Consider the following 55084-nt stretch of genomic DNA (forward strand, 5'->3'; position numbering starts at 1 on the left):
CGGTTATCAATTTGTACATGATTAGACATGTCCGATTTGATAAGAAAAAACGCGTCGTCGACGAACTCATCCGCCGTATCGAAGGTGGAGTGATGGCCGACGGTTTCCTGCTGCCGGGCGAGCATCAACTGGCCGAGGAGTTTGCGGTCAGCCGTGGCACCTTGCGCGAAGCCCTGGCTGAGCTCAAACGGCGCAACTACATCGCCACGCAAAGCGGCGTCGGCTCCATCGTCACCTTTGATGGCATGGTGCTCGACCAACGCAGTGGCTGGGCACAGGCGCTGGCCGATACCGGCGCACTGGTCACCACCGACATCCTGCGGCTGGAAGCCGTGACACGACCGGACCTGCTCAGCCGTTTTGGCAGCGACCAATTTATCGCCCTCGACCGCCGTCGGCGCACCACCGATGGCACCGCCGTTTCTCTGGAGCGTTCGTTGATGCCTGCTACCGGTGGCCTGGAAAGCCTGCCCCGTGTCGGCCTGATCGACAACTCCCTCACCATCACGCTGGCCGCTTACGGCTACGTGGGCGCCGAAGGGGACCAGTGGATCGGTGCCGAGCCCTTGAGCGATGAAGACGCCGAGTTGCTCGGTCGCCCAGCCGGTACGGTGTTTCTCAAAGCCTCGCGCACTACCTACGACCGCCGCGAGCGTCTCATGGAGTATGTCGAAAGCTTGCTCGACCCTATGCACTTTCGCCTGCACCTGCAGTTTGGAGCTTCGAAATGACCGCGCAAAATCGCGCCCTCGGTGCCTTCTACGGCCTGGCCCTGGGCGATGCATTGGGCATGCCCACCCAGTCATTGAGTCGCGAGCAGGTGCAACAGCGCTTCGGGGCCATCACCGCTCTGCAAGATGCTGGTGCCGACCAACCCATCGCGCCGAATATGCTTGCCGGCTCGATCACCGATGACACCGAGCAGGCGATTCTGGTCGGTGAATTGCTGGTGCAAGGGCAGGGCAAGATCGAGCCCACGGTACTCGCCCAACGCCTGATCGAGTGGGAGGCGGCGATGCGTGCCAAAGGTTCCCAGGACTTGCTCGGGCCGTCGACCAAACGCGCCATCGACATGATCCTGGCCGGCCACACCCCGGAAGAATCCGGGCGCTACGGCACCACCAATGGCGCCGCGATGCGCATCACGCCGGTCGGCATTGCCGCCGACGTCAGCGACCCGGCGCAGTTTATCCAGGCGGTGATCCAGGCCTGCCAGGTCACCCATAACACCAACCTGGGCATTTCCAGCGCGGCGGCGGTGGCGGCAGTGGTTTCGGCAGGTATCAACGGTGTGGATTTGGGTGAAGCCCTGAACATTGGCACCCAGCTCGCGCAGCAGGCCGAAGGCCATGGCCATTGGATTGCCGGTGGGCGGATTTCCACGCGCATCAGTTGGGCGCGCACCTTGAGCGTCGGCAGCGGCGACAAAGCCCTGTTTGCCGATCTGCTTTACGAACTGATTGGCACCTCGGTCGCTTCCCAGGAATCGGTGGTGGTGTCGTTTGCCCTCGCCCAGCAAGTGGCGGTGGGCGACATGAATGCCGTCGAGGCGCTGTGCCTGGCGGCCAGCCTTGGCGGCGATACCGACACCATTGCCGCCATGTTGGGCGCGATGTTGGGCGCGTGTCTTGGGATGCAGTGCTGGCCTGAGGCGATGATTGAGCAGGTCAAGCAGGTCAATGGTTTGGATTTGCAACCACTGGTGCAGAGGCTGCTGCAATTGCGCTGATCACCACCGATCAAAAAATGTGGGAGCTGGCTTGCCTGCGATAACGGTGTGCCAGCCACTGATGCACTCACTGAAAGACCGCTATCGCAGGCAAGCCAGCCCCCACCTTAAATCGTGTTTGAGTCAGGACGACCGCTTAAAGCTTTGACTATCTGCCACAACCACAACAATACAGGCACCAGGAGCACCCCTCATGAGCAGCACTTCTTCCGGCCAAAGTGCCGGGCAATTGGAAACACGCGGCATCGAACCGGTCCCCGAAGGCGAGTGCAATGGCCATCCGCTGCAACTGTTCTGGGTGTGGTTCGCGGCTAACATCAGCATCCTCGGCTTGCCGCTCGGCGCGACCCTGGTGGCGTTTCGTGGCCTGGCGATCTGGCAGGCGATCATTGTGGCGATTCTCGGCGCCGCCGGCTCCTTTGCCGTGGTGGGCATCATCTCGATTGCCGGCCGTCGCGGCCGCGCGCCGAGCCTGACGCTGTCGCGCGCCATCTTCGGTGTGCGCGGCAATATCGGTCCCACGCTGGTCTCGCTGATGTCGCGCCTGGGTTGGGAAACCGTCAACACCACCACGGCCGCCTTTGTGCTGCTGTCGTTGTGTTCGATCCTGTTCGGCTCGCCGGTCGAAGCCAAAAGCGCGCCGGTGCTCACGCTGATCTTCATCGCGATTTTCGTGCTGCTGACCCTGTCGGTATCCGGCCTCGGCCACGCCACCTTGCTGGTGATCCAGAAGTGGGCCACCTACGTGTTCGGCGCGTTGAATATCCTGGTGGGCGGCTTCCTCTGCGCCACCATCGACTGGAGCGCGGTGTTCAACGCCACCCCGGCGCCGCTGAGCGCCATGATCATTGGCGTCGGCACTATGGCCGCCGGTACCGGTATCGGCTGGGCCAACGCCGGTGCCGACATGTCGCGCTACCAGCACCGCAGCGTCAAGGCCGTGCGTCTGGTGGCGTCTGCCGCATTTGGTGCGGGCATTCCGCTGGTGCTGTTGATCACCCTCGGCGGCCTGCTGTCGGTGGGCAACAACGACCTTGCGTCGGCCACCGACCCGATCATCGCGATCCGCGACATGCTGCCGACCTGGATGGCCGTGCCGTACTTGATCACCGCGTTCGGCGGGCTGTTGCTCTCCAATAACCTCTCGGTGTACTCGGCCGGTCTCACCACCTTGACCTTGGGCCTCAAGGTCAAGCGCGTGCACGCGGTGATCGTCGATATCGTGGCGATCTTCGCCGGCTCCATTTACTTCATGCTGATCGCCGACAGTTTCTATGGCCCGTTCATCACCTTCATCTCGCTACTGGCCGTGCCCATCACCGCCTGGGTCGGGATCTTTGTGGTCGACCTGATTCACCGTCACTACTACAGCCCCAAAGACCTGCTGGACGTAAGCCCAAGCAGCGCCTACTGGTATCGCGGCGGCGTGGAATGGCGTGCATTCGGCGCCTGGGCTGTGGCGATTGTGCTGGGTTTCAGCTTCACCACCATCGGCACCACCGCCGAAAATATCTGGTTCGCCGGGCCTTTGTCCGACTCCTGGCTGGGCCACAACGGCCTGGGCTGGATCGTCACCTTCCTGGTGGCTGGTGGGATTTATGCAGTACTGGGCGGCGCAGCTGACCGTCGCCCGGCTTTGCTAGAGCGCGCTAATGTCTAGATTGCTGCACACCGGCCAGGTCATCGTCGACCTGGTCATGGCCCTCGACACACTGCCTGCAACCGGCGGCGATGTGCTGGCGCAATCGGCCAGTTTCGAAGCCGGCGGGGGCTTCAACGTGATGGCTGCCGCCCGGCGCAATGGTTTGCCGGTGGTTTACCTCGGCCGCCATGGCCACGGCCGCTTCGGCGACCTGGCGCGCGCCGCGATGCAGGCCGAGGGCGTGGAAATGGCCCAGCCGGCCAGCGAGGGCAAGGACACCGGGTTGTGCGTGTCGCTGACCGAGGCCAGTACCGAGCGCACGTTCATTTCGCATATCGGCGCTGAAGGGGATTTGCGCGCAGAGGACCTGGCGGGCGTGGTGCCGCGCGCGGACGACTATGTGTACGTCAGCGGCTACAGCCTGTTGCTCGAAGGCAAGGCCCAGGCATTGCTCGATTGGCTGCTGGTGCTGCCGCGTGAAATCACCGTGGTGTTCGACCCGGGGCCGTTGGTCAAGGCGCCGGACTCGGCCTTGATGGTTGCCTTGCTGCCGCGCATTGATATCTGGACCAGCAATGGCCCGGAAGCCCTGGCGTTTAGCGGCGCCAGTACGCTGGCCGAAGCGCTGCGCGAACTCAACCGTCACTTGCCCGCCGAAGCGCTGCTGGTGGTGCGCGACGGGCCGAATGGCTGCTGGGTGAGTCGCCACGGCAAGGCCGAGCATGTGCCGGGTTTCAAGGTGCAGGCGGTGGACAGCAACGGCGCGGGCGATGCCCATGCTGGTGTGTTTCTGGCGGGGCTGGCCAAGGGCTTGCAACCCTCGCAAGCAGCGCGTCGCGCGAATGCGGCAGCCGCTTTGGCGGTAACGCGTTGGGGGCCGGCGACTTCACCCGGTACTGACGAAGTGGATGCGTTGTTGGCAAAATAGGCGCTTACCCGCACGGAATAAGCCCATGACCCAGAATATCTACGACACCCCGGCCTTCTTCGAGGGCTACAGCAAGATGGGCCGCTCGGTCGAAGGCCTGGCCGGTGCGCCGGAGTGGCCTGCCTTGCAGGCTTTGCTACCGCCGATGCGTGGCTTGCAGGTGGTGGACCTGGGCTGTGGCTATGGCTGGTTCAGCCGCTGGGCCGAGGAACAGGGCGCTGCGCAGGTGCTGGGGTTGGACGTGTCGCAGAAGATGCTGGCGCGGGCCACTGAAATGACTTCGGCGGCGACCATCACCTATGCAATCGCCGACCTGGAACAGCTCGACCTGCCGGCGGGCGCATTCGACCTGGCCTACAGCTCCCTGGCGTTCCATTACATCGTCGACCTCCAGGGGCTATTTGCGCGCATCCACCAGGCCCTGGTACCGGGCGGGCGCCTGGTGTTTTCCATCGAGCACCCGATCTTCATGGCGCCGCGTAATCCGGGGTGGCTGGTTGATGACCAGGGGCGCAAAAGTTGGCCGGTGGACGGCTATCAATTGGAAGGGCCACGGGTGACCCATTGGCTGGCCGATGGCGTGATCAAGCAGCACCGCACCTTGGGCACGTTGCTCAATCTGCTGATACAGGCGGGGTTTACGCTCAACCACATTGAAGAATGGGGGCCGAGCAAAGCGGACCTGATGGCGAGGCCCGAACTGGCCGAAGAACAAGAGCGTCCAATGATGCTGCTAGTGTCGGCTCAGTGCTGATGTGCGCTGCGCACTGCACATCAAAGTGTGGGAGCGGACTTGCCCGCGATGACGGTAGATCAGCCACAAAAAGAGTGACTGATGCGACGCCATCGCGGGCAAGCCCGCTCCCACATTTGATCTTCGTCTAGTTCACACGGTGCCTTCGCCTTCCAGCTTGCGCGCCTCATCAACGCCCGAGGCGGTCAGCTTGATCGGCAGGTTCAACGAATATTCACCGGCGTCGTCGGTGGTCACATGCCCATCCTTGATAAACCCGCGGTCTTGCAGAAATGCCAGCACACTGGCCACCACCTTTTCGCCGCGGTAGTTATCCAGCACCTCCTTGCCCAGGCCGTTGGGGTGGGCGTGCAGCAGGCGGGTGAGGACTTCTTTTTCAAGGTTTCTATCGACGTTCATGCGTACCTCTTCACTGGGAAATGATCGGGTGTCGGTGTTGCTATCGATGCATCAAGGCGCAGGTTGTTTTGGCGCGCCCGGGATGTTGCTGTCATCGCCCTTGTTGATGGTGGGCTCTTTATTGACACCAGGGCCCATTTTGCCGTTACCGACTGCAGCCGGTGCCTGACGTTGGGTATCGGCGCCTTTGGTGCGAGGGTCTGCGCCGTTATCGATAATCGCGCCACCGTTGGTTTCCATCCCTGTGCCCATCGAATCCTGAGACTCCTTGGTAGCAGGGTTGGTGGTGCCGGTGGATGAGGTGGCGGCAACGGCACTCAATGAGGCGGCGGACAGCAGGCCGGTGAGGGCGAGGGCAGCAAATTTGGAATTCTTCATGAGGGGTGTCTCCATATGATTAATGTCCTTACCCCTTATTGGTCCGCCCCAGTTTGCGGTTCGTGCCTTGATGGCGACGAACGGTGCTAATTCACCTGTAAGATTTTGTTAGCCGAACGCTGGCGCCAGATCAGTCGCGCCACCGTGATCAACCAGTTGAACAAGGCCACGGCCAACACACTCGCCAGCAGCGTCGGCAGCCCAGAGTCGACAATGATTTTGCCCGCCAGCAGCGGAAAGCCGAACACCCCGACAAAGTACGCCAGGCTGAACAGCAGCAAGGCTTGTGACGTCGTTCCAGGCGGTGCTTCATTGGCCACCAGCCCATTGATCACCGAGTACGTCAGGCCGTAACCCACGCCCAGCGTGCCGGCTGCCAACAGGTAACTGAGGTTGCCACTCACGCCAAACGCAAACAGCGCGATCGAGCCGAGCATGATCCCGGACAGCACGCAGGCGGCCCAGTACGCATCGCGCTTGACCACGTGGCCGGCGATCAACAGCCGGCTGGTAATGGCGGCGCTCAGGAAGCCGCCAAAGAACAGCGAATAGTCCAACCCCTGCGCAGCCGCGTAGCTGGTTTGAAACGATGAAAGCCCATCAAACACACAGCCGCCCAGGCCGACCATCAGGATCGCAAACGCGGCTTTGGATGACAGCACGCGGCGGCTGGACGCCCAGGAAATCTTCGAGGTGGGCGCATTCGCGTGATGGTTGAGTTGTGCGCCCATTCGCCAGAACATCAGGACGCCGACCAGACTGGCCAGGCCGGCGATATAGAAGGCTGCTGTCAGCGGCAGGCCCAGCGCGTCGGCGGCACGGCCGAGCAAAGGGCCGGAGCCGATCCCGCTCAACATACTGCCCGACAGCAGCGCAAAATATTTGGCCCGCTGCGCCGATTGCACCAGCAGCGTCACGATGATCGGCCCCAAGGTGTAGAACACGCCCCAGCCCAACCCAAGCGACAGACCGAACAGCATCAAGCCCTGGCCAAACCCAGGTGTCAGGGCAAACCCCAGGCACGCCACCACCAGCAATACGCCCATGCCCGCAATCGCGCGCGCCGCACCGACCGCATCGGCCAAGTGCCCGCAGAACAGCACTGCCACGAACGTACTGAGCATCGCCATGGAGATCACGCTGCCGGCGTCGTGTTCATTGCCGCCGCGCGAGTGGATCAGCAGCGACAGCAAAAACGTCGAGCCATAGGACAGTGACAGCAAGAAGCTGGCGAGGCAGAAAAAGGCGAACAGTTTGGTATTCACGGCGGGTGTGGAAGGCATCGGGCGACCTTGCAGTTATCAGCATGCAGTTATTAGCGTTATGCCCGACTGTTTACCATGCCCGTGCATGGCGAATGTTGCGTGGTTGGTGGTACTTGCTTTACGCGTGGCCGGAGTAAACAAATTGCACTGCAATCAGTCATCAAAGCGTCTTAGTATGTGGCCTTTGACATTGCCCAAGGCCCGCCCATGACCATCGAGATTCGCCCTGCCGTGCCCAGCGATGCTGCGCAGATCCTGACTTTCATCACTGAACTTGCCGAGTACGAAAAGGCCCGGCACGAAGTGATCGCCAGTGTGGTGGATATCGAGCGCAGCCTGTTCAGCGAGGGCGCCACCGCCCATGGCCTGATCTGTTCGCGGGATGGCCTGCCGATTGGCTTTGCGGTGTTCTTCTTCAGTTACTCCACCTGGCTGGGCAGCAACTGCCTGTACCTCGAAGACCTCTACATCAACCCCGAGCAACGTGGCGGCGGGGCGGGCAAGAAGCTCTTGCGGCACCTGGCCAAGATCGCCTGCGACAACGGTTGCGGGCGTTTCGAGTGGAGCGTGCTGGACTGGAACGAGCCGGCGATTGCCTTCTACAAGTCCATCGGCGCCCAGCCGCAGGAGGAGTGGGTGCGCTATCGCATGGAGGGTAATGCACTGCGCGACTTTGCCCAGGGCTGAAACCCTTTTTCAAAAACACTGAAGGCCCACTGTGGGGGCGGGCTTGTGTGGGAGCTGGCTTGCCTGCGAAAGCATCACTTCGGTGTAACTGAAATACCGAGGTGCCCGTATCGCAGGCAAGCCAGCTCCCACAGAGATCGGCACCCACATTTTTTTGCGCCACGTCTCACTATATGGGATGCAAATTTATATATTGAGATATTTCAAAAGATGGGTTTATAGTCGGCGGCATCAGCACTCACTACCAAAAATAAAACAGGTGAAGCGATGCAGCCCCAACCGTTGTCATTACCCGCCGTGCCCGAACCCACCTATGGCGAGCGGCTGAAAAACAAAGTGGTGATCATCACCGGTGCAGCTCAAGGGATAGGCGAGGCGATCGTCGCCTGCTTCCAGGCCCAGCAGGCACGGCTGGTGATTGCGGATATCCAGGCCGAAAAGGTTGAGCAAGTCGCCGCCCACTGGCGCGAACGCGGCGCTGAGATTGTCGCGCAGGCCGTCGATATCACCTCCAAAGAGCAATGGCAGGCGCTGGTCAATGTGGCCATCGAGCGCTTTGGCCGTGTGGATGTGTTGATCAACTGCGCGGGCGTCAACGTGTTCCGTGACCCGCTGGAGATGACCGACGAAGACTGGCGCCGCTGCTTCGCCATCGACCTCGACGGTGCCTGGTTCGGCTGCCGCACCGTGTTGCCGCACATGATCGAGCAGGGCATCGGCAACATCATCAACATCGCCTCCACCCATTCCAGCCACATCATTCCCGGCTGCTTTCCCTATCCGGTTGCCAAGCATGGCCTGCTCGGTCTCACCCGCGCCCTCGGCATCGAATACGCGCCCAAAGGCATCCGCGTGAATGCCATCGCACCGGGCTACATCGAAACCCAGCTCAACGTCGATTACTGGAACGGGTTCCCTGACCCGCATGCCGAGCGCCAGCGCGCCTTCGATTTGCACCCGCCCAAGCGCATCGGCCAACCGGTCGAGGTGGCGATGACGGCGCTGTTTCTGGCCACCGACGAGGCGCCCTTTATCAACGCAACCTGCCTGATGATCGATGGCGGGCGTTCCGTGATGTACCACGACTAACAACAATCAAGAGAGGTGGTTCATGTTCAAGAAGACGTTAGGCGCCGTGGCGCTGGCGATGGCCTTCAGCGGTTTTGCCGCGGCCGAAGAAGTGAAGATCGGCTTCCTGGTCAAGCAGGCCGAAGAGCCTTGGTTCCAGACCGAATGGGCCTTTGCCGAAAAGGCCGGTAAGGACCAGGGCTTCACCGTGATCAAGATCGCCGTGCCTGACGGCGAGAAAACCTTGTCCGCCATCGACACCCTCGCCGCCAATGGCGCCAAGGGGTTTGTGATCTGCCCGCCGGACGTATCCCTCGGCCCTGCGATCATGGCCAAGGCCAAGCTCAACGGCTTGAAAGTGCTGGCGGTGGATGACCGCTTCGTCGATGCCAAGGGCAAGCCCATGGAAGACGTGCCTTATGTGGGCCTGGATGCCTACAAGATCGGCCAGAAGCAAGGCGAGGCCATGGCCGCCGAAGCCAAGCATCGTAACTGGGACTGGAAGGACACCTACGCCGTCATCAACACCTTTGACGAGCTGGAAACCGGCAAAAAACGCACCGACGGTTCGGTCGAAGGCCTCAAGGCCGCCGGCTTGCCCGCTGACCACATCCTGTTCAGCGCGCAGAAAACCCTCGACGTGCCAGGCAGCATGGATTCCACCAACTCGGCGCTGGTAAAGCTGCCGGGCACCGCGAAAAACCTGATCATCGGCGGCATGAACGACAGCACCGTGCTGGGCGGCGTGCGCGCCACCGAAAGCGCCGGTTTCAAGGCGGCCAATGTGATTGGCGTGGGCATCAATGGCACTGATGCGATTGAAGAGTTGAAGAAAACCGACACCGGCTTCTACGGCTCAATGCTGCTCAGCCCCGATGCATCCGGCTACAAAACCGCCACGGCGATGTTCGAGTGGGTCACCAAAGGCACCGAGCCTGCCAAGTTCACCGCCCTGGATAACGTAACCCTCATCACCCGCGCCAACTTCAAGGAAGAGTTGAGCAAAATCGGTCTGTGGAAATGACCGGCGCGGCCTTGCGTTTCAACGGCATCGGCAAGGAGTTTCCCGGGGTCAAGGCGCTGGCGCAAATCAGCTTTGAAGCGCGGCCGCACTCGGTGCATGCGCTGATGGGCGAGAACGGCGCGGGCAAGTCCACGCTGCTCAAGATTCTCGGCGGTGCCTACACGCCCAGCAGCGGCACGGTGCAGATCGGCGAGCAGGTCATGGCGTTCAAGAACGCCGCCGACAGCATCGCCAACGGCGTGGCGGTGATTCACCAGGAGCTGCATCTGGTGCCGGAAATGACCGTGGCCGAGAACCTGTTTCTCGGGCATTTGCCGTCGCGTTTCGGCGTGGTCAATGGCGGCCAGCTGCGCAAGCAGGCGTTGGCGTGCCTTAAAGGCCTGGCCGATGAAATCGATCCGCAAGAGAAGCTTGGGCGTTTGTCCCTCGGCCAGCGCCAACTGGTGGAAATCGCCAAGGCGTTGTCCCGTGGTGCCCATGTGATTGCTTTTGACGAACCCACCAGCAGCTTGTCGGCGCGGGAAATCGACCGCTTGATGGCGATCATCACGCGCCTGCGCGATGAGGGCAAAGTGGTGCTGTATGTGTCGCACCGCATGGAAGAAGTGTTCCGTATTTGTGATGCGGTGACGGTGTTCAAGGACGGCCGTTATGTGCGCACGTTTGACGACATGGCCACACTGACTCACGACCAGTTGGTGACCTGCATGGTCGGGCGCGATATCCAGGATATCTACGATTACCGCCCGCGCGAACGCGGTGAGGTGGCGCTCAAGGTCAACGGTTTGCTTGGGCCTGGCCTGCGCGAAGCGGTCAGCCTGCAGGTGCACAAGGGCGAGATTCTCGGCCTTTTCGGGCTGGTGGGCGCCGGGCGTACCGAGCTGTTTCGTTTGCTCAGTGGCCTGGAACGCGCAACGGCCGGGCAGTTGGAGTTGTTTGGGCAAGCCCTGCCATTACATTCACCACGCGATGCCATCGCCGCCGGTGTGCTGCTGTGCCCGGAGGACCGCAAAAAGGAAGGCATCATCCCGCTGTCCAGCGTGGCCGAGAACATCAACATCAGTGCGCGTGGCGCTCATTCGACCTTTGGCTGGCTGTTGCGTGAAGGCTGGGAGAAGGGCAACGCCGACAAGCAGATCAAGGCGATGAAAGTCAAAACGCCGAACGCCGAGCAGAAAATCATGTACCTGTCCGGCGGCAATCAACAGAAGGCCATTCTTGGCCGCTGGCTGTCGATGCCGATGAAAGTGTTGCTGTTGGATGAGCCTACACGCGGCATCGATATCGGCGCCAAGTCGGAGATCTACCAGATCATTCATAACCTTGCGGCCAGCGGCATTGCGGTGATTGTGGTGTCCAGCGACCTGATGGAAGTGATGGGCATCTCTGATCGCATCCTGGTGATGAGTGAAGGCGCGCTGACTGGCGAGTTGACCCGCGACCAGGCGGATGAAGCGAAGCTGTTGCAACTGGCTCTCCCGCGTTCGCGGGCTTGAAGAATTCGAGGGTATAGGTATGTCACAGGTAAAAACTGCAAAGGGCTTTTGGCCGGGTTTCAACCAACGTAAATTTCTCGATGATTGGGTGATGCTACTCGCGGCATTGAGCATCTTTGTGCTCAGCGCGCTGTTTATCGACAACTTCCTCTCGCCGCTGAATATGCGCGGGCTGGGCCTGGCGATTTCGACGGTGGGCATCGCTGCGTGCACCATGCTGTTCTGCCTGGCGTCGGGGCATTTCGACTTGTCAGTCGGCTCGGTGATCGCCTGTGCCGGTGTGGTCGCGGGGATTGTGATTCGTGACACCGACAGTGTGGTACTCGGCGTGTCCGCTGCGTTGGCCATGGGCCTGGTAGTGGGGCTGATCAACGGCATCGTGATCGCCAAGCTGCGCATCAACGCGTTGATCGCAACCTTGGCGACCATGCAGATCGTGCGCGGGCTGGCCTATATCTTTTCCAACGGCAAGGCGGTCGGCGTGATGGACGAACGCTTCTTTGTGTTCGGCAACGGCCAACTGATGGGCGTGCCGGTGCCGATCATCATCACCGTGTTGTGCTTTGTGTTCTTCGGCTGGCTGCTCAACTACACCACCTACGGGCGCAACACCATGGCCATCGGCGGCAACCAGGAAGCGGCGTTGCTGGCCGGGGTCAATGTCGACCGCACCAAGATCATCATCTTTGCCGTGCACGGCTTGATCGGCGCATTGGCCGGGGTGATCCTCGCCTCGCGCATGACCTCGGGCCAGCCAATGATCGGCCAGGGCTTCGAGCTGACGGTAATCTCGGCGTGTGTGTTGGGCGGTGTGTCGTTGAGCGGCGGTATCGGCATGATCCGCCATGTGATTGCCGGGGTGTTGATTCTGGCGATCATCGAGAACGCGATGAACCTGAAGAACATCGACACGTTTTACCAGTATGTGATCCGGGGCTCGATCCTGCTCTTGGCGGTCATCATCGACCGCATGAAGCAACGCTGAACTCTCGCCCTATGAAGATCCAAATGTGGGAGCTGGCTTGCCTGCGATAGCGGTGGGTCAGCTAATTATTTGTAGGCTGATGCACCGCCATCGCAGGCAAGCCAGCTCCCACAATGGATCTCCTCTGTTCAGCAGGGCTGCATTTGCCATAATGGCGCCGTTTTCGTACTTCCCAATAGGCCCGATATGCAGGAAAACGCCCACATCCCCGTCAAAGACGCCGCCCCCACCGGCACCCAGACCCTGCTGCGTGGCCTGGGCGTGGTGCAAGCGGTGGCGGCGGGTGCGCGCGATTTGAAAGAGATCGCCAGGCGCATCGGCACCACCCGCAGTACCACCCACCGGCTGGCCAGTTGCCTGGTTGAGGAGCGTTACCTGCGTGTGGTGCCGCAAGTAGGTTATTTGCTCGGGCCGAAACTGATCGAACTGGGTTTTCAGGCCCGTGACGAACTGCCGCTGGTGACCCTGGCGGTGCCGTACCTGGATGAACTGTCGGCGCTGACTGGCGACACCATCCACTTGGCGATTCGTGAATACGACGATGTGCTCTACCTGCACAAGAACCCCGGCCGCTACGGCCCGGAAATGCGCTCGCGAGTCGGCCATCGCATGCCGCTGGCGCGCACCGGTGTGGGCAAGGCAATGTTGCTGGATGACTCTGTGCAGGAGTGGCAGCGCCTGTATGAAGCCAGCCTGCCCGCCGAGGGCAAGAGCCAGCAATGGCCAGCGCACCCGGAGCAATCCTGGGCGCAGTTCGAGCAGCGCATGCGCGAATACGTGGAGGGTGGGTATGCGTTCGACCTGGAAGACAACGAACCGTCGATCCGTTGTGTGGCGGCACCGGTGCGCGATGCCAGCCGGCGAATCGTCGCCGGCATCAGCATCGCCAGTACCGTGCCCTACATGCCGCTGGAAAAGATGGCCGAGCTGATCCCCGTGATCAAACAGGTCGCAGCGCGGCTGTCAGCGGAGTTGGGCGCTAAGGCCTGATCAGGCCTTCAAGGTCGCCATGTCGATGACAAAGCGGTACTTCACATCGCCGGCGATCATGCGGGTGTAAGCCTCGTTGATCTGGCGGATATCGAGCATTTCGATATCGCAGGTGATGTTGTGCTCGGCGCAGAAATCCAGCACTTCCTGGGTTTCGGCAATGCCGCCGATCAACGAACCGGCCAGCACTTTACGGCCCAGCACCAGCTTGGCAGCGTTCACCGGTGGGTCGACCGGTTCGATCAAGCCAACCAGGATATGCACGCCGTCAAAGCGCAGCACGTCGAGGTAGGGGTTCAGGTCGTGTTGCACCGGAATGGTGTCCAGCAGGAAATCGAAGCTGCCGGCGGCGGCTTTCATCTGCTCGGCATCGGTGGACACGATGACATGGTCGGCACCCTGGCGACGGCCTTCTTCAGCCTTGCTCGCGGAGCGGGTGAACAGCGTCACTTCTGCGCCCATGGCCTTGGCGAACTTGATGCCCATGTGGCCCAGGCCGCCCATGCCCAGCACGCCGACTTTGTCGCCAGCCTTCACGCCGTAGTGCTTGAGTGGCGAGTAGGTGGTGATGCCCGCGCACAGAATCGGCGCGGCGCTGGCCAGGTCGAGCTTGGCCGGGATCTTCACCACGAAGTGCTCACTGACGACGATGCTGTCGGAGTAGCCGCCCATGGTGTTGCTGCCATCCACCCGGTCCGGGGTGGCGTAGGTCATGGTCGGGCCTTCGAGGCAGTACTGCTCAAGGTCCGCATGGCAAGCGTCGCAGTGGCGGCACGAATCAACCATGCAGCCCACGCCCACCAGGTCGCCGACTTTGTGCGCGGTCACGCTGGCGCCGACGGCGGTGACTTTGCCGACGATCTCGTGGCCCGGCATCAGCGGGTACACGGCGATGCCCCACTCGTTGCGTGCCTGGTGGATGTCGGAGTGGCATACGCCGCAGTACAGAATCTCGATGGCTACATCGTCGGCGCGCGGGCTGCGGCGTTCGAAGGACATGGGGGCGAGGGGAGTGGTGGCCGACTGGGCGGCATAACCGATGGCGGTGTACATACAGAAACCTCGCAAAAGGATTGACTAGGGAGGCGGCGTATTTTCCGCGCAGGGCCGGGATGCGGCCATGGCGATTGCTCCGAACCTCATGCCTATTCGTCCGGGAGTGCCCTGTGTTTGGATTCATGTGCGCTCAGACCTGCGATGATGGTCTCATCCCTTTTTTACGAAGTTTTTTGCCATGTTGTTGACCCGCCATCTCGATGCCAACGCCACGCTGGTTGCCTTGATTGAGGACCTGACGCCCTGTGACGGTTTCTCCCCGACGCACCTGCCCGGTGTGAAGGTATTGCGCGCCAGTTGCGACGTGGCACGCGGCCCGCAGATCTACGAACCGAGCCTGATGTTCGTGGCCCAAGGCAGCAAGGTCGCCTATTTAGGCCCACGCACACTGGAGTATGGCGCCGGGCACTACCTGATCCAGGCGATGCCGGTGCCGTTCGAATGCGAAACCTTTGCCCTGGCGCCCGACGCGCCGCTGTACGGGGTTACCGTGGGGATTGATCGCGTGGTGCTCGGCGAACTGGTCATGGCCATGGGCATGCAGGCCGGGCCGCCGCCGACGGCGCAGACATTGGAATCCATGAGCTCGGTGATGCTCGATGATGCAATGCGCGGCAGCGTCGAACGGCTATTGCAGTGCCTGCACGATCCGCTGGAAAGCCGGATCATGGGCCCGGCGCGGGTCCGGGAAGTGTTGTTTACCGCGTTACGCGGGCCACAGGCGGATGTGCTGCGTGCCTTGGTGGAACAACAGGGGCAGTTTTCGCGCATCGCCACCTCGTTGCATCACCTGCATGCCCATTACGCCGAGCCGCTGAACATTGAGACGTTGGCCGGGTATGCGCATATGAGTGCGTCGACTTTTCACGAGCACTTCAAGCGTTGCACGCTGTTATCGCCGGTGCAGTATTTGAAGCGCTTGCGGTTGTTGAAGGCTCAGCAGTTGCTGCTGGTGGAAGGCTTGGGCGTGGCGCAGGCGGCGCATAACGTGGGGTATCAGAGTACGTCGCAGTTCAGTCGCGAATATAAGCGTTACTTCTTGCGTAACCCGGGTGAAGAACGGGCGGCGTAGGTCAGGCAACACACTCTCTAAATGTGGGAGCTGGCTTGCCTGCGATAGCGGTGTGTCAGCCACCTATTCATTACTGACCCACCGCTATCGCAGGCAAGCCAGCTCCCACAGTTGATTTATGTTGGCCATAAAAAAGGCTCCCGTTTGGGAGCCTTTTTTGTTCAAGCAACTGCCTTACATATTCGGGTAAGTCGGCCCACCCGCGCCTTCCGGCGTAACCCACGTGATGTTCTGCGAAGGGTCCTTGATGTCACAGGTCTTGCAGTGCACGCAGTTCTGGGCGTTGATCTGGAAGCGCTTCTCACCGTCTTCCTTGGTGATCACTTCATACACGCCAGCCGGGCAGTAGCGCTGCGCCGGTTCATCGTAGAGCGGCAGGTTGGTGCCGATCGGGATGCTCGGGTCTTTTAGCTTCAAGTGGCACGGCTGCTCTTCTTCGTGGTTGGTACCGGAGATGAACACCGAGCTCAGCTTGTCGAAGCTCAGTTTGCCGTCGGGTTTTGGGTAGTCGATCTTCTTGCTGTCCTTGGCGAGCTTCAGGCAGGCGTAGTCCGGCTTGGTGTCGTGCAAGGTAAACGGCATTTTGCCGCCGAGGATGTTCTGGTCGAACCAGTTGAAGCCGGCGCCGATGATCGGGCCGAACTTGTGCATCGCCGGGCCGAAGTTGCGGCTGGCGAACAGCTCTTCGTAGAGCCAGCTGGCCTTGAAACCGTCGACGTAGTTGGTCAGTTCGTCACCGCCTTCGGAGTCCGCGAACAGGCGCTCGGCCACGGCGTCGGCAGCGAGCATGCCGGACTTCATCGCGGTGTGGCTGCCTTTGATCTTGGCCACGTTCATGGTGCCGAGGTCGCAGCCGATCAAGGCGCCGCCTTTGAAGACCATCTTCGGCAACGAGTTGATGCCGCCTTTGGCCAGGGCACGCGCGCCGTAGCTGACGCGTTTGCCGCCTTCCAGGTATTGCGCCAGCACCGGGTGGTGCTTGAGGCGCTGGAACTCATCGAACGGCGACAGGAAGGTGTTGCTGTAGGACAGGTCGACGATCAGGCCGACAACCACCTGGTTGTTTTCCAGGTGATAAAGGAACGAGCCGCCGGTGTTCTCGTTGCTCATGATGTCCAGCGGCCAGCCGGCGGTATGAACCACCAGGCCAGGCTGATGCTTGGCCGGGTCGATTTCCCAGATTTCCTTGAGGCCGATGCCGTAGTGCTGGGCGTCGGCGTCGCTGTCCAGGTTAAAACGCTGGATCAGTTGCTTGCCGATGTGGCCACGGCAACCTTCGGCGAACAGCGTGTACTTGCCACGCAGCTCCATGCCTGGGGTGTACACGCCTTCTTTTGGATGGCCTTCGCGGTCGACGCCGAGGTCGCCGGTGATGATCCCGCGCACCACGCCGTTCTCGTCGAACAGCGCTTCCTGGGCGGCGAAGCCTGGGTAGACTTCTACGCCCAGGTTCTCGGCCTGCTGGGCCAGCCAGCGGCACAGGTTGCCCAGGGAGATAATGTAGTTGCCTTCGTTGTGCATGGTCTTGGGCACAAAGAAGTCAGGCACCTTGGTGGAAGCTTCAGGGCTGCGCAGTACATAGATGTCGTCGCGCACAACCGGGGTATTGAGCGGAGCGCCGAGTTCCTTCCAGTCCGGGAACAGTTCGTTCAGGGCGCGTGGTTCGAACACGGCACCGGAGAGGATGTGAGCGCCGACTTCGGAGCCTTTCTCGACCACGCAGACGCTGATTTCTTTACCGGCTTCGGCGGCCTTCTGCTTCAGTCGGCAGGCGGCAGACAGGCCTGCCGGGCCAGCGCCGACGATGACCACGTCGAATTCCATGTATTCGCGTTCCACAGGCTATCTCCTACTCAAGGCTCAACAGGCTTTTTTTTCTAATGGATGGAGGTTCGGTGTCGTCTTGCAACAACGGCAAGACCCACCTTTCTCTCTAGGTGGCGCATTATATCTACACCACTGGCAGCGTCCAATACAAACGTTTGTTTGAATTGCTCGCAGGCTAGGTAAATCAAAGCAACGCGGCTTATGACTGGCTATTTTGGCGTATTGACCAGAATAGGCGTTCCGGTCAATATACGGTCGGTTTTGCGCTTACCGTAGGCAGACAGCAGGTTTCAAGAGCACGTCCAAAAGCAAGACAGGTGACGCGTGCCTAAACAATGGTGCGCAGTTTACACACTGCGATAAAGAATGACCTCTCAGTCACCCCTGACGAACGGTCATCATTTCCCCATCGCTAAGTCATCCGCCGAAGTTTTTGGAGGTGCCCTTGTGTGCCGATGAGCATCAACCGCCAGGTTCGCCTAGGCGACTTTCTTTTCACCGGAGAGTAACGAGGAATCCATGAAGGTTCTTGTAGCTGTCAAACGCGTTGTCGATTACAACGTGAAAGTTCGCGTCAAGGCGGACAATTCCGGCGTCGACCTTGCTAACGTCAAAATGTCGATGAACCCTTTCTGCGAAATCGCTGTGGAAGAAGCTGTACGCCTGAAAGAGAAAGGCGTGGCGACTGAAATCGTGGTGGTTTCCATCGGCCCTACCACTGCTCAAGAGCAGCTGCGTACCGCCCTGGCCCTGGGCGCCGACCGCGCCATTCTGGTTGAGTCGGCTGAAGACCTGACCTCCCTGGCCGTGGCCAAGTTGCTCAAGGCCGTTGTCGACAAGGAACAGCCTCAGCTGGTGATCCTCGGCAAACAAGCCATCGACAGCGACAACAACCAGACTGGCCAGATGCTGGCTGCGCTGACCGGTTACGGCCAGGGCACCTTCGCTTCCAAAGTCGAAGTGAGCGGCGACAGCGTCGCTGTGACCCGTGAAATCGACGGCGGCGCACAGACCGTTTCGTTGAAACTGCCGGCCATCGTCACCACCGACCTGCGTTTGAACGAGCCGCGCTATGCGTCCCTGCCAAACATCATGAAAGCCAAGAAGAAGCCGCTTGAGTCGGTGACTCCAGAAGCTTTGGGCGTTTCCACCGCCTCTACCAACAAGACCGTCAAGGTTGAAGCACCGGCTGCACGCAGCGCGGGCATCAAGGTCAAGTCGGTGGCTGAATTGGTCGAGAAACTGAAAAACGAAGCGAAGGTGATCTGATCATGGCTATCCTCGTAATCGCCGAACACGACAACAAGGTGCTGGCCCCGGCCACGCTGAACACCGTGGCCGCTGCCGCTAAAATCGGCGGCGACATTCACGTGCTGGTAGCAGGTCAGGGCGCTGGCGCCGTGGCTGAAGCCGCTGCGAAAATCGCGGGCGTGAGCAAAGTCCTGAACGCTGATAACGCCGCCTACGCGCATCAGTTGCCAGAAAACGTTGCTCCGCTGGTAGCTGAGCTGGGCGCTGGCTACAGCCACATCCTGGCTGCTGCTACCTCCAACGGCAAAAACATCCTGCCACGCGTTGCTGCGCAGCTGGACGTTGACCAGATATCCGAGATCATCTCGGTCGAAAGCGCTGACACCTTCAAGCGCCCGATCTACGCCGGTAATGCTATCGCCACCGTACAGTCCAACGCTTCGGTCAAAGTCATCACCGTGCGTGCCACCGGTTTCGACCCGGTTGCCGCTGAAGGTGGTTCGGCTGCCATTGAAGCTGTGGCTGCTGCCCACGACGCTGGCACTTCCAGCTTTGTTGGCGAAGAGCTGGCCAAGTCGGATCGCCCTGAGCTGACCGCTGCCAAAATCGTCGTTTCCGGCGGCCGCGGCATGCAGAACGGTGACAACTTCAAACACCTGTACGCCCTGGCCGACAAGCTGGGCGCTGCGGTCGGCGCTTCCCGCGCGGCCGTCGACGCAGGTTTCGTACCCAACGACATGCAGGTCGGCCAGACCGGCAAAATCGTTGCGCCACAGTTGTACATCGCCGTCGGTATCTCCGGCGCGATCCAGCACTTGGCCGGTATGAAAGACTCCAAAGTGATCGTTGCGATCAACAAGGACGAAGAAGCGCCAATCTTCCAGGTGGCTGATTACGGCCTGGTTGCGGACTTGTTCGAAGCCGTACCAGAGCTTTCGAAGCTGGTCTAATCCAGTTGCTTCACTTATAAAGAGCCCGGTCTTGTGACCGGGCTTTTTTTTGCCCGGCTTTTTTGAACATCGGAGAAACCGCCATGGATCTGCGTCCCGTATTGCTGGCACTGACACTTGGATTGGCGCTACTGCCCGGCCTCGCGCTGGCTGCCGGCAAATGTGAGCGCCTGGTGATCACCGGCAGCCCGGACGCGCCGCCGTTGCTGTGGCGTGACCCTCAAGACCCAACGCACCTGATCGGCGCCACGGCTGATGTACTGCAACAAATCGGCAAGGACCTGGGCCTTAAAATCGACCTGCTTTACGGCGGCAAACGCTCCCTGGCCCTGGATGAAGTGCGCAGCGGGCGCATGGACATCCTCGCCGATGCGCCGCTGAACCTGGGCGAGCTGGAAATCCTCGACTACATCCATCCGGCACTGGTGCAGATCGACTATCTGGTGTGGACGCGTAAGGATTCGCCGCTGGTCTACACCAGCGCTGAAGACTTGCACGGGCATAAAGGCGCGGTCTCCGAGCGTGCGCGCTTGAGCGCTGGTTTCGACACCTTCGCCGGCCAGCAGCTCAGCTTGCAACGCCTGCCCAACTTGACCCCGGCGTTCCAGAAACTGCTGCTGGGTGAAGTCGACTACGTGCTGGCCGGGCGCTACTCGGGCATGGCCATGGCTCAGACGCTGGGCATGAGCAACGACCTTGTCGCCCGTGAAATACCCGTCGACCAGCCCGGCCTGTACCTGGCGATTTCCCACAACTCCGCCTGCAACGATCCGTGGCTGCGCGGACAGCTGGCGAAAAAGATGACAGAATTACCCGCGTCTGGTGTCGCGCAAGCCGCTTTGCAGCGCAACCTCGAACGCTGGAAAGCGCAATTGCAGCAACCCGTCGGCACCCCAGCAAAGTAAGGATTTTCAGTGACTCTTCGACCTCTTTTCGCGGCCCTCGCCGTTGTCGCTCTGGCGGGATGTGCAGCTGATCCTGCGCCGAACGAACAAATACGCCTCACCCAGCAGGCCTTGGAACAGGCCAACGCCGTGGGCGCCAGCACCGATGAATCGCCTGAACTGAAACTGGCTGAAGACAAGTTCGCCAAGGCCCGGGCCGACATGGCCGACCAATCCTACAAAGATGCGCGCATGCAGGCCGAACAGGCCGAGCTGGACGCGCGTCTGGCTGAAGCGCGGGTATTGACGCGTAAAAGCCAGGAACAACTGAACGTGCTCAACACTCGCATCGCCCGACTGCGCAAACAATTGCAGCTGGGAGAAGCCCAATGAGCCCGCTGATCCGTGGTTTGAGTTGTGTGTTGCTGCTGGGCAGCGCGGCGTTGGGCGGTTGCGCCAGCCAACCCAACAGCGAGCAGGCGTTGCAGCAGGCCGGCAGCGACTTCCAGAAGGTCAAGGAAGACGCGAATGTGCTGCGTTTTGCGCCCAAGGATGTGATTCGTGCCGGCGAATCCCTGGCCCGCGCCGATCGCTTGTCCAGCTACTGGGGCAGCGGCCCCGACGTGGTGCATTACGCCTACCTGAGCCAGCGCTACAGTGAGATCGCCCGCGAACACACCGAGCAGGGGCTCAACGCCGAGCGCGGCACCAAGCTGGAGCTGGAACGCCAGCGCCTGCAATTGGCCCTGCGTGAGAGCAAGTTGGCGAGCGTGCAGCAGCAAGGCAAGTGGCTCGAAGAGCAAATCGCCAGCCTGACCACCACCCAGACCAATCGCGGCCTGGTCATGACGTTGGGCGATGTGTTGTTCGACACCGGTGACGCCGAGCTGCAAAACTCGGCCAACCGCACCGTGCTGAAAATTGTGCAGTTCTTGCAGTTGAACCCCAAGCGCGTGGTGCGCATCGAGGGTTATACCGACAACACCGGTGGCGAGCAGGAAAACCTCAAGCTGTCGCGCGACCGTGCGCAATCGGTGGCTGATGTGCTGATGGACCTGGGGATTGATGAAAAACGTATCCAGGTCGAGGGCTACGGTGACCAGTACCCGGTAGAGGCCAACGCCTCAGAGCGCGGCCGCGCGCAGAACCGCCGGGTGGAAATTGTGTTCTCCGACGAAAAAGGCCAGCTGGGCGCCGCTCGCTAAAAACCTGCATCGATCAGTGTGGGAGCTGGCTTGCCTGCGATGCAGGCGCCTCGGTATGTCAGGCAAACCGAGGCGATACTATCGCAGGCAAGCCAGCTCCCCACAGGTTGCCGCGTACACACAGAACCGATCATTGATCGGTTTTTTTATGCACCTTGCCCCTACAGTTTTCTCTATCACTGCCGCCCGCGCTCGACTATTGTGGCAACTGTCCCCGTACACTTCTAAACTGTGCCGGTATGTTTCACACAAAAATAAAATACCCGTGAAATCGAGTGCTGCGTCATGACCAATCTGTTGCTTTACCAACGTATCGCCCAGCAACTGGCTGAGGACATCCGGCGCGGTGTCTATCAACCCGGCGAGCGCGTGCCTTCGGTGCGCAAGATGAGCTCACAGCTCAACGTCAGCCACGCCACGGTGTTGCAGGCGTATGCGAACCTGGAAGACCAGGGGCTGATCCGCGCGCGGCCGCAGTCGGGTTATTACGTGCACCAGACGCCTGCGCTCACGGCGCCGACGCCGGATATCGCCCGGGTTGAGCGTCCGGGGTTGGTCACGCGCAGCAGCATTATCCAGCAGGTATTGGTCGAGTCGCGCCGCGAAGGCGTGTTCCCGTTGGGTGCGGCCGTGCCGAGTGTCGATTATTTGCCGGTGCGCGCGTTGCACCAGCAACTGGCCAAGGTCACGCGCTTCCAAAGCCCACGGGCCTTCAGCTACATGTTCAGCCCGGGTTTTGAACCATTGCGCCGCCAGGTGGCGATTCGCATGCGCGATGCTGGCGTGGTAGTGGACCCCTCCGAAGTGGTGATCACCCACGGGTGCGTTGATGCGTTGCAGATGTCGTTGCGCGTACTGACCCGTCCGGGCGACCTCATCGCGGCTGAATCACCGACCTATTACGGCTTGCTGCAACTGGCCGACCTGCTGGGCCTCAAAGTCATCGAGATCCCCAGCGACCCGGCTACGGGCATGAGCCTTGAGGCGCTGCAACTGGCGGCCAACCAATGGTCGATCAAGGCCTTGGTGCTGACCACGCGCCTGAGCAATCCGCTGGGCGCGACCATGCCCGAGGAACGGCAGAAACAGTTGCTGCGCCTGGCCTCGGATTTCGATATCCAGATCGTCGAGGACGATATCTACGGCGAGCTGATGTTCGAACTGGGCCGCACCAAGGCGCTCAAAGCCTATGACCGCCTGGATCGGGTGATCTACTGCTCGAGTTTCTCCAAAACCCTGTCCCCCGGCGTGCGCATCGGCTGGATGATTGCCGGCAAGTACCAGCAGGAAATCCAGCGGCTGCAAATGTTCAGCACCCACTCGGCGTGCAGCGTCACCCAGATGGGTGTGGCGGCGTACCTGGAGAACGGTGGCTACGACCGGCACCTGCGCTACATCCGCCAGGAATACCGCAAGAACCTCAGCGCATTCCAGCTGGCGGTGCAGCAGTATTTCCCCGAAGGCACGCAGATGACCCGGCCGACCGGCGGCTTTATCCTGTGGGTCAGTTTGCCCGGCAGGGTCAATACCCAGGAACTGCACGTGCGTGCGCTGCAGCAGGGCATCAGCATTGCACCGGGAGTCATCTTCAGTAATACGGAACAGTTTAACCACTGTATTCGCCTTAACTGCGGCACGCCGTGGAACCGTGAGGCAGAGCGGGCGCTGATGACGCTGGGGATGTTGGCCAGCCAGTTGTGCCAGGAAACTGCGGCCGGGTTTTGAACCAGGGCTGAGGCGCGTAAAGGGGACACTCATGTTGACCGACTGATCAGCAGGCTTGTCATGCCGCGTTCAACAAGCGAGCATATGGCCCTCTGCCGTTAATGCTGTAGGCAATATGACCTCTATTTTTCGTGCTGTTGTGGTAATTGGCCTGTTAAGTCTGTGTAACGTCGGCACCGTCCTGGCGGCAGCCCCCGTGACTGAAAGCAAGCCCGCAGCCAATACCCAGCAGAAGACTTCGGCGAAGAAACCGGCGCCGGTTAAAAAAGCCCCGGCGGCCAAGAAAAAAACCGGCGTCGTGAAAAAACGTGCACCGGTGGCGAGTAAATCCAAATCTGCCCAAGAAGTAGCCCAGACCAAACTGCCACCGGCACAGTTGGACCTGTCCTTGCCAACCGAAATGGTCAGGCACTTGCAGCCCCTCGGCACTATGCCTAAACCCAAGAGCGTGCCGCTGTTGCCGCCGATGTTTGCGGAAAAACCCACCGACAACAGCGCGTTCCAGATCAATGGCCGCCTACTGAGCAACCAGATGCAGTTGCAGCTGCGTAACGAAGAGCGCCGCGACATTGAAGGCGCTGCGCTGGATTTCGAATTCAAGCAATAAAATTGCGCGCTTAGGTGACGCACGCCCTCGACCATCTGTCGCAGACTGGTCGGTCACTTTTGTTTTGTGCGAAAAACCCCTGTTAGACCATTTTAAAACGGCTGTTTAAGGGCGTACTCTAGCCCGGCCATCCATATTGAGTCGTCGAGGACCTGCCGGTCATGAAATGCCGTGAAGGCTGTGGCGCATGCTGCATTGCCCCCTCCATCAGTTCACCGTTACCGGGAATGCCCAATGGCAAACCTGCGGGAGAACGTTGCCTGCACCTGTCGGTCGAACAGCTATGCCAGCTGTTCGGGCAACCGGAGCGGCCGGCGGTGTGCAGTGATTTCAAGGCAGACCTTGAGGTGTGCGGCAATGATCAGGCCGATGCGATCCGTTTGATCGGCTGGTGGGAGCAGATGACGGCGGCTTGATGGGCTTTACTATCGGAACTTCAAAAATAAGGAATACAACAATGGGTTCGTTGAAACGATTGGCTGTGTTGTGCGGTTTTACGGTGTTGTTTGCTGCCACTGCCCAGGCTGAAGATTGGCAAGTCGCCAAGGACGAAGACGGTATCAAAGTGTCCTTGAGCGAAATTGCCGGCTCCAAGTACAAGGCTTATCGCGGTGTCACCCTGATCAAAGCCCCCGTCGCCAAGATCCAGGCCCTGCAGGAAGACGTGGCCGGTGCCTGCGCCTGGATCCACGAATGCAAATCGCAAAAACTGCTCAAGACCGAAGGTGACAAGAGCTGGACCTACACTCAGTTCAAGGCGCCGTTTCCGGTGACCGACCGCGACTCGATCCTGGAGATCACCACCTCCAAGGCCGCCGACGGCACCGTGACCCGCAAACTGCTGGAAGTGCCGACTTATCAGCCCGAAGTCAAAGGTTACGTGCGCGTAGCCCAAGTGGAAGGTTACTGGAAACTGGTGCCAAAGGGCGATAACCAGACCGAAGTCACTTACCAGGTGCACACCGAGCCAGGCGGCAGCGTGCCATCGTGGCTGGCCAACAAGTTCGTGGTGGACGCACCGTTTAACACCTTGAAAGCCTTGAAAGAACACGCTGAAAAATAAGCGCAGTTGATCCGGTGCCTCAGGCCTTGAGTGGAACGTTTGCCGACCGCTCAAGGTCCAGATAGATGTGAGCCCACACATGGGCTTTATCGAGGAGGAACCGATGCAAACGTGGCAGATTACCTTCGTAGATGATCACGGTGTAAAGACCGTGGAGCAGTTCGCCTGCGCGCAAAAGCCCAGCCTCGAAGATGCGGCGCACATGATCCGCAACAAGCTCGTGCCCGTGGCCGCCGAACTTGATCTCAATGACCTGGAGGGCCGCAAGCCCGAGCCGACGGTCAAGATCCTCAAAGATCAGAACAGCATTCAAATCCTCGACATCTCACCCGCCGCCTGAACATTTCCTGTAGGACCACGAAACCCCTCTGGTGGAGGTGATAGCTTCGCGCTACTCTGCAATTGAGATCAGCGAATGAATCGCTAAGGTCTGGTCTTGTCAGCTACAGGCTTGTTTTCCAACGGTGTTGTATTTGTCGTAGCTCCCGCGCCAGTAGGGCGCGGGCTTCGGGAAGCACGGAAAGTCTATCCATCGGTTTGAGGAGGACGTTTCATGAGCACAGCCTATCAAGAAGACATCAGCACCAACGTACTGCGCCGGATGAAAGAAGGCGGGTTCGACTTCTCGCGTTTTCACCCCATCGAGTTCTACGCCATTTTCCCGGATGAGGAACGTGCGCGCAGGGCTGCGGGTCGCTTTCGCGGGGAATCCCTGAATGCCCAGGTCAGCGCGCGCGACGATGGCGCCTGGTACCTGGAGTTGAGCAAAATCATGTTCGCAACCTACGACGGCATAGGAGACTTCGAGCAAGACTTTGAGGCGGTGGTGGAACCGCTGGGCGGCATCATCGAGGGATGGGGCGTCAAGCAGGAGGTGCGTGGGTTACCCATGTAGTGCGATTTGTATGAGTAAAGCAGCGTATCGGCTGACCTTAGGGTCGGCCGTTTTTGTGTGTGCTGTATGAAATCTCCTAACCGCCCACCTCACTTTTCTTGCACCAAAAAAAAGCCACCCCAACAGGGTGGCCCAAAGGGAAGAGCGGTTCGCTGAAACTGTAAGACGTGTCCTGTTCAGCCGATGGGGGTGATTATCCGCAAGCGTGGGCGGGCAGTGAAATCAACTCTGGCTATGCTGTTGATAGTCAAAACCCGCATTACGATGAAGCGCGGGGCGTGACGGCGGGCATTCTGCGCACCAGGAAGGTGCGAGTGGATTCCGTTATTTATTCAACTCACTGATTTTTAAGTGTTTATGCCGATGGCGCGGGCCTTGCAACACGGCTTGCGTCCGAGTGACAAGGAGTACGGCATGACCCGCACTTATTACGATGAAATGTACGACGGGGCAGGGCAGGTCCGGCCCCATTACCGCGAGTTCGCCCGCTGGTTGGCTGATACGCCCGCCGAACTGCTCGCGCAACGTCGGCGTGAAGCCGATTTGCTGTTCCACCGTGCCGGCATCACCTTCACCCTTTACGGGGACGAGCAGGGCACCGAGCGCCTGATCCCGTTTGACACCATCCCACGCAGCATTCCCGCCAGTGAATGGCGGATGGTCGAGCGTGGCTGCATTCAACGGGTCAAGGCGCTGAACCTGTTCCTGGCCGACCTGTACCACGGGCAACGCATCATCAAGGCCGGCATCATCCCCGCCGAACAAGTGCTGGCCAATGACCAATACCAACTGGCCATGCAGGGCTTGAACCTGCACCGTGATCTGTATTCCCACATCTCCGGCGTCGACCTCGTGCGCGACGGTGACGGCACGTACTACGTGCTGGAAGACAATTTGCGCACGCCAAGCGGTGTGAGCTACATGCTCGAAGACCGCAAGATGATGATGCGCCTGTTCCCGGAACTGTTTGCGGCCCAGCGCATTGCGCCCATCGACCACTATCCCAACCTGCTGCTCGACACCCTGAAAAGCTCAAGCCCACTGGATAACCCAAGCGTGGTAGTGCTGACACCGGGGCGTTTTAACAGTGCGTTTTTCGAGCATGCCTTTTTGGCTCGTGAGATGGGCGTGGAACTGGTGGAGGGCGCCGACCTGTTCGTGCGTGATGACCGTGTGTTCATGCGCACCACCGACGGTCCCAAGGCCGTGGACGTGATCTACCGTCGCCTCGACGATGCGTTCCTCGACCCGCTGGCCTTCAACCCCGACTCGATGCTCGGCGTGCCCGGCCTGCTGGCCGCATACCGCTCGGGCAATGTAGTGCTGGCCAATGCGATCGGCACCGGGGTGGCGGATGACAAATCGGTGTACCCGTTTGTCACCGAGATGATCCGGTTTTACCTGGATGAAGAGCCTATTCTGCAGAACGTGCCGACCTTTCAATGCCGCAAGCCTGATGAATTGTCCCACGTGCTGGCCAACCTGCCGGATCTGGTGGTCAAGGAAACCCAAGGCTCCGGCGGCTACGGCATGCTGGTCGGCCCAGCCTCCACTGCGGCGGAAATCGAAGCCTTCCGCGCCCGTATCAAGGCCAAACCCCACGCCTATATCGCCCAGCCGACCCTGTGTTTATCCACCTGCCCGACCTTTGTTGAAAACGGTATCGCGCCACGGCATATCGACCTGCGCCCGTTCGTCTTGTCCGGCAAGGAAACCCGCGTGGTCCCCGGCGGCCTGACCCGCGTGGCGCTGCGTGAAGGGTCGCTGGTGGTCAACTCGTCCCAGGGCGGCGGCACCAAAGACACCTGGGTGGTCGAGGATTGAACCATGTTGAGTAGAACTGCCTCGGATTTGTACTGGATGTCTCGCTACCTGGAGCGCGCGGAAAACCTCGCGCGCATGCTTGATGTCAGCTATTCGCTGTCGCTGATGCCCCAGGATGGACGCGGCGATGGCCTGCACGAACTGGCCATGCCGCTGCTGATCACCGGCACCCTCGATGATTACCACGCGCGTCACGGTGAGTTGCATGCCGAGCGCCTGCTGCACTTTTTCGCACTGGACGCGGCCAACCCGGCGAGCATCTACAGCTGCCTCGGCGCCGCGCGGGCCAGCGCCCATGCGGTGCGCGGGCGAATTACCGCTGACATGTGGGAAAACATCAACACCACCTGGCTGGATATTCGCGATATCGCCCGGCAAGGGCTTAGCCGTTATGGCATGAGCCGTTTTTGTGAATGGGTCAAGGAGCGCTCGCACCTGTTCCGGGGCGCCACCTACGGCACCATCATGCGTAACGATGCGTTTCGCTTTATTCGCCTGGGCACCTTTATCGAACGCGCCGACAACACCCTGCGGCTGCTTGACGCTCGCTACGAAATGGCCGGTGACCAAGCAGCCGTCGTCACCGACGGCACGGCCCACGCCTACTATCAGTGGAGCGCCCTGCTGCGCGCCTTGTCGTCGTTCGAGGCCTACACCGAGATCTACCGCGACGCGCCCGGCGCCCGGCAAGTGGCTGAATTACTGTTGCTACGCGCCGACGTCCCGCGCTCATTAAGGGCGTGCAGCGAAGAGATCGACCAGATCCTCGCCAGCCTGCCCGGCATCAACGGCCGTCCGGCCCAGCGCCTGGCCGCCGAGATGGACGCGCGCCTGCGCTTTACCGCCATTGACGAAATCATCGAGGAAGGCCTGCACGCCTGGCTGACCGACTTCATCCCCTTGGTGCGCCAGTTGGGCGACGCCATTTACAGTTCCTACCTGGAGGCCGCATGAGACTCTCCATCAGCCACGAAACCACCTACCACTACGAAGACCAGGTGCGCGCCAGCATTCAGTACCTGCGCCTTACGCCCCACGACAGCGAGCGCCAGCATGTGATCAGCTGGCAGCTGGATTTGCCGCGCCCGGTGCGCGCGCAAGTCGACCCGTTCGGCAATATCCTGCACGTGTTGACCCTGGATGAGCCCCACGATGCGATCATTATTGGCGCCCGAGGCCAGGTGGATATCGACGAGTTGCGTGAGGCGGAACACGAGAACCAGTCAGCGTTTCCGTTCCTGCGCAGCACGCGCCTGACAGAACCCGATGAAGCATTGCTGGGTTTTGCGCAACAGCACTGCCAGCAACGTCGCGATCGCAACGCGTTGATCGACCTGATGCACGCGCTCAACCAATCAATGGTCTACACGCCTGGCGCCACCGAAGTCGACACCTGCGCGGCCCAGGCCTTTGCCGGGCGTGCAGGCGTGTGTCAGGACCACACCCACGCGTTCCTGGCCTGCGCGCGCAGCCTGGGGATACCTGCGCGGTATGTGTCGGGGTATTTGTACACCGAAGACAGCACGCACCTGGCGAGCCACGCCTGGGCCGAAGCCTGGCTGGATGACGCCTGGTACAGCTTTGATGTGACCAACCAACTGGCCCGACCGGAGCGGCATTTGAAGCTGGCCGTAGGTTTGGATTACCTCGACGCCTGCCCGGTGCGCGGTATGCGCAGAGGCGGTGGGCATGAGCAAATGCATGCCAAGGTGTTCGTGGCGCCGACGCCGGTGATTTCGGTGCAGCAGCAATAGGCACAGCACTTTAAGTGTGGGAGCTGGCTTGCCTGCGATAGCAGTGGGTCAGCTACACCTGTGCGGGCTGGCAGGCCGCTATCGCAGGCAAGCCAGCTCCCACATTGGATTTGTGATGGGCTTAGGGTTGTTGCTTACGCCCCGCCATATGCTTCAAGTACCCCACCAGCAAATCCAACTCGCCATCGGGCAGCACACTGGCGTTAAACGCCGGCATCTTCGCCTGTGGCCAATGCCGCAAGCTCTGCGGGTCGCGGATGTAACGCTTGAGGAAATCCCCGCTGAAATACTCGGTGGGGTTGTAGGGAATATTCAAGTCCGGCCCCACCTGCGCATCGCCGGCGCCATTGAGCCGATGACACGCCAGGCAATTCTTCTGAAACAGCGCAAAGCCCTGGTTGACCGGGTCATTCGCCGCCAACTTCGGGTCAGGCAACAAGGCCGGAAAACGCTCAGCCACCGTCTTCAATTGCTTGATCTCGGACACCTGGAACGGCCACTGTTCAGGGCTGATATGCCCGGCTTGCGGGTCGGTCCATACCAGATAAAACGGCCCGGCACTCGGTTTACCGTCTGCCAGTGCAGGCCACGGCTGGGCCGGGTCTTCCACTGCCAGCCAGGCGCGGGCACCGTGTTTCTCCAGAAGCGGCGCGGCTGTCAGTTCTGCGGCGAACCCATCCAGGGCCACGGCTTGCAGATGGTTCGCAGGCGTGAGACCCGGTAGCAGAGAGGCCAGCGGCACGGCGCGATAGGTCATAGTGCGCTTGTAGGAAACGTCATCGACGATCTGCACCGTCTGCGCATCCGGGTGCTTGAGCAGCTCAGCGGTCTGCCAGGTCTTGCGGGTGTGGTCGAGTTCGATGGTCAATTGCGCGGCCGTTGCCGGCAGGGCCAACAGCAAAGCGAGGAAGGCAAGGATCGGTTTCAAGGGAGAGCCCGGTTCTAGGTGGCGGTGGCGCCCACAATACCGGAAAGCTGCGCGCAAAAAGACAGCCCCTGCAACAGGACCGCTATGCGCAATGTCCTGGCAGGTGCTGCCAAAAGCTGCAGTCCTGGTGCTGTGTGTGCACGGAATCTGGAGGCTGAATCGTCACCCGATAACCTTGGTTAAATTGGGCAGGATCAGAATCAGTGTGGTGGCGAACAGAATAAGTCCCGCCTGACGTACTTTCGAATGTTTAAACATGGCTGACTGCCTTTTGTTGTTATTCCTGAGCGTCAAATGCGTGCCGATAAATTTCAGTATCGCGATGTGACGTTGCACTTTTCTTACAACTGCCCCAGCAAAACCCGGCAGCAGCTTCCTACTGATTCAACCTTAGAGCCCTCGTTCTTCGCGGCTTAGATCCATTTCATATCAGCTAATCAGTATTAGCGCTAAAAACGGCATGAGGCTTAGTGCCATCTTGGCGCCAGCCCTAGGGCTAGACAGCTAAAACGATTAATCAGCGGTTTCCCATAGCTGCCTACCGTTCGTCCGAGCGAGGGGGTCAAAAGCAATGAGCGCATCGGTCATTGAAACCGTGTCAATCGGGCCTGAAGGTAGGCACACACGCACTGGCTGCTCGAGGATGTCATGACCCAAGCTTTGATCTTTGATGCGATACGTACGCCCCGTGGCAAAGGCAAGGCCGATGGTGCCCTGCACAGCGTCAAACCGGTCAACCTGGTGGTGGGCCTGCTGACGGCGCTGGCGCAACGCAGCGACCTCGACACGCGCCAGGTGGATGACATCGTCCTTGGCTGCGTCACCCCGGTGGGTGACCAGGGCGCCGACATTGCCAAGACCGCTGCACTGGTGGCCGACTGGGACGTCAGCGTTGCTGGCGTGCAGATCAACCGCTTTTGCGCCTCGGGCCTCGAAGCGGTGAACCTTGGCGCAATGAAAGTGCGCTCGGGCTTCGAAGACCTGGTGGTGGTCGGCGGTGTCGAGTCCATGTCCCGCGTGCCTATGGGCAGCGACGGCGGCGCCTGGGTGCTCGACCCGCAGACCAATCTGCACAGCCACTTCACGCCACAAGGCATTGGTGCGGACCTGATCGCTACACTCGAAGGCTTCACCCGCCAGGACGTCGACACCTTCGCCCTACAGTCCCAGCAGAAAGCGGCCAGGGCTCGTGCAGACGGTTCCTTCAACAAGTCGCTGATTGCGGTGCAGGATCAGAACGGCATCGTGCTGTTGGACCATGATGAATTTATCCGTGGTGACTCCACCCTCGAAGGCCTCGGCAAGCTCAAGCCAAGCTTCGAAATGATGGGGCAGATGGGGTTCGACGCCACCGCGCTGCGGGTCTACAGCCATGTGGAGCGTATCCACCATGTACACACGCCCGGCAACAGCTCCGGCATTGTCGACGGCGCTGCGTTGATGCTGATCGGCTCCGAGGCCAAGGGCCGTGAATTGGGCCTGCAACCACGGGCGCGCATCGTCGCCACGGCGGTCACCAGCACCGACCCGACCATCATGCTCACCGGCCCCGCACCGGCGACGCGCAAGGCGTTGGCCAAAGCCGGTCTGCGCGTTGAAGACATCGACCTGTTCGAAGTCAACGAAGCGTTTGCTTCCGTGGTTCTCAAGTTCATCAAAGACATGGGCATAGACGCCGCTCGAGTCAACGTCAACGGCGGCTCCATTGCCATGGGCCACCCGCTGGGCGCCACCGGCTGCGCGATCCTTGGCACCCTGCTCGACGAGCTGGAGGTGCGTCAGCAGCGCTACGGCCTGGCCACCCTGTGTGTCGGCGGTGGCATGGGCATCGCCACCATCATCGAACGCCTCTGAGCCCAAGGAATTTGTCATGACCGAAGCCATTCGTTACGAAAAAGGCCAGGACCAGATTGTGGTGCTGACCCTCGACATGCCCGGCCAGAGCGCCAACACCATGAACGGCGTGTACCGGGAGGCCATGGCGGCCATCGTCACACGCCTTGAGGCGGAAAAGGCCAACATCGCCGGCGTGGTTATCACCTCGGCGAAGAAGACTTTTTTCGCCGGTGGCGACCTCAATGAACTGATCAAAGTCGACAAAGCCCACGCCAAGGCTTTCTACGACAGCGTGCTGGTGTTGAAGGCGCAACTGCGGCGCCTGGAAACTCTCGGTAAACCGGTGGTGGCCGCGATCAATGGCGCAGCGCTGGGCGGCGGTTGGGAGATTTGCCTGGCGTGTCATTACCGCGTTGCGCTGGATGACAAATCTACCCAGCTTGGCCTGCCGGAAGTCACCCTGGGCCTATTACCGGGCGGCGGCGGGGTAGTGCGCATGGTGCGCATGCTGGGGCTGGAAAAGGCCTTGCCGTATTTGCTGGAAGGTAAAAAAGTGCGGCCGCAGCAGGCGTTGCAGGCGGGTTTGATCAATGAGCTGGCGGCGGATCGCGATGAGCTGCTGGCCAAGTCCCGCGCCTGGATTTTGGCCAATCCCGAGGCCAAACAACCGTGGGACAACAAGGGCTACCAGATCCCCGGCGGCACGCCGTCAAATCCAAAAGTTGCGCAGATGCTGGCCATCGCGCCGTCGATTTTGCGCAGTAAAACCAATGGCTGCTTCCCCGCGCCGGAGAAAATTCTCTGTGCGGCTGTAGAAGGCGCCCAAGTGGATTTCGACACTGCGCACCTGATCGAAACCCGCTACTTCACCGAGTTGGTCACCGGGCAAGTGGCGAAAAACATGATTGGCACCTTCTGGTTTCAGCTCAATGAGATCAACGCCGGCAGCTCACGGCCGAAAGGTTTTGCCCCTTATGTCACGCGTAAGGTGGGCGTGCTGGGCGCCGGGATGATGGGCGCGGGCATTGCGTATGTGAGTGCCTGTGCGGGCGTTGAGGTGGTGCTCAAGGACATCAACCTGGCGGCGGCCGAGAAGGGCAAGGCGCATTCTGCCGCGCTGCTGGACAAGAAAGTCAGTCGTGGGCAATCGACCGCCGAACAGCGGGAAAGCACCTTGGCGCGGATTCATCCTACGGCCTCCGATGCCGACCTGGCCGGCTGCGACCTGATCATCGAAGCGGTGTATGAGGACCGTGAACTCAAAGCCAAAGTCACGGCGGCGGCGCAAAGCGTGGTCGGCAGCGATGCCGTGATCGCTTCCAACACCTCCACCTTGCCCATCACTGGCCTGGCAACAGCGGTGCCCGATCAAGGCCAATTCATTGGCCTGCATTTCTTCAGCCCCGTCGACAAGATGCCGCTGGTAGAAATCATCAAGGGCGCACACACCCGCGACGAAACCCTGGCCCGAGGTTTTGATTTCGTACTGCAAATCAAGAAAACCCCGATAGTGGTCAACGACAGCCGCGGCTTCTTCACCTCGCGGGTGTTCGGCACCTTCACCAACGAAGGCATCGCCATGCTCGGCGAAGGCGTGGCAGCGCCGATGATCGAAACCGAAGCGCGCAAGGCCGGTATGCCGGTGGGGCCGTTGGCGGTGTCGGATGAAGTGTCCCTCAGCTTGATGAGCCATATCCGACAGCAGACGGCGAAGGATCTGCAAGCCGAAGGCAAGCAAGTGCCGGCTCACCCGGCGACGGCTGTGATCGATCTGTTGGTGAATGAATACAAACGCACGGGCAAGGCGGCAGGCGGCGGTTTTTACGACTACCCCGCAGGCGGGCACAAGCATCTGTGGCCCGAGCTGAAAACCCGCTTTGAACAACCCGGCAAACAGATCTCAGCGCAGGATGTGCGCGACCGTTTACTGTTTATTCAGGCGATTGAAACCGTGCGGTGCGTGGAGGAGGGCGTGTTGATGTCCACGGCGGATGCCAATGTGGGCTCTATCTTCGGCATTGGCTTTGCCGCGTGGAGTGGCGGTGCGCTGCAGTTTATCAACCAGTATGGCCTGAACGACTTCATTGCCCGGGCGCGTTACCTGGCCGAGCAATATGGCGAGCGGTTCTCACCGCCAGCGTTGTTGCTTGAGAAGGCTGCACGGGGTGAACTATTTGCCTGATCAAACCGCCCTGTTTTGAATGATGGAGAACCCCTGTGGGAGCGGGCTGGCCCGCGATAGCGTCATATCAGCCGATATTTGCAGTGGCTGACACACCACTATCGCGGGCAAGCCCGCTCCCACAGGTAGTCACTTGGCGGGACTTGCTTTGCTGGGGTGTTTCAAGGCAGGCTCTGGGCTGTGCATTATTCCCATCACTGTGTCAGGTATTTTTTATGTCGCTACGCGTCTGTATCCTGGAAACCGATATCCTGCGTCCAGGCTTGATCGATCAATACCAAGGGTACGGGCAGATGTTCAAGCGCCTGTTCTCCAAGCAACCGATTGCCGCCGAATTCGTCATCTACAACGTGGTGCAGGGCGAATACCCGCCAGCTGACGAGGTATTTGATGCCTACCTGATCACCGGCAGCAAGGCCGATTCCTTCGGCACCGACCCGTGGATCCAGACCCTCAAAACCTACGTGCTTGAGCGCTACGAGCGTGGCGACAAGTTGCTGGGCGTGTGTTTCGGTCACCAGTTACTCGCGCTGCTGCTGGGCGGCAAGACCGAACGCGCCAGCCAAGGCTGGGGCATGGGCATCCACGACTACAAGCTCAACGCCAAAGCGCCGTGGATGAGCCCGGTGGTGGAAGAATTGACCTTGCTGATCAGCCACCAGGACCAGGTCACCGCGCTGCCGGACAACGCCACGGTGATCGCCTCCAGCGATTTTTGCCCGTATGCCGCGTACCACATCGAAGACCAGGTGCTGTGCTTCCAGGGCCACCCGGAGTTTATCCACGACTATTCCCGCGAGTTACTGGAGATTCTTCAGACAACCCTGGGCGAAAAGGTCTACACCCACGGCGTGGCCAGCCTTGCGCGTGACCACCACGGTGCCACCGTGGCGGAATGGATGATGCGCTTTGTCGCCCACAAGCCAGAGGCTGCGGCTTAAAGCCAGCCCGACCGTTTAAAGCTGGCCCACAAACTGGTGCAGCCCACCGCAATAAACCCGAGCACCGCAAAATAGCCGTAGTGCCATTGCAGCTCGGGCATGTTCTGGAAGTTCATCCCATAAATCCCCGCCACCGCCGTGGGGAATGCCAGAATCGCCGCCCAGGCGGCGAACTTGCGCTGCACCACGCTTTGCCGCGAAGCCTCCAGTAACACACCGATTTCGATGGTCTGGCTGGCGATATCGCGCAGGGTAGTGAGGTCCTCCATCTGCCGCGTCACGTGGATCTGCACATCGCGAAAATACGGGCGCATATTCTTGTCGATAAATGGGAAGCTGAGCTTCTGCAGCTCCTGGCTGATCTCCACCATCGGCGCCACATACCGTTTGAGCCGCAGCACATCGCGGCGCAGGCCGTGCAGGTTTTGGATATCGTGCTCGCTCAGGGAACTGCACAGCACGTTGCGCTCCAACTCATCAATCTCGGCGTGGATCGCTTCGCTCACCGGCTGGTAGTTTTCGGTGACGAAATCCAGCAGCGCATAGAGTACGAAATCTTCCCCATGCTCCAGCAACAACGGCCGCGCCTCACAGCGCTGGCGCACAAAACCGTAGGACGCCGAGTGGCCGTTGCGGGCGGTGATGATGTAGCCGTTGCCGGCGAAGATATGGGTCTCGATAAACTCCAGCTTGCCGTTTTCGCGCACCGGTGAGTAGGTGACGATAAACAGCGCATCGCCGAAGGTTTCAAGCTTGGGGCGGCTGTGTTTTTCCAGGGCGTCTTCGATGGCCAGCTCATGCAGGTTGAACTGGCGTTGCAGGTTGGCCAGCTCCTGGGCGCTGGGTTCTTCCAGGCCGATCCACACAAAATGGTCGGGTTTGGCGGCCCAGGCGGCGCCTTCGTCGAGGGTGATATCCGTGACTTTCTTACCGGCGCTGTAAACGGCTGCCGCAACAACTCTACCCATGGTGCAGATCGCTTCTTATTAGGAGGACAGGTGTTGGGCAGCTTAGCCTGAATGGCGTTCCCTTGTTGCGGTGCAGAGGTCAGCTTTTTGTGGCGAGCAAGCTTGCTTGCGCTGGGGGCGAAGCCCCCCATCAATCACAAAGGCGCAGGTGCCCAAGCGGTTTGCAGCTCATGGTCCATCTCGGCAATGCATGCCTCCATCTGCGCCTGACACGTCTGCATCAACGCCGGGATGTCATCCGAAGTCAGCCCGACGGTAGGAATCGGCGGCAACGAGCGTATGAGCACCTCACCGCTGTTCCAGCGATTGAGCTGCATATGCTTGACGTAAGTGCTGGCGCACACCTGCACAATCGGTACGCCAGCCGCAATCGCCATATGGAACGCGCCCTTCTTGAACGGCAGCAAACCTTTGCCCAGGTTGCGTGTGCCTTCGGCGAACACCCAAATCGAGGTGTCCTCATGCTGCAAGGTCTGTGTGGTCGTAAGCATCGCCCGGCGCGCCTTGTGCGCATTGCCGCGGTCAATCAACACATTGCCCGCCAGCCAGAACAACTGGCCGAACAACGGCACCCACTTCAGACTCTTTTTAGCGATACACACCGTGCGATGGGGCACCACATTGCCGAATATAAACAGGTCATAGTTGGACTGATGGTTGGCGATGACCACACAGGTGCCGGGCTTGTTACGCAACGAGTCGACATCGGCCTTAAGGCGCAAGCCCAGGATACGCATGGCAGGCAACGCATAGAGACGAGCACACAGGCGGCTGTTGTCCGGGTTGAACGGCCGGCACACACCCAACAGCACGCCCAATACCCCGGCGACCATAAAGTGCAGGCCCATCAACAACATACGTAACAGAAAAAGCATCGACACAGCCCATCGGGACAAAAGGTGGCGCAGTGTACGGATGTGCACTGTATTCGGCAATTGCCCCTACAGACGTAGGAGATGGGCGATGTTTAAGCACATGTTTCAACGTATGCCGACATAGCCCGACTAGAGCGGCTAAAGACGTTTCGGATTTATTTGTAAGAAAAAGCCCGACTCAAGGTCGGGCTTTGGCACATCAGCTGTAGGTATCTAGACAATTATTGACGGTGGCCACCTATTCTGTGGCGAGCGGGCTTGCCCCGCGTTGGGCTGCGAAGCAGCCCCAAAACCAGGCCCCGCGTTCTTTCAGGCGAAACCTCAGTGCCTTTACTGGGGCCGCTGCGCAGCCCAACGCGGGGCAAGCCCGCTCGCCACAACAGCCCGCTCAGAACAGATGTTGCCTTTAGCTACTCAGCTATAGGGCATTAGCCCAGGTTGTGGCCCTGATCCTGAATGATTGCATCATCCAAGGCTTCCAACAGTGCCTTACGCACCTTCAACTTGGTGTGTTTGTGGGCGTTCATATTGATCTTCTTCAGCTGCCGCGCAGCCTCCAGGGCCGCTGCGTGCAACTCCTCCGGCGCCACCACCTTATCCAGGAAGCCAGCGCCCAACGCGCCCTGCGGATCAAACATCTCGGCATTGATCACCGAACGATGAAACGCCGATTTACGCAGACGATCCCGCGCCAACTCGATACCGGCGTGGTGCATGGTCATGCCGATCGCCACTTCGTTCAGGCCAATGCTGAACGGGCCTTCCACGCCAATCCGGTAATCCGCCGACAACAGCAGGAACGCACCCTTGGCCACCGCATGCCCAGGGCACGCCACAATCACCGGGAACGGGTGCGACAACAGGCGCCGCGCCAACGTCGAACCCGATGTCACCAGGCCAATGGCTTCTTTAGGCCCAGCGGTCATCACCTTCAAATCATAACCACCCGACAGAATCCCCGGCGTGCCGGTGATGATCACCACCGCCCGATCCTTCTCGGCCTGATCCAGCGCAGCGTTGAACTCAGCAACCACTGCCGGAGAAATGGCGTTTACCTTGCCGTTGCTCAAGGTCAGGGTCGCGATACCGTCTTCGAGGTGGTAGGCAATCAACTCACTCATGACGCGGTTCCTTGTAGGAATTGTTATAGATAGGCTGTTAATAGAAGCGCATGCGCAGACGTTACCCACCACGCCCGCCCCGGTAAAGCGCCGTGACTGACTACACAGTCAGACTTTTCCCGCATTCCCAAGGGTAGACGGCCCGCAGCAGGGCACAGCCGCCGCGCCAGACACCCGCAACCGATGCCCAAGAATGGCAGATTCACCACCCCTCACCGAGCGAGTCCCGGCATAACCGTCTAAGCGCATGAAAATTCTGAAAAAAACCTTTGCCATCAGAAAGGCTTTCGACTACATTAGCGCGCCTCGACAGACTGAACTGGTTTGACGAGATACGGTGAAGTGTCCGAGTGGCTTAAGGAGCACGCCTGGAAAGTGTGTATACAAGAAATTGTATCGAGAGTTCGAATCTCTCCTTCACCGCCACATTCTACAAACACAAACCCCTGATTTTCCTAGTGAAAGTCGGGGGTTTGTGGTTTTTGGCGTCCAAAAAATAGCCCCATGGGGCCGTCATGGGACTAGTGCGCATTTTTGGTGTGTTTTTTGTTCGCGAGATGCATTGCATCTCTGCGCCGTTGATTGGGTATGCGGTTGGCTAACTTTGGCAGGTAGCTGCAACTCAATGGTGTCAATCAAAGCAAAGGCGATTCATTGCCATACCTAATCTCCTCCCTTATTTGATTCTCTGTGCTGTGCATCCAGCGGAGGGATTGATCCGTATGTCCTCTTGAGGGCTCGAGTGCGATGAGTATCCGAGATCATCAAGCGATGCAGTGCGATGAGCGGTTCAGGCATTTCTTGATCCGAACCATCATTCCTGCCAAGGACAGCTACGATCATGATAGGACCACAGTCAGGTACTGCCATGAACGCCACGGATGACGCTCATTTTTTGGACCGCCTATTGCGCGGAGAACAAGACGCATATCGTGATTTGGTGTGCACGCATCAGGGCGCAATGAGGGCCATAGCTTATGGAATCGTGGGGCCGCGCCATGCGGACGATGTAGTGCAAGATGCATGGCTTGCGATTGTGAGAGGCATGGGGAAATTTCAGAGACGATCCAGCTTAAAAACCTGGATGCTAAGGATCACGTCGAATACGGCGAAATGTAGATACAAAGCTCGGCGCAGTGAATCGAACTGTATCCCATGTACCTCTTGGGTTGAAGGAAGAAGCGTTTTATTTGTAGATGATCTTTCCTACACTTCGCCTGGGGCGTTGCATGAAGATAGCCCCGAAGCACTTCTGAGCGAATCCGAGCTATATGCTCGAATTAACGTTGCTCTTGAGGCGCTACCGGATCTGCAAAGAAGCGTGTTGATACTGAGAGAGCGCTCTGGATTGGAGCTGGATGAAATTTCTACGCTCCTCGGAATATCGCTGACTAACGTAAGAGTGCTTTTGCACCGAGCGCGTTTAAAGGTTTTTTCGGCAATTGCGGAGTACCAGTCTGTTTTTGATATGTGAGCATCATGGTGATTTCCCAACTGCCTGGATGTTGGCACTCGAAAAATGGTACTGAGATTTCCACTGGAGGTCTGCCATGGCGACTGTAAAAACTGCACTCGTTCTCGCAGGTGGCGGTAGCCTCGGTGCGGTTCAGGTTGGAATGTTGCAAGCTCTTGTGGACGACGGCATTAGATTCGATCTGGTGGTCGGCGCATCTGTCGGGGCCATCAATGGTGCGTATTTCGCAGCCAGGCCGAATGCGCAGGGGATCGCTGAGCTCGCTGACTTCTGGCGGGGTTTGCGAAAGGCGGATGTGTTTCCATTTTCTGTAATCGACACCCTGACGGCAATATTGCGACGTCGTGGATATCTTCTACGCGCTTCAGCGTTACAACACCTGGTGCGCCGGTCGCTGCCGGTGAAATTGATCGAAGATACTGAGTTGCCTTTGTATATCGTCACCACCAATCTGCTCAGCGGTGCTGAAGAGTTACTTTCCAGTGGCAGTGCTGAACAGGCCTTACTCGCCAGTGCAGCAATCCCGCTGGTGTTTCCACCCGTCCGAATAAGTAACAAACTCTTAATTGACGGTGGCGTGGCTAGCAACACACCTATTGCCAGTGCAATCTCACTAGGGGCCACTCGTGTTGTTGTGGTACCAACTGGTTTCGGTTGTGCCTGCCCTAATCCGCCGATCGGGCTCGTTGCATTAGCCTTGCACACACTCAATTTAATGAGCATGCGTCAACTGGTACGTGATATTGAGTTGTACGCTCCGCGGGCGTCTATTCACGTTGTTGCGCCGTTGTGCCCATTAAATGCTTCGGTATTCGATTTCAGCCAAACAGATCAGCTCCTAAAGCGCGCTTACCAGTCGACCCAAACGTGGATTGAGGAAGGTGGGTTAATTCGCACTGGTGTGCCGGATTCGTTACAGGCTCACACCCACACCCAGATATAGGTAAATAGCCCGGGTTTCTAGAAGCGATCGGTCGGTTTCGATTGGCCGATTGCGACGGTTCACGAAAGTTAGATTGAAAGCGAAATTAGAATAACGCCACTTATATAAAACAGGCCCCCACATCGAAGCCAAGTGTGGGGGGCTTTTTTGTGAGGGTGGATACCAGATCCGGTATGGCTGGTATACCAATCCCACCTCAACTGGCTAACACTGAAAAACGGGACGGATTTATTCAATCGCTCACTTCTCTTGGTGGGCCAGTAAGAAAGTGCTTACACCGCTTCGTGGATCAACACAGGGGTGGCCTGCTCGCCACAATAAAGTGACCTCTTAACTGCCTGATATTAGCTGGACACGACCGGTTTATTTCGCAATAAATGTGCAGTTTTTGCACAGATATTGTTCATTCCTGTGTGTATTTCAAACATGAAAGCCCCCCTTAAACTCGACGCCACTCACCCCGTTACGGTTTAAGGAAACGCACAAATGATCAACCCCTCTCAGCAGACCATCCGCGCAATGTCTGGCGCAACACCCGTCACCCAGCTTGACCCAGCCACCACCGCACTGCTGGTCATCGATTTCCAGAACGAATATTTCAACGGCAAGATGCCGATCCCCGAAGGTGCGGCCGCGCTGCATAACGCCCAGTGCCTGGTCGAATTCGCCGACCAGCACAAGATCCCGGTCATTCACATCCAGCACATCGCGCCAGCCGGTTCTGCAGTGTTTGCCCAGGACGGCAACACCGTCGATTTCCACCCACTGATGCAGCCGCGCGCTCAAGACACACTGGTGCAGAAGACCAGCGTCAGCGTGTTCGCCAGCACTGACCTGCACAACCAACTTCAGCACCAGGGCATCCGTACCCTGATCATCTGCGGCCTGATGACTCACGCCTGTGTCGCGGGTGCGGCCCGTGATGGTGCGGCATTGGGCTACGCCATTGTGGTTGCTAGCGATGCTTCGGCGACCCGGGCAATCACCCGTGCCAACGGTGAGTCGGTGACCCAGGACCAACTGCACGCCTCGGCACTCGCTGAGATTGAAGACACTTTTGGTGACGTGCTGACCACGTCCCAGGTCGTCGGCTTGTCTGTGCGCTAACGGTCGGCCTTTCAGCACCCTAATTCAACTCGTCAAACAGGACTGCATCATGACTTGCACATTCGCCACTCCATCGAGCCGCCTTCTGCCCAAGTTGCTCAAGTCAGCCGTCATCGGCCTGGGCTTGATGATGGGCCTCGGCCAGTTTGCTGTCGCCGCCGCAGCACCGGCTAACCCACACCCGACCATTCGCGCCATGTTCGGTGCCAAGCCGGCTGACAAACTGGATGCCAAGACCACCGCACTGTTGGTGATCGACTTCCAGAATGAGTACTACACCGGCCGCATGCCGATCCCGGATGGCATGAAAGCCCTGGAAAACACTCAGCGCCTGATTGCCTTCGCAGACAAGGAGCACATCCAGGTGATCCACGTGCAGCACATCGCCCCAAATGGCGCCGCAGTGTTTGCCAAAGATGGCAAGACCGTGGATTTCCATCCGCTGATGAAGCCGCGCCCACAAGATAAGGTGATTCAGAAAACCACCGTCAGCGTGTTCGCCAGCACCGATATTGATGCCCAGCTGAAGAAAGCCGGGATCAAGACGCTGATCATTTCCGGCCTCATGACCCACGCCTGTGTCGCCGCTGCAGCCCGCGACGCCACGCCGTTGGGCTACGACGTTGTGGTAGCATCCGACGCTACGGCAACCCGCGCCATCACTCGCGCCAATGGGCGTTCGGTGACCAAAGACCAACTGCATGACTCGGCGCTGGCCGAGATCGAAGACACCTTCGGTTCAGTGCTGACCACCGCGCAAATCGTCGCCTTGCCGGTTCACTGATCAGCCTGATCACTCATTGGAGTAACGCCCGCTTCATGAATCAGCTATCTGCCATGCGCGCCTTTCGGTGCATTGTCGAGGCCAAGGGCTTCTCTGCTGCGGCAGAGCGGCTGAACACTACCCACTCGACGATTTCACGGCAGTTGCAGCAGCTGGAACTTGAACTGGGCGTTCAGTTGATCAACCGCAATACCCGACGTTTCAGCCTGACCGGGCCTGGGGAGCAGTACTTCGCAGCCTGTGTCGATATTCTTGACCGCCTCGATGCGGCTACCCAGGCCATGGCACAGGGGCATCAGCGCCCCGAAGGCCTGTTGCGGGTCAGTGTGCCGCTGGTGGTGGGCACGCTGGACTTGCCGCATTGGCTGCCGGGGTTCCAGAAGCGTTATCCCGATATCGAACTTGAACTGTGCTGCGACGACAGATTCGTTGACCTGGTGGCCGAGGGCTTTGATGTCGCCATCCGCATCGCCAGCGCGTTGGGTGATACCACGCTGATCGCCCGCACCTTGACTGTTTCAAAACGCGTGCTGGTGGCGTCGCCTGCCTACATCCACACCCACGGTTTACCGCGCACCGCCCAGGAACTCGACGAGCACCGCTTGCTGAGGTTTGTCGGGGAGGCGTCAGACTGGCAACTCACCTCGGCCCGTGGTGCAACCGTGAGCGTCACGCCCAAAGGCCAATTCAAGACCAACACCATCACTGCCTTGCACGCCGCCACACTGGCCGGCGCAGGCATCGGCTGCTTCACGCATGCGACGGTGCGCAACAACCTGGCGCAAGGGCAACTGGTGCCCATCCTGCCCAACTACTCGATGGGCGAGTGGCGTTATTACGCGCTGTACCCGCAATCCCGGCACTTGGCGCCCAAGGTCAGGGCGTTTGTGGATTACATGGCGGATTTTTACCAGGTGGATGCTAAAGCCGCCGTCTGAGAAAGGAAAAGGACAGATTTATTTGAGTCTTGTCACGGGCTCCATGCGAGGCAATTAAACCCCTGATTTCGGGAGAGACCAGGGGTTTTGTGATCTCTGGAGTTTGAAAGCTGCCGTTTCTAGATCACGCGCCGGGTACATCCATGCGTCGGCCTATGACGTCCAGCAAATCGCAGCCGTCGCGTAACGGGATTGAGCACAGCAGGGCAAAATCACTGAGAACAACGGCATCACTACTGATCTCGCTGCGCAGTGCAAGGTTCTCAAGGACTTGGGTGACGGCACGCAGCCGAAAACTCGCGGCGTCGAGGAGAATTTCCAGGGGGACGGTGGTATCGACAAAAAGGGCAGGGGTGGCGCTGTCGTTGCTGGTGAGGGCTATGTATTGGTTCATGCGTTAAGTCCGTTCACTTAGAGGAATATGAGCCACGCATTTGTCGCCAAACAAAAGGTGGCCGCTGTACGCAGGTTGGCGAACCGGTATAAGAACGGACAAAGACCGGCAGACCCGAAGGTCTCCCACGCACAGCAGCCGTTGAGCAGCTTATTGCGTGCAGGCGCATCCCGCAAATCTGCCGGGAGACTTCTGCCGTCTTAATAGTCGAGTCGCCAAACCCGTTCGCCCTGTGGGCGACCGAGTGACTATAGGCTTTGCAATTTTGAAGCGGCAGGCCGACGCTTCCGAATGAGCTGTAGGACGTTGCCCAAACCCATTTATATGGCTGCCAAAGACGCCATCCTCAATGCCGATGCCGATGATGCACATCCGGAAAATGCGCATGGCTATGCCGCATCACACTGTGAACATGCACATGACTGTGCGGCTGCGCCGGGTCCCACTCAAACCCGTGCTCATGCTGATGATGTTCATCATGCACATGCCGATGCCCATGTTCCGTCGCTTCATGCAGATGCTCATGGGCATGCCGCTCCGTCAGGTGCAACCACACGCCCACGGCCATCAACGCTGATGCAATCCAGAACGCCACCGTTACCGATTCCCCAAACATCAGCAGGGCAACAGCCGCGCCGAGGAACGGCGCCGTCGAGAAGTAAGCGCCCGTGCGTGCACTGCCCAACCCGCGTAACGCCAGCACAAACATGACGAGGCTGATGCCATACCCCAAAAACCCAACCAACAAGATCGGCGCCAGCTGTGCCACACCCGGTATCTGCGCGCCGAGGTAAAGCGCCAGGCTGCCATTCACCAGCCCGGCTATCAAGCCCTTGGCGCCGGCGATAAACAGCGCGTCCGAGGCCGAGACTTTGCGCGTCAGGTTGTTATCAATCCCCCAGCACACGCACGCCAGCGCCACGGCAAACGGCCCGGTCCAGTCGTTGCTGGCGCCGCCGCCGTCGGACCATGACAGCACCACGCCGCCCAGCACGATCGCGAGCATGCCGAGGACGATGCGGCGGTCGGCGTTTTCTCTGAACACCAGCCAGGCGATCACGGCGGTCAGTACCGATTCAAGGTTGAGCATCAGGGAGGCGGTCGCGCCGGCGGTGCGCGTGAGGCCGAACATCAAGGCAACCGGGCCGAGGATGCCACCGAAGGCGATGGCGCCGAGCAGCCAGGGCCATTCAGCACGGGTCAGCCCGCTGGGTTTCCAGCCGCGATCACGGATAAGGCGCACGCAGGCCAGGCCGAGACCGCTGCCGAGGTAGAGCAGGCCGGCGAGCAGTACGGGCGAAAGGTTCAGGCCGAGGCTTTTGGCGAGCGGGGTGCTGGCGCCGAACAGGGCGGCGGCGGCGAGTGCGTAAACGATGCTGAGGTTCATGGGCCATCCTCGAAAGGTTGACCCATGATACGTCGCTTGCCAGGGTCAGCGCCCTGACAACTTTATATTTACTGCGCGGTTTTCAGCTTGATCACATCACCCGAAATCTTGGTGGTGTAACCGTTCAGTACCCAGGCCCAGAACCATTTTTCCTGCACTTGAGTGTTGATCAGCGCGTCGCCGCCTTTGGCCTTGATGGCGGCATCCTGGGCGCGCACGAAGCGGTTGTTCTGGCCGATCGGGATGACGCCGAGCAACATGATGCCGGTGGCACTGCCTTCACTGTGGCCCAAAACGGTGTATTGGCTGCTGTCGTACTGCGGGGATTTGATGGCGGTGCCGGTGCAGCCTGCGAGGGTGAAACCGAGAACAGCTGCTGCAACTACTTTACTGACGTACTTCACTGTGAAACTCCATGGACTGACCCTCGGGATTCAATTCTCGAGGGGGCGCTACTTTAAATCCTACATTGGCAGATTGAAATCAATTACCCGGATGTTTCATTTTCAGGCCTGCACGTACACCCACGCTGTAAGACCCGAAGCCAGCGCGACGGACACACGCTTATAGTCCGACACCTCATACGTATCCGCTGCCGCCAGTTCCTGCTCATTAATCTGAAAGACCATGCCTTCAACGCTGGCAGCCTTTTCCTCGGTGGGCGCGACAATCGGGTGATGGGTCTTGCCGCTGGTGGCGAGCACTTGCGGGTCGGTAATTTCTACCCAGCTTTGCGCATAGCCGAGCATGGCGTCGTGCTGGCCGACCAGTTCCCGGCCGAAGTTGGCGAGTTGCACGGCTTTGTCCTGCAAGGTGCCGTAGGAAAACAGCAGCACGGGAAATTGGGTGGAGCCTTCCATGGATGTTCCTTAAGCGAGTAGGTCTTCGTAAAAAGCGCCGTAGGGCTTGCTCGGGTGGGCGATCTGGATTTCCAGAATCCACAGCCCGGCATTCGGGTAATGCTCGAAATCGCCCAGGTCGCCGCCGCGATGGATGGCATGGGGGAAGTCGCTGACGCGGTGGCCTTTGATGTCGAGGTTCAAGCGCCAGCCCATGGCTTGGGCTTGCTCTTGGGCGTAGCGGTAAAGCTCAAGGCCTGCCACGTGGTCATTGTTCCAGCGTGATTGTACGCGGTCGAACAGCGCCTTGGCGGCGTTGGCGCAGGCGATCATGTCCGCGTCGTTGCCAACGGTGAAGGTGGCTCCGGCGTCGCCTTCATGGCCTTGCCACACGGCGCCCATGTCGATGAGGAAGATATCGTTTTCAGCCAGCACCGGGTCGCCTTCGGAGCGTTGGTTGAAAGCCTTGAGGGTGTTGGCGCCGAAACGCACCAGCAGCGGGTGCCAGATGCGTTGCATGTCGAGCTCAGTGAGTACCTGTTTGCCCAGCTCGCGAGCCTCGGATTCAAGCATGCCGGGGCGGATGCGTTGGGCGAGGTGTTCGATGGCTTGCCAGGTCATGGCTTGGGCGTAGCGCATGGCGTCGATGCTGTAGGCGGCGCCCACGGCTTCTTTGGGTTGTGCAGTCACCGGTGTTCCCTCGCAGTCAGGCTGTGCTGGTCGTTATGCGTTTTACTATATAGCGATGCCGAGATGGAACCCAACCCTTAAAACACCACAGATCAAATGTGGGAGCAGGCAAGCCAGCTCCCACATGCTGTCAGAGGTGCAGCCAGGCCAGGCTACCCAGCACCATCGCCACTCCACCTGCGGTGTAGGACAGGCGCTTGAGCCACTCTTTACGCGTCAACAACGTAATCGCCGCCAACGAAATCGCGATCTGAATCGCGGTCATTGCCTGTGCCCAGCGGTGATGCTGGTGCAGTGCCTCTTCGGATTTCTGGTCCCATTCCTTGGATGTCGCCTCAAGCTTCTCGGCCTGTTTGCGCACCTCCTCCTTCTGGCCCTTGTAGCGCTCGATTTCGTCCTTGTAATGCGCGGCATCTACACCCGGAATATGCGTGGCCAGCTCCGCCAGGTTCTGGCGGCTGGATTTGGCCTGGTAGTAGTTCCACTGGTTGGCGGCTTCGGTCTTGATGATGGCGGCGTTGTTCTTGTCCATGGCCGCTTCGCTTTCGGTGGAGCCGGCCTGGTAGCTGAGCATGGCACCCAGGGTGGCCATCAACGCGGTCATTACGGCGATGCGGCTGGCGAAATTGTCACCGCGCCCGTGCGCATGTTCGGTGGTGTGTTCGATGTGTTTTTCGTGGGGGCTGGGGACTTCGAAGGCTTCGGACATGGGGGCGTCTATGAAGGGACTGAGGGAGACTGATTCTTTACCAGTGAAGCTGTCTCAATCCTGTACGTAACGCTGCAAACCTTGCACCAGCGCGTCGAATGTCACCCGGCAGCGCGGGCTGTTGCGCAGGTCTTCGTGCATGGTCACCCAGGTGTCCAATTTGAGCGCAAAGCCATCGGGCAGTACCCGGCGCAAACGCGGGTCGCGCTTGGCCAGTTGCACCTGGCAGCCGCCGATACCGGCACCGGCGCGGATCAGCGCCAATTGCGCCAGGTCGCTGTCGCTGCTGATGGCGAAGGCGCTGCGTTCAAAGCCCTTGATCGCCAGGCTGCGGATAAACGCGTTTTCCTGGTCGAAGCCGATCACTGAATGGCCAGCCAGGTCTTGCATCTGCAAAGGGGCGCCCTGCAGTTGCAGGTAATCGTCGCGGGCGTGCAGTCCCACTTCGATCAGGCCGACGCGCTGCGCCAGCAGTTGCTCCTGGCTGGGGCGGACCATCCGCACGGCGATGTCGGCCTCCAATTGCAGCAGGTCGCTGAGGCGGTTGGTCAGCACCAGTTCAACCCGCAAGTGCGGGTGCTCGCGGCGCAATTGGGTGATGATCGGCGGCAGTACTTCCACGCCGACCACCTCGCTGGCCGACACCCGCACCACCCCGCGCACTTCATCGCCGTGGGCAGACGCGGCGCGCTCCAGGGCGGCGGCGGTGCGTTCCATGGTTTCGGCATGGGCGCGCAAGGTGTGGGCCACCGCCGTCGGCAACAGCCCGGCAGGCGAACGGGTAAACAGCACCACGCCCAGTTCGGCTTCGAGCGCAGCGATGTGCCGGCCCACCGTAGGCTGTGTGATACCGAGCTGCCGCGCGGCACCCGATAACGATCCCTCCTTGAGTACGCCAAGGAACGACCGGTAAAGCTCCCATCCAATAGTCGATGCCATGCATAAATGTATAGCGGCAGGATGGTCTTCGGCAATTTATCTATAGCAAGGCTGCACACACAATGGCCTCACCAACTAATGTAGGAGAAGGTCATGAGCAAGGTTCTGGTGCTGGGGGCAACCGGCGGGATCGGCGGTGAAGTGGCGCGGCAACTGCACGCGGCAGGCTGGGAGGTGTGTGCACTGACGCGGGATGTGGGCAAGGCGCGCCGCGCGAATGCCGACTTTTCCTGGATCGAGGGCGACGCGCTCAACCGTGATGAGGTACGCGCCGCGGCCCGTGGTTGTGCGGTGATCGTACATGCCGTCAACCCACCGGGTTACCGCAATTGGGCTGAGCTGGTCATGCCGATGATCGACAACAGCATTGCGGCGGCCATCGCCGAGGGCGCTACGATTGTGTTGCCGGGCACGGTCTACAACTTCGGGCCGGATGTGTTTCCGGTGCTGTATGAAGATTCACCGCAGCACCCGCAAACGCGCAAGGGGGCTATCCGCGTACAACTCGAGCAGCGTCTGGAACAGGCGTCCCGCCGTGGCGCCCGTGTGTTGATTGTGCGCGCCGGGGATTTTTTCGGCGCTCGGGTGGCCAACAACTGGTTTGCCCAAGGCTTGATCAAACCCGGTAAACCGGTACACGCCATCAGTTATCCGGGCTCACCGGGTGTGGCGCATCAATGGGCTTATTTGCCGGATGTGGCGCGCACCATGGTCGAGTTGCTTGAACGCCGGTCAACCCTGGAGGCTTTTGCGCGCTTTCATATGGCCGGGCATATGGACACGGATGGCACGCAGATGACCCAGGCGATCCAGCAGGTGGTGTTGCGCAGGACGGGCCAGCAACCACGCGTAGGTCGTTTCCCATGGTGGTTGCTGAAAGTGGCCGCGCCCTTTGTCGTCACTCTTCGCGAAATGCAGGAGATGCGTTACCTGTGGCAAACCCCATTGCGTCTGGATAACCAGCGCTTGGTCGCGGCTTTGGGGCGCGAGCCGCACACGCCGCTGGAGCAGGCGGTGGAAGCTACGTTGCTCGGTCTGGGGTGTTTGCCTGACGCTGTCTGATCAAGCGTACATACACCGCACTGTTGATCAGCAACACCACGGCGCCCAGCCCCAGTTGAATCTGTGGGGTCAGCCCGGCCGGGTAGATCAGCGTAAGAATGTAATGCTCGATAAAACCGCCGCCATAACCGTCCTGCCCGGCGAGGTGGCGCAGCAGGTTCTCCCAGCGGGTCAGCGGGCAGGGCAGGTGGAACACTTCCACTGCCACGCCCCAGGCCGCGGCGGGCAGGTGCAGCCACATCACCGGCCGCCACTTGAGGGCCAGCAACCCGCCAAACAGCACGAACAGGATAAAACACAGGTGGAACAGCACCAGGCTGTCGGCGGCAATGCGATAGAGCATGAAGAGGTTCGCTTTTATCAAGGCTGGAGGTGAGTTTGCAGGTAGTCGATAAACACGCGCAGCTTTTTCGGTGTGTTGCTGCGGTTGAAGTCATACAAGTACAGCGCATTGTGGGCACCTTGAATAGCGCCGCAGGGTGGAGGGCCGCCAAGGTTGCTTACCTACGCTGTAGGCCGCTATTGTGCTGAAACCTTTTAGTCCTTCCCCAAGGTGCTGTTGCGATGAATGTACCGCGTACTCCAGTCGGTCCGATCAAGGCCGTGATTTTCGATATGGACGGGTTGTTGCTGGACACTGAAGGTATCTACACCGAAGTTACACAGATTATCGCCGAACGCTACGGCCGCACCTACGACTGGGGCATCAAGCAGCACATCATCGGCCGGGGCGCTCAGGACCTGGCTGAATATGTGGTGAAGGCGCTGGACTTGCCGATCACCCCGGCAGAGTTTCTGCTGATTCGCGAACCGCTGATGAGCGAGCGTTTCCCCAAGGCCTTGGGCATGCCGGGTGCCGAAGCGCTGGTGCGACATTTGAAGGCGCACAACATCCCGATTGCCGTGGGCACCAGTTCGTCGCGCAATTCGTTTGGCCACAAGACCACCTTGCACCGTGAGTGGTTTGGCTTGTTCGGCACGATCGTCACCGCCGATGACCCAGAAGTGGGTGCCGCCAAGCCCGCGCCGGATATCTTCCTCACTGCCGCCCGCCGCTTGGGTGTCGCGCCCGAGGATTGCCTGGTGTTCGAAGACTCGCCGTTCGGCGTGACCGCCGCCAAGGCCGCCCACATGACCGCCATCGCCGTGCCCGATGAAGCCATGGCCGACAGCAAGTACCAGCATGCCGACCAGATCATCCGCAAGCTGGCGGACTTCGACCTGGCGGCCTACGGCTTGCCACCAATGTCCTGACCCAACACGGTCAAAAAAATGTGGGAGCTGGCTTGCCTGCGATGGCGTCCTCAAGATCGCCATCGCAGGCAAGCCAGCTCCCACATTTGGTTATGCGCTGAAACCACCATCAATGGTCAAGCTCGCGCCCGTGATGTAACCCGCCTCCGGGCCAGCCAGATACGCCACGAAGCTGGCAATCTCCTCCACCTGCCCATACCGCCCAACCGCCATCAACCCCATCAAACTCGCCGCAAATTCACTGTCCGCCGGGTTCATATCGGTATCCACCGGCCCAGGCTGCACATTGTTAATGGTGATGCCACGCGGTCCCAGATCCCGTGCCAGGCCCTTGGTCAGCCCCACCAGCGCAGCCTTGCTCATCGCATACGGCCCGCCACCGCCAAAGGGCATGCGCTCGGCATTGGTGCTGCCGATATTGATCACGCGGCCGCCTTCACCCATGTGTTTGGCCGCTTCCTGAGTGGCGATAAATACACTGCGCACATTGATCGTCAGGGTCTGGTCGAAGTCTTCCAGCTTGAAATCTTCCAGTGGCGCGATGGCCAGCACACCGGCGTTGTTCACCAGGATATCCAGGCGCCCAAAGGCTTCGACGGTGGCGTTGACGGCGTTGCGAATCGCCGTGGCATCGGCACTGTCGGCCTGAATGGCCAAGGCTTTGCCGCCTGCGCTGATCACGCTGTTTTGCAGTGCCTCGGCCTTGGCGGCAGAGCTGACGTAGGTAAAAGCAACGGCTGCACCTTGCGCTGCCAGACGTTTGACGATGGCGGCGCCAATACCGCGGGAACCGCCCTGGATCAATGCAACTTTGCCGCTGAGATTGTGTGTGGTCATGTCGTTCTCCAAGTAGTTGATGGACCGAGTATCGGCCTCACCCACCCAAGCCGGTAGACCGTGATTGCTATAGTCTGTGTAAACCAAAAGTTTAGAGTGGTCGATATGGAGAGCTTTGGCAGTATCGAATGTTTTGTGCGCAGCGCCGAAGGTGGCAGCTTTGCCGAAGCCGCCCGGCATCTGAGTTTGACCCCGGCGGCAGTCGGTAAAAGCGTCGCGAAGCTGGAAGCACGCCTGGGTGTTCGGCTGTTTCAGCGTAGCACCCGGCGGCTGACGCTGACGGAAGCCGGCAAGCTGTTTCTCGAAGAAGTCAGCGCCAGCCTCACCACCATCCAGAATGCCGTGGCTAACTTGGCCAGCGCCGAAGGGCGGCCGGTGGGCACCTTGAAAGTCAGCATGGGCACGGTGGTGGGGTGTTTGTACATCGTGCCGTTGCTGGGCGAGTTTCTGAAGCGCTTCCCGGGTATCAGCCCCGACTGGCATTTTGATAACCGTCAGGTCGATCTGATTGGGCAGGGCTTTGACGCCGCACTGGGCGGTGGGTTTGAGCTGCCTCAGGGGGTGGTCGCACGCAAGCTCGCGCCGGCGCATCGAGTGCTGGTGGCCTCGCCCGATTACCTGACGGCACATGCGGAGGTTGTGCAGCCGGCAGACCTTGAGCACTGCGATGGCATCCTGATTCGTTCGCCACAAACCGGCCGTGTGCGTTCCTGGCAACTGACCGGTCGCCACGGCGAGCACGGCCCGTTGAACCTCAAGGCGCGCATGACCATGAGCGATTCCCAGGCGGCCTGCGTCGCGGCAGACCAGGGGTTGGGCATTGCGCTGGTGAGCATGCCGTTTGCCGTGCCTTGGCTGGCGAGCGGTAAATTGGTACGCGTACTGCCCGATTGGTATGTCGACGACGGCAACATCTCTATCTATTACGCCGAACACAAACTGCTGCCCGGCAAGACCCGAGCATTTGTGGATTTCATCATCGAGCAGTTTGCCGAGCAGAAACTGGGGCAAGTGTTCAGCGCGATTTGATCACTACCATCTACCGAGTCGCGGCCATCGTCTGTAGTAAGGCGCCCGTTGTGGCGAGCAGGCTTGCCCTGCGTTGGGCTGCGAAGCAGCCCCAAATCCAGGCGCTGAGTACTTTCAGAAGGAACTTCAGTGTGTTTACTGGGGCCGCTGCGCAGCCCAACGCAGGGCAAGCCTGCTCGCCACAGGAGAATATGGATGCCTTCAGCGGTGGCCTGGCCAGCCGATCACTTTCTTCGGCCGTGGTGTTGCGTAAGTCCTGATCTTCGACGTCGACAACCCCAGGCGCACCAGCGATTCGGCAATGGTTACCGCCGCCGTGACGCCGTCTACCACCGGCACGCCGGTACGCTGGCGAATCTGCTCATCCAGCCCGGCCATGCCGCCGCAGCCCAGGCAGATCACTTCGGCCTTGTCATCGCGAATGGCCAACTCCGCCTCGCGCACGATGGCTTCCATGGCGGCCAGCGGGTCTTCTTCCAGCTCCAGCACCGCCATGCCGCTGGCGCGCACCGAGGCGCAGCGTTGATAGAGACCTGCGAGTTTCAGGCGGTCTTCGATCAACGGCACGGTGCGGTCCAGGGTGGTGACCACCGAATAGGCATGGCCCAGAAACATCGCCGTGCTGGCCGCCGCTTCGGTGATGTCCACCACCGGCACGTTGAGCAATTCCTGCAAGCCTTCACGGCCATGTTCGCCGTAGCCGGCCTGGATCACCGCATCAAACGGTTGGTCGTAGGCCATCACCCGGTCCATCACGGCGATGGCGGCCAGGTAGCTTTCAAAGTTGCCTTCCACCGATTCGGCGCCAAAGTACGGGGTAAGCCCGACGATTTCGGTGCCTGGTGAAGCCACAGCCCGCGCCTGCTGGGCGATGGTGTCGGTGATTGACGCGGTGGTGTTGACGTTGACCACGAGGATGCGCATGGAATGTCCTTGATTAATGACTGGCGTTATCGACTGCAATGCTTTCGCCGCTGACATCGGCGTAGAACGTTTGGCGCTTGGCGATCAGCAAGTACAACAGCCCTGCAATACCGGCGCCAAACAGCCAGGAAAACGGTGCGACGCTGGCAAAACCGGGCAACAGTGCCAGCAGAATGGCGATGATTGCCGCAGGAATAAACGCCGCGACCGCGCGTAAATTGACCCCACGGCTGTAGTAATAAACGCCATTCGGGTCTTCGCTATACAGTTGCAGTACATCCACCTGGCTTTTACGGATCAGCCAATAATCGACCATGATCACCCCATACAACGGCCCCAGCAGCGCACCCAGCCCGGAGAGGAAATACACGATCACCAGCGGGCTGTTGTAGAGGTTCCACGGCAGGATCAGCACCGCCACGGTGGCGCTGATCAGCCCGGCCCGCCGGAAGTTCAGGTACTTGGGCGCCAGGTTGCTGAGCACAAAGGCTGGCGCGACAAAGTTGGCCATGATGTTCACCGCCACGGTAACGATCAGGAACGCCAGGCAGCCGAGCACGAGGAAGAAGGTATTGGGGATGGCCGCAATGATTTCGGTCGGGCTTTCGATCACCCGGCCATTGAGCTGGAATTGCCCGCCGCAGAGCAACACGGTGATCGCGGCAAACACCAGGATATTTACCGGCAAACCCCAGAAGTTACCGACCAGGATGGTCTTGCGGCACGGCGAGGAGCGCGCGAAATCGCAAAAATTGAGGATCAGCGTGCCATAGATGCTCAGCCACAGCGCGCCACCGGCAAAGATGTTGCGCCACATCTCACCACCGCTCAAAGGCTCGCGGATCGACCAGGCAATATTGCCGCCGACCTGGAAGTACATCCAACCGGCCAGCGAAGCCACGGTCACCAGAATCACCGGCCCGGCGAAGGCTTCATAGCGGCGCACCATTTCCATGCCGTACGCCAGGATCGCCAGTTGCACAAACCAGATCGTGATGAAACACGCCCAACCCAAGGTCGACAGGCCGAGAATGGAGTTGTGGTCATAGTCGGCAAATCCTGGATGAATTGCCGACAGCAACACACGGAAAACCACCGAGGCCAGGTAGGTCTGGATACCAAACCAGGCGATCGCAATCACCGCACGGATCAGCGCCGGGATCTGCGCACCATGTATGCCGAAACTGATACGGCTGATCACCGGAAACGGCACGCCGGTTTTCTGGCCCATAAACCCCGACAAGTTCATGAAGAAATACACCAGCGCTGCGCCGATCCCCAGGGACAGCAGAATCTGCCAGCCGCCGAGGCCCAGCGCATACAAGCCGATGGCAAACGAATAGTTGGCGATGTTGTGCACGTCGTTGGTCCACAACGCGAAGATGCTGTAGCGCCCCCAGCGTCGGCCTTCGGCTTTGGTGGGAGCCAGGTCCTTGTTATGCAGGCGCGGGCTGAGCACCAATGG

Annotated in this window: 57 protein-coding genes and 1 tRNA gene (1 of these 58 running past the window's edge); 38 read left to right on the top strand and 20 right to left on the bottom strand. The window is 59.8% G+C overall.

Features of this window, described 5'->3' with window-relative positions; all coding sequences use genetic code 11:
- The first annotated feature begins 17 nt into the window (after positions 1-17).
- The 5 genes from AB4P96_RS09295 (at position 18) to AB4P96_RS09315 (ending at position 5053) form a co-directional block, all read left to right on the top strand.
- On the top strand, positions 18-731 hold the full coding sequence (locus tag AB4P96_RS09295) for a GntR family transcriptional regulator (protein WP_170039853.1): 714 nt from the start codon (positions 18-20) through the stop codon (positions 729-731).
- Complete coding sequence (locus AB4P96_RS09300) at positions 728-1729, top strand: ADP-ribosylglycohydrolase family protein (protein ID WP_395600703.1); 1002 nt, start codon at positions 728-730, stop codon at positions 1727-1729. The genes AB4P96_RS09295 and AB4P96_RS09300 overlap by 4 nt, the downstream gene beginning before the upstream one ends.
- Positions 1730-1922: 193 nt before the next feature.
- A complete protein-coding gene (locus AB4P96_RS09305) occupies positions 1923-3389 on the top strand; it encodes a purine-cytosine permease family protein (protein WP_395600704.1) in 1467 nt (488 codons plus the stop codon).
- The gene (locus AB4P96_RS09310) at positions 3382-4299 is read left to right on the top strand and encodes a PfkB family carbohydrate kinase (RefSeq protein ID WP_395600705.1); all 918 of its coding nucleotides are present in this window, start codon (positions 3382-3384) and stop codon (positions 4297-4299) included. Before AB4P96_RS09305 ends, AB4P96_RS09310 begins: the two co-directional genes overlap by 8 nt.
- 25 nt (positions 4300-4324) lie before the next feature.
- Complete coding sequence (locus AB4P96_RS09315; RefSeq protein ID WP_017138352.1) at positions 4325-5053, top strand: bifunctional 2-polyprenyl-6-hydroxyphenol methylase/3-demethylubiquinol 3-O-methyltransferase UbiG; 729 nt, start codon at positions 4325-4327, stop codon at positions 5051-5053.
- Between the two features lie 132 nt (positions 5054-5185).
- On the opposite strand, the gene AB4P96_RS09320 is transcribed toward AB4P96_RS09315, so the two are convergent.
- The 3 genes from AB4P96_RS09320 to AB4P96_RS09330 all read right to left on the bottom strand — a co-directional run bounded on the left by AB4P96_RS09320 (position 5186) and on the right by AB4P96_RS09330 (position 7113).
- Positions 5186-5452 carry a hypothetical protein gene (locus AB4P96_RS09320; RefSeq protein ID WP_138449110.1) on the bottom strand — a complete coding sequence of 89 codons (267 nt, stop codon included), beginning with the start codon at positions 5450-5452 and terminating at the stop codon, positions 5186-5188.
- A 51-nt stretch (positions 5453-5503) separates the two neighbouring features.
- On the bottom strand, positions 5504-5830 hold the full coding sequence (locus tag AB4P96_RS09325) for a hypothetical protein (protein WP_138449109.1): 327 nt from the start codon (positions 5828-5830) through the stop codon (positions 5504-5506).
- An 86-nt stretch (positions 5831-5916) separates the two neighbouring features.
- The gene (locus tag AB4P96_RS09330; RefSeq protein WP_395600706.1) at positions 5917-7113 is read right to left on the bottom strand and encodes an MFS transporter; all 1197 of its coding nucleotides are present in this window, start codon (positions 7111-7113) and stop codon (positions 5917-5919) included.
- Between the two features lie 189 nt (positions 7114-7302).
- On the opposite strand from AB4P96_RS09330, the gene AB4P96_RS09335 reads away from it, so the two are divergent.
- The 6 genes from AB4P96_RS09335 to AB4P96_RS09360 all read left to right on the top strand — a co-directional run bounded on the left by AB4P96_RS09335 (position 7303) and on the right by AB4P96_RS09360 (position 13345).
- Entirely contained in the window at positions 7303-7782 is a 480-nt protein-coding gene (locus AB4P96_RS09335; protein ID WP_026013792.1) for a GNAT family N-acetyltransferase, read from the top strand.
- Positions 7783-8049: 267 nt separating this feature from the next.
- Positions 8050-8871: an SDR family oxidoreductase gene (locus AB4P96_RS09340; RefSeq protein WP_099548761.1), complete on the top strand. Its 822-nt coding sequence runs from the start codon at positions 8050-8052 to the stop codon at positions 8869-8871.
- A gap of 22 nt (positions 8872-8893) precedes the next feature.
- Positions 8894-9874, top strand: coding sequence for a substrate-binding domain-containing protein (locus tag AB4P96_RS09345; protein WP_017138346.1), 981 nt, complete (start codon positions 8894-8896; stop codon positions 9872-9874).
- Positions 9871-11370 carry an L-arabinose ABC transporter ATP-binding protein AraG gene (gene araG / locus AB4P96_RS09350; RefSeq protein ID WP_032865806.1) on the top strand — a complete coding sequence of 500 codons (1500 nt, stop codon included), beginning with the start codon at positions 9871-9873 and terminating at the stop codon, positions 11368-11370. The genes AB4P96_RS09345 and araG overlap by 4 nt, the downstream gene beginning before the upstream one ends.
- A gap of 19 nt (positions 11371-11389) precedes the next feature.
- Positions 11390-12355, top strand: coding sequence for an L-arabinose ABC transporter permease AraH (gene araH, locus AB4P96_RS09355; RefSeq protein ID WP_017138344.1), 966 nt, complete (start codon positions 11390-11392; stop codon positions 12353-12355).
- 186 nt (positions 12356-12541) lie between these two features.
- Positions 12542-13345 (top strand): IclR family transcriptional regulator, encoded by an 804-nt coding sequence (locus AB4P96_RS09360; RefSeq protein ID WP_017138343.1) that lies wholly within the window; start codon positions 12542-12544, stop codon positions 13343-13345.
- Here the strand turns inward: AB4P96_RS09360 and AB4P96_RS09365 are convergent, their stop codons facing one another.
- Positions 13346-14398: an NAD(P)-dependent alcohol dehydrogenase gene (locus AB4P96_RS09365; protein ID WP_017138342.1), complete on the bottom strand. Its 1053-nt coding sequence runs from the start codon at positions 14396-14398 to the stop codon at positions 13346-13348.
- A 181-nt stretch (positions 14399-14579) separates the two neighbouring features.
- Here AB4P96_RS09365 and AB4P96_RS09370 point away from each other — a divergent pair, with 181 nt between their 5' ends.
- The gene (locus AB4P96_RS09370; RefSeq protein WP_395600707.1) at positions 14580-15473 is read left to right on the top strand and encodes an AraC family transcriptional regulator N-terminal domain-containing protein; all 894 of its coding nucleotides are present in this window, start codon (positions 14580-14582) and stop codon (positions 15471-15473) included.
- A 174-nt stretch (positions 15474-15647) separates the two neighbouring features.
- Here the strand turns inward: AB4P96_RS09370 and AB4P96_RS09375 are convergent, their stop codons facing one another.
- Complete coding sequence (locus AB4P96_RS09375; RefSeq protein ID WP_017138340.1) at positions 15648-17312, bottom strand: electron transfer flavoprotein-ubiquinone oxidoreductase; 1665 nt, start codon at positions 17310-17312, stop codon at positions 15648-15650.
- A 507-nt stretch (positions 17313-17819) separates the two neighbouring features.
- Between AB4P96_RS09375 and AB4P96_RS09380 the strand changes: the two genes are divergently transcribed.
- The 14 genes from AB4P96_RS09380 to AB4P96_RS09445 all read left to right on the top strand — a co-directional run bounded on the left by AB4P96_RS09380 (position 17820) and on the right by AB4P96_RS09445 (position 29458).
- Positions 17820-18569: an electron transfer flavoprotein subunit beta/FixA family protein gene (locus AB4P96_RS09380; protein WP_017138339.1), complete on the top strand. Its 750-nt coding sequence runs from the start codon at positions 17820-17822 to the stop codon at positions 18567-18569.
- Positions 18570-18571: 2 nt separating this feature from the next.
- A complete protein-coding gene (locus AB4P96_RS09385; RefSeq protein WP_099548763.1) occupies positions 18572-19501 on the top strand; it encodes an electron transfer flavoprotein subunit alpha/FixB family protein in 930 nt (309 codons plus the stop codon).
- Between the two features lie 83 nt (positions 19502-19584).
- A complete protein-coding gene (locus tag AB4P96_RS09390; protein ID WP_395600708.1) occupies positions 19585-20406 on the top strand; it encodes a substrate-binding periplasmic protein in 822 nt (273 codons plus the stop codon).
- A gap of 9 nt (positions 20407-20415) precedes the next feature.
- The gene (locus AB4P96_RS09395) at positions 20416-20778 is read left to right on the top strand and encodes a DUF4398 domain-containing protein (protein ID WP_017138337.1); all 363 of its coding nucleotides are present in this window, start codon (positions 20416-20418) and stop codon (positions 20776-20778) included.
- Complete coding sequence (locus tag AB4P96_RS09400) at positions 20775-21590, top strand: OmpA family protein (RefSeq protein WP_017138336.1); 816 nt, start codon at positions 20775-20777, stop codon at positions 21588-21590. Before AB4P96_RS09395 ends, AB4P96_RS09400 begins: the two co-directional genes overlap by 4 nt.
- A gap of 285 nt (positions 21591-21875) precedes the next feature.
- Positions 21876-23315: a PLP-dependent aminotransferase family protein gene (locus tag AB4P96_RS09405; protein ID WP_017138335.1), complete on the top strand. Its 1440-nt coding sequence runs from the start codon at positions 21876-21878 to the stop codon at positions 23313-23315.
- 115 nt (positions 23316-23430) lie between these two features.
- On the top strand, positions 23431-23922 hold the full coding sequence (locus AB4P96_RS09410) for a translation initiation factor 2 (protein ID WP_236460248.1): 492 nt from the start codon (positions 23431-23433) through the stop codon (positions 23920-23922).
- 161 nt (positions 23923-24083) lie between these two features.
- A complete protein-coding gene (locus AB4P96_RS09415) occupies positions 24084-24338 on the top strand; it encodes a YkgJ family cysteine cluster protein (protein ID WP_017138333.1) in 255 nt (84 codons plus the stop codon).
- 41 nt (positions 24339-24379) lie between these two features.
- Positions 24380-24985 (top strand): START domain-containing protein, encoded by a 606-nt coding sequence (locus AB4P96_RS09420; protein WP_099548766.1) that lies wholly within the window; start codon positions 24380-24382, stop codon positions 24983-24985.
- 103 nt (positions 24986-25088) lie between these two features.
- Positions 25089-25325 (top strand): hypothetical protein, encoded by a 237-nt coding sequence (locus tag AB4P96_RS09425; RefSeq protein ID WP_026013791.1) that lies wholly within the window; start codon positions 25089-25091, stop codon positions 25323-25325.
- Between the two features lie 213 nt (positions 25326-25538).
- Positions 25539-25880, top strand: coding sequence for a ribonuclease E inhibitor RraB (locus AB4P96_RS09430; RefSeq protein WP_003193463.1), 342 nt, complete (start codon positions 25539-25541; stop codon positions 25878-25880).
- Between the two features lie 414 nt (positions 25881-26294).
- A complete protein-coding gene (locus tag AB4P96_RS09435) occupies positions 26295-27704 on the top strand; it encodes a circularly permuted type 2 ATP-grasp protein (protein ID WP_017138329.1) in 1410 nt (469 codons plus the stop codon).
- 3 nt (positions 27705-27707) lie between these two features.
- On the top strand, positions 27708-28658 hold the full coding sequence (locus AB4P96_RS09440) for an alpha-E domain-containing protein (RefSeq protein ID WP_017138328.1): 951 nt from the start codon (positions 27708-27710) through the stop codon (positions 28656-28658).
- Entirely contained in the window at positions 28655-29458 is an 804-nt protein-coding gene (locus AB4P96_RS09445) for a transglutaminase family protein (protein WP_170040894.1), read from the top strand. Before AB4P96_RS09440 ends, AB4P96_RS09445 begins: the two co-directional genes overlap by 4 nt.
- Before the next feature lie 121 nt (positions 29459-29579).
- On the opposite strand, the gene AB4P96_RS09450 is transcribed toward AB4P96_RS09445, so the two are convergent.
- Complete coding sequence (locus AB4P96_RS09450; RefSeq protein WP_017138326.1) at positions 29580-30386, bottom strand: cytochrome c; 807 nt, start codon at positions 30384-30386, stop codon at positions 29580-29582.
- Between the two features lie 648 nt (positions 30387-31034).
- Between AB4P96_RS09450 and AB4P96_RS09455 the strand changes: the two genes are divergently transcribed.
- From AB4P96_RS09455 to AB4P96_RS09465, 3 genes are all read left to right on the top strand, one after another.
- Positions 31035-32240 carry an acetyl-CoA C-acetyltransferase gene (locus AB4P96_RS09455; RefSeq protein ID WP_395600709.1) on the top strand — a complete coding sequence of 402 codons (1206 nt, stop codon included), beginning with the start codon at positions 31035-31037 and terminating at the stop codon, positions 32238-32240.
- 16 nt (positions 32241-32256) lie between these two features.
- Positions 32257-34404, top strand: a complete 2148-nt coding sequence (locus AB4P96_RS09460) for a 3-hydroxyacyl-CoA dehydrogenase NAD-binding domain-containing protein (RefSeq protein WP_169985018.1) — start codon at positions 32257-32259, stop codon at positions 34402-34404.
- A 215-nt stretch (positions 34405-34619) separates the two neighbouring features.
- On the top strand, positions 34620-35345 hold the full coding sequence (locus AB4P96_RS09465) for an amidotransferase (protein ID WP_017138323.1): 726 nt from the start codon (positions 34620-34622) through the stop codon (positions 35343-35345).
- Here the strand turns inward: AB4P96_RS09465 and AB4P96_RS09470 are convergent.
- From AB4P96_RS09470 to AB4P96_RS09480, 3 genes are all read right to left on the bottom strand, one after another.
- Complete coding sequence (locus AB4P96_RS09470) at positions 35342-36313, bottom strand: magnesium and cobalt transport protein CorA (RefSeq protein ID WP_099548771.1); 972 nt, start codon at positions 36311-36313, stop codon at positions 35342-35344. The genes AB4P96_RS09465 and AB4P96_RS09470 overlap by 4 nt on opposite strands.
- A gap of 134 nt (positions 36314-36447) precedes the next feature.
- Positions 36448-37188 (bottom strand): 1-acyl-sn-glycerol-3-phosphate acyltransferase, encoded by a 741-nt coding sequence (locus tag AB4P96_RS09475; protein WP_017138322.1) that lies wholly within the window; start codon positions 37186-37188, stop codon positions 36448-36450.
- Between the two features lie 428 nt (positions 37189-37616).
- Positions 37617-38309: a crotonase/enoyl-CoA hydratase family protein gene (locus AB4P96_RS09480; RefSeq protein ID WP_017138321.1), complete on the bottom strand. Its 693-nt coding sequence runs from the start codon at positions 38307-38309 to the stop codon at positions 37617-37619.
- A 336-nt stretch (positions 38310-38645) separates the two neighbouring features.
- Between AB4P96_RS09480 and AB4P96_RS09485 the strand changes: the two genes are divergently transcribed.
- The 6 genes from AB4P96_RS09485 to AB4P96_RS09510 all read left to right on the top strand — a co-directional run bounded on the left by AB4P96_RS09485 (position 38646) and on the right by AB4P96_RS09510 (position 43555).
- A tRNA-Ser gene (locus AB4P96_RS09485) sits at positions 38646-38735 on the top strand.
- 442 nt (positions 38736-39177) lie between these two features.
- Positions 39178-39783: an RNA polymerase sigma factor gene (locus AB4P96_RS09490; RefSeq protein WP_170039323.1), complete on the top strand. Its 606-nt coding sequence runs from the start codon at positions 39178-39180 to the stop codon at positions 39781-39783.
- Between the two features lie 76 nt (positions 39784-39859).
- Positions 39860-40726, top strand: a complete 867-nt coding sequence (locus tag AB4P96_RS09495) for a patatin-like phospholipase family protein (protein ID WP_170039321.1) — start codon at positions 39860-39862, stop codon at positions 40724-40726.
- A 486-nt stretch (positions 40727-41212) separates the two neighbouring features.
- Positions 41213-41833 (top strand): cysteine hydrolase family protein, encoded by a 621-nt coding sequence (locus tag AB4P96_RS09500; protein WP_170039319.1) that lies wholly within the window; start codon positions 41213-41215, stop codon positions 41831-41833.
- Positions 41834-41882: 49 nt separating this feature from the next.
- Complete coding sequence (locus tag AB4P96_RS09505; protein ID WP_170039317.1) at positions 41883-42617, top strand: isochorismatase family protein; 735 nt, start codon at positions 41883-41885, stop codon at positions 42615-42617.
- Between the two features lie 35 nt (positions 42618-42652).
- Positions 42653-43555 (top strand): LysR family transcriptional regulator, encoded by a 903-nt coding sequence (locus AB4P96_RS09510; RefSeq protein ID WP_170039315.1) that lies wholly within the window; start codon positions 42653-42655, stop codon positions 43553-43555.
- A 124-nt stretch (positions 43556-43679) separates the two neighbouring features.
- On the opposite strand, the gene AB4P96_RS09515 is transcribed toward AB4P96_RS09510, so the two are convergent.
- The 7 genes from AB4P96_RS09515 to AB4P96_RS09545 all read right to left on the bottom strand — a co-directional run bounded on the left by AB4P96_RS09515 (position 43680) and on the right by AB4P96_RS09545 (position 48513).
- A complete protein-coding gene (locus tag AB4P96_RS09515) occupies positions 43680-43949 on the bottom strand; it encodes a short-chain dehydrogenase (protein WP_170039313.1) in 270 nt (89 codons plus the stop codon).
- 346 nt (positions 43950-44295) lie between these two features.
- Entirely contained in the window at positions 44296-45336 is a 1041-nt protein-coding gene (locus tag AB4P96_RS09520; RefSeq protein ID WP_236460254.1) for a DMT family transporter, read from the bottom strand.
- A 68-nt stretch (positions 45337-45404) separates the two neighbouring features.
- Positions 45405-45740 carry a hypothetical protein gene (locus AB4P96_RS09525; protein WP_017138311.1) on the bottom strand — a complete coding sequence of 112 codons (336 nt, stop codon included), beginning with the start codon at positions 45738-45740 and terminating at the stop codon, positions 45405-45407.
- A gap of 102 nt (positions 45741-45842) precedes the next feature.
- A complete protein-coding gene (locus tag AB4P96_RS09530) occupies positions 45843-46196 on the bottom strand; it encodes a gamma-glutamylcyclotransferase family protein (RefSeq protein ID WP_395600710.1) in 354 nt (117 codons plus the stop codon).
- Positions 46197-46205: 9 nt separating this feature from the next.
- The gene (locus AB4P96_RS09535; protein ID WP_395600711.1) at positions 46206-46865 is read right to left on the bottom strand and encodes a M24 family metallopeptidase; all 660 of its coding nucleotides are present in this window, start codon (positions 46863-46865) and stop codon (positions 46206-46208) included.
- A 130-nt stretch (positions 46866-46995) separates the two neighbouring features.
- Positions 46996-47574 (bottom strand): DUF4337 domain-containing protein, encoded by a 579-nt coding sequence (locus AB4P96_RS09540; protein WP_017134636.1) that lies wholly within the window; start codon positions 47572-47574, stop codon positions 46996-46998.
- 54 nt (positions 47575-47628) lie between these two features.
- Complete coding sequence (locus AB4P96_RS09545) at positions 47629-48513, bottom strand: LysR family transcriptional regulator (RefSeq protein WP_169984998.1); 885 nt, start codon at positions 48511-48513, stop codon at positions 47629-47631.
- Between the two features lie 93 nt (positions 48514-48606).
- On the opposite strand from AB4P96_RS09545, the gene AB4P96_RS09550 reads away from it, so the two are divergent.
- Positions 48607-49575 carry an NAD-dependent epimerase/dehydratase family protein gene (locus AB4P96_RS09550; protein WP_017134638.1) on the top strand — a complete coding sequence of 323 codons (969 nt, stop codon included), beginning with the start codon at positions 48607-48609 and terminating at the stop codon, positions 49573-49575.
- On the opposite strand, the gene AB4P96_RS09555 is transcribed toward AB4P96_RS09550, so the two are convergent.
- On the bottom strand, positions 49535-49918 hold the full coding sequence (locus tag AB4P96_RS09555; protein ID WP_017134639.1) for a DUF2784 domain-containing protein: 384 nt from the start codon (positions 49916-49918) through the stop codon (positions 49535-49537). The two genes, AB4P96_RS09550 and AB4P96_RS09555, sit on opposite strands and share 41 nt — an antisense overlap.
- Positions 49919-50139: 221 nt before the next feature.
- Between AB4P96_RS09555 and AB4P96_RS09560 the strand changes: the two genes are divergently transcribed.
- Positions 50140-50829 (top strand): HAD-IA family hydrolase, encoded by a 690-nt coding sequence (locus AB4P96_RS09560; protein ID WP_169984992.1) that lies wholly within the window; start codon positions 50140-50142, stop codon positions 50827-50829.
- Positions 50830-50919: 90 nt separating this feature from the next.
- Here the strand turns inward: AB4P96_RS09560 and AB4P96_RS09565 are convergent, their stop codons facing one another.
- Positions 50920-51666, bottom strand: a complete 747-nt coding sequence (locus AB4P96_RS09565; protein WP_099548784.1) for a 3-oxoacyl-ACP reductase family protein — start codon at positions 51664-51666, stop codon at positions 50920-50922.
- Positions 51667-51771: 105 nt separating this feature from the next.
- On the opposite strand from AB4P96_RS09565, the gene AB4P96_RS09570 reads away from it, so the two are divergent.
- A complete protein-coding gene (locus AB4P96_RS09570; protein WP_395600712.1) occupies positions 51772-52695 on the top strand; it encodes a LysR substrate-binding domain-containing protein in 924 nt (307 codons plus the stop codon).
- 201 nt (positions 52696-52896) lie between these two features.
- Here the strand turns inward: AB4P96_RS09570 and AB4P96_RS09575 are convergent, their stop codons facing one another.
- Both AB4P96_RS09575 and AB4P96_RS09580 read right to left on the bottom strand, forming a co-directional pair.
- On the bottom strand, positions 52897-53619 hold the full coding sequence (locus AB4P96_RS09575; protein ID WP_099548786.1) for an aspartate/glutamate racemase family protein: 723 nt from the start codon (positions 53617-53619) through the stop codon (positions 52897-52899).
- Positions 53620-53632: 13 nt separating this feature from the next.
- A protein-coding gene (locus tag AB4P96_RS09580) for an NCS1 family nucleobase:cation symporter-1 (RefSeq protein ID WP_017134732.1) crosses the window boundary here: on the bottom strand, positions 53633-55084 show its 3' portion. It continues 78 nt past the right edge of the window; 1452 of the gene's 1530 nt are visible here — the last part of the coding sequence; its start codon lies beyond the right edge, outside the window; its stop codon occupies positions 53633-53635.

This window comes from Pseudomonas sp. B19125 (assembly GCF_044218855.1).
In the GTDB taxonomy this organism is placed as follows: Bacteria; Pseudomonadota; Gammaproteobacteria; order Pseudomonadales; family Pseudomonadaceae; genus Aquipseudomonas; species Aquipseudomonas edaphica.

Bases quoted from the DNA above. Each gene is read 5' to 3' on its own strand.
- AB4P96_RS09295 (WP_170039853.1), top strand. From the start codon at position 18: ATGATTAGACATGTCCGATTTGATAAGAAAAAACGCGTCGTCGACGAA.
- AB4P96_RS09300 (WP_395600703.1), top strand. From the start codon at position 728: ATGACCGCGCAAAATCGCGCCCTCGGTGCCTTCTACGGCCTGGCCCTG.
- AB4P96_RS09305 (WP_395600704.1), top strand. From the start codon at position 1,923: ATGAGCAGCACTTCTTCCGGCCAAAGTGCCGGGCAATTGGAAACACGC.
- AB4P96_RS09310 (WP_395600705.1), top strand. From the start codon at position 3,382: ATGTCTAGATTGCTGCACACCGGCCAGGTCATCGTCGACCTGGTCATG.
- AB4P96_RS09315 (WP_017138352.1), top strand. From the start codon at position 4,325: ATGACCCAGAATATCTACGACACCCCGGCCTTCTTCGAGGGCTACAGC.
- AB4P96_RS09320 (WP_138449110.1), bottom strand. From the start codon at position 5,452: ATGAACGTCGATAGAAACCTTGAAAAAGAAGTCCTCACCCGCCTGCTG.
- AB4P96_RS09325 (WP_138449109.1), bottom strand. From the start codon at position 5,830: ATGAAGAATTCCAAATTTGCTGCCCTCGCCCTCACCGGCCTGCTGTCC.
- AB4P96_RS09330 (WP_395600706.1), bottom strand. From the start codon at position 7,113: ATGCCTTCCACACCCGCCGTGAATACCAAACTGTTCGCCTTTTTCTGC.
- AB4P96_RS09335 (WP_026013792.1), top strand. From the start codon at position 7,303: ATGACCATCGAGATTCGCCCTGCCGTGCCCAGCGATGCTGCGCAGATC.
- AB4P96_RS09340 (WP_099548761.1), top strand. From the start codon at position 8,050: ATGCAGCCCCAACCGTTGTCATTACCCGCCGTGCCCGAACCCACCTAT.
- AB4P96_RS09345 (WP_017138346.1), top strand. From the start codon at position 8,894: ATGTTCAAGAAGACGTTAGGCGCCGTGGCGCTGGCGATGGCCTTCAGC.
- araG (WP_032865806.1), top strand. From the start codon at position 9,871: ATGACCGGCGCGGCCTTGCGTTTCAACGGCATCGGCAAGGAGTTTCCC.
- araH (WP_017138344.1), top strand. From the start codon at position 11,390: ATGTCACAGGTAAAAACTGCAAAGGGCTTTTGGCCGGGTTTCAACCAA.
- AB4P96_RS09360 (WP_017138343.1), top strand. From the start codon at position 12,542: ATGCAGGAAAACGCCCACATCCCCGTCAAAGACGCCGCCCCCACCGGC.
- AB4P96_RS09365 (WP_017138342.1), bottom strand. From the start codon at position 14,398: ATGTACACCGCCATCGGTTATGCCGCCCAGTCGGCCACCACTCCCCTC.
- AB4P96_RS09370 (WP_395600707.1), top strand. From the start codon at position 14,580: ATGTTGTTGACCCGCCATCTCGATGCCAACGCCACGCTGGTTGCCTTG.
- AB4P96_RS09380 (WP_017138339.1), top strand. From the start codon at position 17,820: ATGAAGGTTCTTGTAGCTGTCAAACGCGTTGTCGATTACAACGTGAAA.
- AB4P96_RS09385 (WP_099548763.1), top strand. From the start codon at position 18,572: ATGGCTATCCTCGTAATCGCCGAACACGACAACAAGGTGCTGGCCCCG.
- AB4P96_RS09390 (WP_395600708.1), top strand. From the start codon at position 19,585: ATGGATCTGCGTCCCGTATTGCTGGCACTGACACTTGGATTGGCGCTA.
- AB4P96_RS09400 (WP_017138336.1), top strand. From the start codon at position 20,775: ATGAGCCCGCTGATCCGTGGTTTGAGTTGTGTGTTGCTGCTGGGCAGC.
- AB4P96_RS09405 (WP_017138335.1), top strand. From the start codon at position 21,876: ATGACCAATCTGTTGCTTTACCAACGTATCGCCCAGCAACTGGCTGAG.
- AB4P96_RS09410 (WP_236460248.1), top strand. From the start codon at position 23,431: ATGACCTCTATTTTTCGTGCTGTTGTGGTAATTGGCCTGTTAAGTCTG.
- AB4P96_RS09415 (WP_017138333.1), top strand. From the start codon at position 24,084: ATGAAATGCCGTGAAGGCTGTGGCGCATGCTGCATTGCCCCCTCCATC.
- AB4P96_RS09420 (WP_099548766.1), top strand. From the start codon at position 24,380: ATGGGTTCGTTGAAACGATTGGCTGTGTTGTGCGGTTTTACGGTGTTG.
- AB4P96_RS09425 (WP_026013791.1), top strand. From the start codon at position 25,089: ATGCAAACGTGGCAGATTACCTTCGTAGATGATCACGGTGTAAAGACC.
- AB4P96_RS09430 (WP_003193463.1), top strand. From the start codon at position 25,539: ATGAGCACAGCCTATCAAGAAGACATCAGCACCAACGTACTGCGCCGG.
- AB4P96_RS09435 (WP_017138329.1), top strand. From the start codon at position 26,295: ATGACCCGCACTTATTACGATGAAATGTACGACGGGGCAGGGCAGGTC.
- AB4P96_RS09440 (WP_017138328.1), top strand. From the start codon at position 27,708: ATGTTGAGTAGAACTGCCTCGGATTTGTACTGGATGTCTCGCTACCTG.
- AB4P96_RS09445 (WP_170040894.1), top strand. From the start codon at position 28,655: ATGAGACTCTCCATCAGCCACGAAACCACCTACCACTACGAAGACCAG.
- AB4P96_RS09455 (WP_395600709.1), top strand. From the start codon at position 31,035: ATGACCCAAGCTTTGATCTTTGATGCGATACGTACGCCCCGTGGCAAA.
- AB4P96_RS09460 (WP_169985018.1), top strand. From the start codon at position 32,257: ATGACCGAAGCCATTCGTTACGAAAAAGGCCAGGACCAGATTGTGGTG.
- AB4P96_RS09465 (WP_017138323.1), top strand. From the start codon at position 34,620: ATGTCGCTACGCGTCTGTATCCTGGAAACCGATATCCTGCGTCCAGGC.
- AB4P96_RS09470 (WP_099548771.1), bottom strand. From the start codon at position 36,313: ATGGGTAGAGTTGTTGCGGCAGCCGTTTACAGCGCCGGTAAGAAAGTC.
- AB4P96_RS09475 (WP_017138322.1), bottom strand. From the start codon at position 37,188: ATGCTTTTTCTGTTACGTATGTTGTTGATGGGCCTGCACTTTATGGTC.
- AB4P96_RS09480 (WP_017138321.1), bottom strand. From the start codon at position 38,309: ATGAGTGAGTTGATTGCCTACCACCTCGAAGACGGTATCGCGACCCTG.
- AB4P96_RS09490 (WP_170039323.1), top strand. From the start codon at position 39,178: ATGAACGCCACGGATGACGCTCATTTTTTGGACCGCCTATTGCGCGGA.
- AB4P96_RS09495 (WP_170039321.1), top strand. From the start codon at position 39,860: ATGGCGACTGTAAAAACTGCACTCGTTCTCGCAGGTGGCGGTAGCCTC.
- AB4P96_RS09500 (WP_170039319.1), top strand. From the start codon at position 41,213: ATGATCAACCCCTCTCAGCAGACCATCCGCGCAATGTCTGGCGCAACA.
- AB4P96_RS09505 (WP_170039317.1), top strand. From the start codon at position 41,883: ATGACTTGCACATTCGCCACTCCATCGAGCCGCCTTCTGCCCAAGTTG.
- AB4P96_RS09510 (WP_170039315.1), top strand. From the start codon at position 42,653: ATGAATCAGCTATCTGCCATGCGCGCCTTTCGGTGCATTGTCGAGGCC.
- AB4P96_RS09515 (WP_170039313.1), bottom strand. From the start codon at position 43,949: ATGAACCAATACATAGCCCTCACCAGCAACGACAGCGCCACCCCTGCC.
- AB4P96_RS09520 (WP_236460254.1), bottom strand. From the start codon at position 45,336: ATGAACCTCAGCATCGTTTACGCACTCGCCGCCGCCGCCCTGTTCGGC.
- AB4P96_RS09530 (WP_395600710.1), bottom strand. From the start codon at position 46,196: ATGGAAGGCTCCACCCAATTTCCCGTGCTGCTGTTTTCCTACGGCACC.
- AB4P96_RS09540 (WP_017134636.1), bottom strand. From the start codon at position 47,574: ATGTCCGAAGCCTTCGAAGTCCCCAGCCCCCACGAAAAACACATCGAA.
- AB4P96_RS09545 (WP_169984998.1), bottom strand. From the start codon at position 48,513: ATGGCATCGACTATTGGATGGGAGCTTTACCGGTCGTTCCTTGGCGTA.
- AB4P96_RS09550 (WP_017134638.1), top strand. From the start codon at position 48,607: ATGAGCAAGGTTCTGGTGCTGGGGGCAACCGGCGGGATCGGCGGTGAA.
- AB4P96_RS09555 (WP_017134639.1), bottom strand. From the start codon at position 49,918: ATGCTCTATCGCATTGCCGCCGACAGCCTGGTGCTGTTCCACCTGTGT.
- AB4P96_RS09560 (WP_169984992.1), top strand. From the start codon at position 50,140: ATGAATGTACCGCGTACTCCAGTCGGTCCGATCAAGGCCGTGATTTTC.
- AB4P96_RS09565 (WP_099548784.1), bottom strand. From the start codon at position 51,666: ATGACCACACACAATCTCAGCGGCAAAGTTGCATTGATCCAGGGCGGT.
- AB4P96_RS09570 (WP_395600712.1), top strand. From the start codon at position 51,772: ATGGAGAGCTTTGGCAGTATCGAATGTTTTGTGCGCAGCGCCGAAGGT.
- AB4P96_RS09575 (WP_099548786.1), bottom strand. From the start codon at position 53,619: ATGCGCATCCTCGTGGTCAACGTCAACACCACCGCGTCAATCACCGAC.